This is a genomic window from Ornithinimicrobium sp. F0845 (assembly GCF_023015765.1).
Lineage (GTDB): Bacteria > Actinomycetota > Actinomycetes > Actinomycetales > Dermatophilaceae > Ornithinicoccus.
This window is the reverse complement of record NZ_JALKAL010000004.1, coordinates 170,093-226,816: the sequence shown is the minus strand read 5'-3', so window position 1 is coordinate 226,816 and position 56,724 is coordinate 170,093. Positions and strand designations below refer to the sequence as shown.

48 protein-coding genes and 1 pseudogene (1 of these 49 running past the window's edge) are annotated in these 56,724 nt (G+C 72.0%); 17 read left to right on the top strand and 32 right to left on the bottom strand.

The annotated features are described in order from the left end of the window. Positions 1 to 546: 546 nt before the first annotated feature. Positions 547 to 795 (bottom strand): ribosomal protein L7/L12, encoded by a 249-nt coding sequence (locus tag MWU75_RS08455; RefSeq protein WP_247089635.1) that lies wholly within the window; start codon positions 793 to 795, stop codon positions 547 to 549. 1 nt (position 796) lies between these two features. Further along, complete coding sequence (locus MWU75_RS08450; RefSeq protein ID WP_247089633.1) at positions 797 to 1,642, bottom strand: HAD family hydrolase; 846 nt, start codon at positions 1,640 to 1,642, stop codon at positions 797 to 799. Between the two features lie 86 nt (positions 1,643 to 1,728). Here MWU75_RS08450 and MWU75_RS08445 point away from each other — a divergent pair, with 86 nt between their 5' ends. From MWU75_RS08445 to MWU75_RS08425, 5 genes are all read left to right on the top strand, one after another. After that, positions 1,729 to 2,571 (top strand): RNA methyltransferase, encoded by an 843-nt coding sequence (locus tag MWU75_RS08445; RefSeq protein WP_247089631.1) that lies wholly within the window; start codon positions 1,729 to 1,731, stop codon positions 2,569 to 2,571. 16 nt (positions 2,572 to 2,587) lie between these two features. Then, positions 2,588 to 3,061, top strand: coding sequence for a putative molybdenum carrier protein (locus MWU75_RS08440; RefSeq protein ID WP_247089630.1), 474 nt, complete (start codon positions 2,588 to 2,590; stop codon positions 3,059 to 3,061). A gap of 26 nt (positions 3,062 to 3,087) precedes the next feature. After that, entirely contained in the window at positions 3,088 to 3,726 is a 639-nt protein-coding gene (locus tag MWU75_RS08435; RefSeq protein WP_247089628.1) for a VOC family protein, read from the top strand. A 132-nt stretch (positions 3,727 to 3,858) separates the two neighbouring features. After that, entirely contained in the window at positions 3,859 to 4,464 is a 606-nt protein-coding gene (locus tag MWU75_RS08430; protein ID WP_247089626.1) for a phospholipase, read from the top strand. Positions 4,465 to 4,522: 58 nt separating this feature from the next. Beyond that, positions 4,523 to 5,146, top strand: coding sequence for a maleylpyruvate isomerase family mycothiol-dependent enzyme (locus MWU75_RS08425; protein WP_247089624.1), 624 nt, complete (start codon positions 4,523 to 4,525; stop codon positions 5,144 to 5,146). On the opposite strand, the gene MWU75_RS08420 is transcribed toward MWU75_RS08425, so the two are convergent. From MWU75_RS08420 to deoD, 6 genes are all read right to left on the bottom strand, one after another. Further along, a complete protein-coding gene (locus MWU75_RS08420; RefSeq protein ID WP_348647750.1) occupies positions 5,134 to 7,422 on the bottom strand; it encodes a heavy metal translocating P-type ATPase in 2,289 nt (762 codons plus the stop codon). The two genes, MWU75_RS08425 and MWU75_RS08420, sit on opposite strands and share 13 nt — an antisense overlap. 49 nt (positions 7,423 to 7,471) lie before the next feature. Continuing rightward, a complete protein-coding gene (locus tag MWU75_RS08415; protein WP_247089622.1) occupies positions 7,472 to 7,699 on the bottom strand; it encodes a heavy-metal-associated domain-containing protein in 228 nt (75 codons plus the stop codon). A gap of 22 nt (positions 7,700 to 7,721) precedes the next feature. Further along, on the bottom strand, positions 7,722 to 8,003 hold the full coding sequence (locus MWU75_RS08410) for a metal-sensitive transcriptional regulator (protein WP_348647752.1): 282 nt from the start codon (positions 8,001 to 8,003) through the stop codon (positions 7,722 to 7,724). A 52-nt stretch (positions 8,004 to 8,055) separates the two neighbouring features. Next, the gene (locus tag MWU75_RS08405) at positions 8,056 to 8,664 is read right to left on the bottom strand and encodes a ribonuclease domain-containing protein (protein WP_247089618.1); all 609 of its coding nucleotides are present in this window, start codon (positions 8,662 to 8,664) and stop codon (positions 8,056 to 8,058) included. After that, positions 8,661 to 9,305 (bottom strand): barstar family protein, encoded by a 645-nt coding sequence (locus tag MWU75_RS08400; protein WP_247089616.1) that lies wholly within the window; start codon positions 9,303 to 9,305, stop codon positions 8,661 to 8,663. The genes MWU75_RS08405 and MWU75_RS08400 overlap by 4 nt, the downstream gene beginning before the upstream one ends. A gap of 106 nt (positions 9,306 to 9,411) precedes the next feature. Further along, the gene (deoD, locus tag MWU75_RS08395) at positions 9,412 to 10,131 is read right to left on the bottom strand and encodes a purine-nucleoside phosphorylase (RefSeq protein WP_247089614.1); all 720 of its coding nucleotides are present in this window, start codon (positions 10,129 to 10,131) and stop codon (positions 9,412 to 9,414) included. 138 nt (positions 10,132 to 10,269) lie between these two features. On the opposite strand from deoD, the gene MWU75_RS08390 reads away from it, so the two are divergent. After that, the gene (locus MWU75_RS08390) at positions 10,270 to 12,717 is read left to right on the top strand and encodes an excinuclease ABC subunit UvrA (protein ID WP_247089612.1); all 2,448 of its coding nucleotides are present in this window, start codon (positions 10,270 to 10,272) and stop codon (positions 12,715 to 12,717) included. A 181-nt stretch (positions 12,718 to 12,898) separates the two neighbouring features. On the opposite strand, the gene MWU75_RS08385 is transcribed toward MWU75_RS08390, so the two are convergent. Then, positions 12,899 to 13,609: a TetR/AcrR family transcriptional regulator gene (locus MWU75_RS08385; protein ID WP_247089610.1), complete on the bottom strand. Its 711-nt coding sequence runs from the start codon at positions 13,607 to 13,609 to the stop codon at positions 12,899 to 12,901. Positions 13,610 to 13,693: 84 nt separating this feature from the next. Here MWU75_RS08385 and MWU75_RS08380 point away from each other — a divergent pair, with 84 nt between their 5' ends. The 3 genes from MWU75_RS08380 (at position 13,694) to MWU75_RS08370 (ending at position 16,684) form a co-directional block, all read left to right on the top strand. Further along, entirely contained in the window at positions 13,694 to 14,722 is a 1,029-nt protein-coding gene (locus MWU75_RS08380; protein ID WP_247089608.1) for an ABC transporter ATP-binding protein, read from the top strand. Further along, positions 14,715 to 15,548, top strand: coding sequence for an ABC transporter permease (locus MWU75_RS08375; RefSeq protein WP_247089606.1), 834 nt, complete (start codon positions 14,715 to 14,717; stop codon positions 15,546 to 15,548). Before MWU75_RS08380 ends, MWU75_RS08375 begins: the two co-directional genes overlap by 8 nt. A gap of 65 nt (positions 15,549 to 15,613) precedes the next feature. Continuing rightward, positions 15,614 to 16,684 (top strand): alpha/beta fold hydrolase, encoded by a 1,071-nt coding sequence (locus MWU75_RS08370; RefSeq protein ID WP_247089604.1) that lies wholly within the window; start codon positions 15,614 to 15,616, stop codon positions 16,682 to 16,684. A 15-nt stretch (positions 16,685 to 16,699) separates the two neighbouring features. Here the strand turns inward: MWU75_RS08370 and MWU75_RS08365 are convergent, their stop codons facing one another. The 6 genes and pseudogenes from MWU75_RS08365 to MWU75_RS08340 form a co-directional block, all read right to left on the bottom strand. After that, positions 16,700 to 17,791 (bottom strand): tartrate dehydrogenase, encoded by a 1,092-nt coding sequence (locus MWU75_RS08365; RefSeq protein ID WP_247089602.1) that lies wholly within the window; start codon positions 17,789 to 17,791, stop codon positions 16,700 to 16,702. A 43-nt stretch (positions 17,792 to 17,834) separates the two neighbouring features. Then, a pseudogene (locus tag MWU75_RS08360) lies at positions 17,835 to 18,505 on the bottom strand (prolyl oligopeptidase family serine peptidase). A 1,542-nt stretch (positions 18,506 to 20,047) separates the two neighbouring features. After that, on the bottom strand, positions 20,048 to 20,437 hold the full coding sequence (locus tag MWU75_RS08355; protein WP_247089600.1) for an MmcQ/YjbR family DNA-binding protein: 390 nt from the start codon (positions 20,435 to 20,437) through the stop codon (positions 20,048 to 20,050). Positions 20,438 to 20,536: 99 nt separating this feature from the next. Further along, on the bottom strand, positions 20,537 to 21,952 hold the full coding sequence (gene purB, locus MWU75_RS08350) for an adenylosuccinate lyase (protein ID WP_247089598.1): 1,416 nt from the start codon (positions 21,950 to 21,952) through the stop codon (positions 20,537 to 20,539). Between the two features lie 42 nt (positions 21,953 to 21,994). Beyond that, complete coding sequence (locus MWU75_RS08345; protein WP_247089596.1) at positions 21,995 to 22,720, bottom strand: AAA family ATPase; 726 nt, start codon at positions 22,718 to 22,720, stop codon at positions 21,995 to 21,997. Positions 22,721 to 22,812: 92 nt separating this feature from the next. Next, positions 22,813 to 23,262, bottom strand: coding sequence for a hypothetical protein (locus MWU75_RS08340; RefSeq protein WP_247089595.1), 450 nt, complete (start codon positions 23,260 to 23,262; stop codon positions 22,813 to 22,815). A gap of 119 nt (positions 23,263 to 23,381) precedes the next feature. Here MWU75_RS08340 and MWU75_RS08335 point away from each other — a divergent pair, with 119 nt between their 5' ends. Then, a complete protein-coding gene (locus MWU75_RS08335; protein ID WP_247089593.1) occupies positions 23,382 to 23,849 on the top strand; it encodes a GyrI-like domain-containing protein in 468 nt (155 codons plus the stop codon). Positions 23,850 to 23,880: 31 nt separating this feature from the next. Here MWU75_RS08335 and MWU75_RS08330 read toward each other — a convergent pair whose 3' ends face one another. The 9 genes from MWU75_RS08330 to MWU75_RS08290 all read right to left on the bottom strand — a co-directional run bounded on the left by MWU75_RS08330 (position 23,881) and on the right by MWU75_RS08290 (position 35,485). Continuing rightward, positions 23,881 to 24,600, bottom strand: a complete 720-nt coding sequence (locus MWU75_RS08330) for a GNAT family N-acetyltransferase (RefSeq protein ID WP_247089591.1) — start codon at positions 24,598 to 24,600, stop codon at positions 23,881 to 23,883. A gap of 9 nt (positions 24,601 to 24,609) precedes the next feature. After that, positions 24,610 to 25,503, bottom strand: a complete 894-nt coding sequence (locus tag MWU75_RS08325; protein WP_247089589.1) for a M56 family metallopeptidase — start codon at positions 25,501 to 25,503, stop codon at positions 24,610 to 24,612. A gap of 15 nt (positions 25,504 to 25,518) precedes the next feature. Beyond that, positions 25,519 to 25,905: a BlaI/MecI/CopY family transcriptional regulator gene (locus MWU75_RS08320; protein ID WP_247089587.1), complete on the bottom strand. Its 387-nt coding sequence runs from the start codon at positions 25,903 to 25,905 to the stop codon at positions 25,519 to 25,521. Positions 25,906 to 26,139: 234 nt separating this feature from the next. Beyond that, positions 26,140 to 27,168: a UDP-glucose 4-epimerase GalE gene (gene galE, locus MWU75_RS08315; RefSeq protein WP_247089585.1), complete on the bottom strand. Its 1,029-nt coding sequence runs from the start codon at positions 27,166 to 27,168 to the stop codon at positions 26,140 to 26,142. 24 nt (positions 27,169 to 27,192) lie between these two features. Next, positions 27,193 to 27,897 (bottom strand): ABC transporter ATP-binding protein, encoded by a 705-nt coding sequence (locus MWU75_RS08310; protein WP_247089583.1) that lies wholly within the window; start codon positions 27,895 to 27,897, stop codon positions 27,193 to 27,195. Then, complete coding sequence (locus tag MWU75_RS08305) at positions 27,894 to 28,970, bottom strand: ABC transporter ATP-binding protein (RefSeq protein ID WP_247089581.1); 1,077 nt, start codon at positions 28,968 to 28,970, stop codon at positions 27,894 to 27,896. Before MWU75_RS08305 ends, MWU75_RS08310 begins: the two co-directional genes overlap by 4 nt. 16 nt (positions 28,971 to 28,986) lie before the next feature. Further along, positions 28,987 to 31,812, bottom strand: coding sequence for an FtsX-like permease family protein (locus MWU75_RS08300; RefSeq protein ID WP_247089579.1), 2,826 nt, complete (start codon positions 31,810 to 31,812; stop codon positions 28,987 to 28,989). Further along, entirely contained in the window at positions 31,809 to 31,961 is a 153-nt protein-coding gene (locus tag MWU75_RS08295; protein WP_247089578.1) for a hypothetical protein, read from the bottom strand. Before MWU75_RS08295 ends, MWU75_RS08300 begins: the two co-directional genes overlap by 4 nt. After that, positions 31,958 to 35,485 (bottom strand): FtsX-like permease family protein, encoded by a 3,528-nt coding sequence (locus MWU75_RS08290; protein WP_247089576.1) that lies wholly within the window; start codon positions 35,483 to 35,485, stop codon positions 31,958 to 31,960. The genes MWU75_RS08295 and MWU75_RS08290 overlap by 4 nt, the downstream gene beginning before the upstream one ends. Positions 35,486 to 35,739: 254 nt before the next feature. Here MWU75_RS08290 and MWU75_RS08285 point away from each other — a divergent pair, with 254 nt between their 5' ends. Then, positions 35,740 to 37,812 (top strand): acyltransferase family protein, encoded by a 2,073-nt coding sequence (locus MWU75_RS08285; protein WP_247089574.1) that lies wholly within the window; start codon positions 35,740 to 35,742, stop codon positions 37,810 to 37,812. A 38-nt stretch (positions 37,813 to 37,850) separates the two neighbouring features. Further along, positions 37,851 to 39,665, top strand: coding sequence for a glycosyltransferase family 4 protein (locus MWU75_RS20260; protein WP_247089572.1), 1,815 nt, complete (start codon positions 37,851 to 37,853; stop codon positions 39,663 to 39,665). A 49-nt stretch (positions 39,666 to 39,714) separates the two neighbouring features. Here the strand turns inward: MWU75_RS20260 and MWU75_RS08275 are convergent, their stop codons facing one another. Further along, positions 39,715 to 44,379, bottom strand: coding sequence for a glycosyltransferase (locus MWU75_RS08275; RefSeq protein WP_247089570.1), 4,665 nt, complete (start codon positions 44,377 to 44,379; stop codon positions 39,715 to 39,717). After that, positions 44,379 to 44,747 (bottom strand): hypothetical protein, encoded by a 369-nt coding sequence (locus MWU75_RS08270; protein ID WP_247089568.1) that lies wholly within the window; start codon positions 44,745 to 44,747, stop codon positions 44,379 to 44,381. The genes MWU75_RS08275 and MWU75_RS08270 overlap by 1 nt, the downstream gene beginning before the upstream one ends. Positions 44,748 to 44,915: 168 nt before the next feature. Here MWU75_RS08270 and wecB point away from each other — a divergent pair, with 168 nt between their 5' ends. Both wecB and MWU75_RS08260 read left to right on the top strand, forming a co-directional pair. Beyond that, the gene (gene wecB, locus MWU75_RS08265) at positions 44,916 to 46,058 is read left to right on the top strand and encodes a UDP-N-acetylglucosamine 2-epimerase (non-hydrolyzing) (RefSeq protein ID WP_247089566.1); all 1,143 of its coding nucleotides are present in this window, start codon (positions 44,916 to 44,918) and stop codon (positions 46,056 to 46,058) included. A 127-nt stretch (positions 46,059 to 46,185) separates the two neighbouring features. Next, entirely contained in the window at positions 46,186 to 47,430 is a 1,245-nt protein-coding gene (locus MWU75_RS08260) for a hypothetical protein (protein WP_247089564.1), read from the top strand. Here the strand turns inward: MWU75_RS08260 and MWU75_RS20255 are convergent. From MWU75_RS20255 to MWU75_RS08230, 6 genes are all read right to left on the bottom strand, one after another. Continuing rightward, the gene (locus MWU75_RS20255) at positions 47,385 to 49,547 is read right to left on the bottom strand and encodes a glycosyltransferase family 4 protein (RefSeq protein WP_247089562.1); all 2,163 of its coding nucleotides are present in this window, start codon (positions 49,545 to 49,547) and stop codon (positions 47,385 to 47,387) included. The two genes, MWU75_RS08260 and MWU75_RS20255, sit on opposite strands and share 46 nt — an antisense overlap. A 28-nt stretch (positions 49,548 to 49,575) precedes the next feature. After that, positions 49,576 to 49,974 carry a hydroxyphenylacetyl-CoA thioesterase PaaI gene (gene paaI / locus MWU75_RS08250; protein WP_247089560.1) on the bottom strand — a complete coding sequence of 133 codons (399 nt, stop codon included), beginning with the start codon at positions 49,972 to 49,974 and terminating at the stop codon, positions 49,576 to 49,578. A 44-nt stretch (positions 49,975 to 50,018) separates the two neighbouring features. Continuing rightward, the gene (locus tag MWU75_RS08245) at positions 50,019 to 51,212 is read right to left on the bottom strand and encodes a 3-hydroxyacyl-CoA dehydrogenase NAD-binding domain-containing protein (RefSeq protein WP_247089558.1); all 1,194 of its coding nucleotides are present in this window, start codon (positions 51,210 to 51,212) and stop codon (positions 50,019 to 50,021) included. Between the two features lie 16 nt (positions 51,213 to 51,228). Beyond that, positions 51,229 to 52,167, bottom strand: coding sequence for a deoxyribonuclease IV (locus MWU75_RS08240; protein ID WP_247089557.1), 939 nt, complete (start codon positions 52,165 to 52,167; stop codon positions 51,229 to 51,231). Positions 52,168 to 52,266: 99 nt separating this feature from the next. Then, on the bottom strand, positions 52,267 to 52,914 hold the full coding sequence (locus tag MWU75_RS08235) for an SRPBCC family protein (RefSeq protein WP_247089556.1): 648 nt from the start codon (positions 52,912 to 52,914) through the stop codon (positions 52,267 to 52,269). 22 nt (positions 52,915 to 52,936) lie between these two features. Further along, positions 52,937 to 53,344, bottom strand: coding sequence for a metalloregulator ArsR/SmtB family transcription factor (locus MWU75_RS08230; protein ID WP_247089555.1), 408 nt, complete (start codon positions 53,342 to 53,344; stop codon positions 52,937 to 52,939). 201 nt (positions 53,345 to 53,545) lie between these two features. On the opposite strand from MWU75_RS08230, the gene paaN reads away from it, so the two are divergent. The 3 genes from paaN to fdhA all read left to right on the top strand — a co-directional run. After that, positions 53,546 to 55,261: a phenylacetic acid degradation protein PaaN gene (paaN, locus tag MWU75_RS08225; protein ID WP_247089554.1), complete on the top strand. Its 1,716-nt coding sequence runs from the start codon at positions 53,546 to 53,548 to the stop codon at positions 55,259 to 55,261. 43 nt (positions 55,262 to 55,304) lie between these two features. Then, entirely contained in the window at positions 55,305 to 55,787 is a 483-nt protein-coding gene (locus MWU75_RS08220) for a DUF3817 domain-containing protein (protein ID WP_247089553.1), read from the top strand. Between the two features lie 170 nt (positions 55,788 to 55,957). Continuing rightward, positions 55,958 to 56,724 carry the 5' portion of a formaldehyde dehydrogenase, glutathione-independent gene (gene fdhA, locus MWU75_RS08215; RefSeq protein ID WP_247089552.1) on the top strand. 448 nt of this gene lie beyond the right edge of the window, so only the first 767 of its 1,215 coding nucleotides appear in the window; its start codon is at positions 55,958 to 55,960; the stop codon falls past the right edge of the window.

The following is a 56,724-nucleotide window of genomic DNA, read 5'->3' as shown; positions in this document are numbered from 1 at the left end:
CGACCCGGAGATCAACGGGGGCCTGGCCCCGCCTCGGCACGCCGACGCGCGGCTGCTCGCGGACCCGGCTCGCGACGCCGCAGCCCGACCGGGCACGGCAATAGGTGGCCAGGAGGCCTACACGGCCTCCAAGCTCTGCGCGGTCATGACGGCCCGGACCCTGGCCGGTGACCCGCTCGTGGTGCAGCGTGGAGTCACCGTCCTCGCCTTCTGCCCGGGTCAGGTCTTCGGCACGGGGTTGGCGACCGACCTCTCGCTCCCGCGCCGGATCGCCTGGAAGGCCCTGGGAACCCCCGTGTCCGCTCCGCTGCGACGGGTGGTTCCCACGCTCAACACGGCCGCGGCCGCTGGGTCCAGCCTGGCCAGACTCGCCCTCGGGCAGGTTTCGGTTCCCGAGGGCCGGACGTATGTCGCTGCGGCGCGGCAGGCTGACCTGGCCCGACCCCTCTGCGCTCGCGCAGGACGAGGAGGCCGCGCGGCTGCTGTGGCAGGACAGCGCCGAGCTCGTGGGTCTCCCCGCCTGAGCGCATCGGGCCGAGTCCGCCCTCACATCCGGTCGACGAGCGCCTTCGCGTCGGCCAGGCCGAGGCCGGGCTGGATCTCGCGCAGCAGCTTGATGGCCTCGATCGGCTTGTCCTGCTGCTTCAGGCGGATCACCTCGTCCATCCGGGCGTCCTGCGGCGCCGGAGGTGCACCGAGCAGCTCTGCGAGCTGCTCGACCCGCTGCTCCAGCTGGGTGACGCGCATCGTGAGGGCGGCGATCTCGGCGGAGTCGTCGTTGCCGAACAGTCCCATGTCAGTTCTCCCTGGTGGTGATGGACAGGTCGGCGGCGACCTGCTCGAGCAGCACGGCGAGCCCGTCCTCCTCCACGGGCGCGGTCGTCTCGTCCGCAGCCTCGACGACCTCGGGCGGTGCCTGGCCCATCGCGACGCCACGCGCCGCCCAGCCCAGCATCTCCAGGTCGTTGCGCTGGTCGCCGACGGCGATCGTGCACGAGGGCTCGATGTGCAGCTGGCGACGCACCTGCTCCAGTGCGCTGCCCTTGGAGACGCCCTCGGGGGCCAGGTCGAGCCAGGCGGTGAAGCCGACCGCGTAGTTGACGCCGTGCAGACCGATCCGGTCGACCAGCTCGGAGAAGCTCTCGGCCGAGCCGTTGGGGTCGCGGAAGGTGACACGCGTGGCCGGTGCGGAGACGAGCTCCTCGTGGTCGACGACGCGCAGGTCGCCCTGCAGCTCCCCGTCGGGGAACGGGGCGCTGAGCTTGAACCCGACCCCGACCTCCTCGACGGCGACCAGGGCGTCCGGCCGCGCCTCGCGGAGCAGTTCCACAGCCGGCCGAGGGTCGAAGGTGACGGCCTCCAGGATCCGGTACCCCCCGTCATACTCCGGGTGCAGGCCGATCGTGATGGCGCCGTTGGAGCAGACCGCCAGCCCACCTTCCCGGATGAGATCGAGCTGCTCGATGATCGGTGTCGTCGCGACGACCGAGCGGCCGGTGGCGATCACGATGTGTGCCCCCGCGTCGCGCAGGGCACCGATCGCGCTGGCCACCCGGGGGCTGAGGAGCCCGTCGTGGTGCAGGATCGTGCCGTCGACGTCGAGGGCGATCAGCAGTTGCTCCGCACGGACCCCTTGACTCACAGCGCCCACGCTACCCGGGAAGCGGCTGCGCACAGCCATCCGCGTCGGAGCGCGGGTGCGGCCCAGGGTCTGCGATGCTTGCCGTGATGGAAGAACTGCTGATCACCTCCCCGGCGAACCCGCGGCTGAAGGCCCTTGCCGGACTGCGCCGTCGGCGCGTGCGCGAGACCGAGGGACGGACCCTGATCGAGGGTTTCGAGGAGCTCGAGCTGGCACTCGGTGCCGGGGTCGTGCCGCGCGTCGTGTTCTTCTGTCCCGACCTGATGACCGACCCGCAGACCCAGGTCCTGATGGTGCGTGGGGTGGCCGCGCGCGGGACCGAGCTGGTGCGGCTGGGACGCACCGCCTTCGAGAAGGTCGCCTACCGCGAGGGCCCCGACGGGTTCCTCGCTGTCGTGGACACGGTCACCCGGACGTGCGCCGACCTCACGGTGCCGACCGGGGCGCTGGTGCTCTGCTGCGAGGCGGTGGAGAAGCCCGGCAACCTCGGAGCGATGCTGCGTACGGCCGACGCGGCGGGGGTGGATGCGGTCATCGCGGCCGACCCTGTGACCGACTGGGGCAACCCCAACCTGGTGCGGGCCAGCAAGGGCACCGTCTTCTCGGTCCCCGTCGTCAGCGACCCGACCGGGACGGCCCTCACCTGGCTCGCCGAGCAGGGCATTCCGCTGGTGGCGGCAACCCCGGACACCGACGTGGAGTACACCGAGGTCGACTACACCGGAGCGGTGGCCATCGCCGTGGGGGCAGAGAAGACCGGTCTCAGCGAGCAGGTGCTGGCGGCGGCCACCCACCGGGTCCGGATCCCCATGGTGGGCCGGGCCAACTCCCTCAACGTCTCGACCTCCGCCGCGATCATCACCTACGAGGCCGTCCGGCAGCGTCGCGCCTCCGCGCGGGGCAGCTCCGCCGGCCCCGTCGGGGCGTGACGGCGGTGCCTGCGCCGTGACGCCGGTGTCCGTCGCGCGGATCGTGTCCGGCGGGCAGACCGGCGCGGACCGCGCCGGCCTCGACGCGGCCATCGAGGCGGGGTGGGAGTATGCCGGGTGGTGCCCGGCAGGCGGCTGGGCGGAGGACTTCCTGGAGCCACCAGGGCTGCTCGTCCCCTACCCGGGGCTTCGGGAGGCGCCCTCGGCCGATCCCGCGGTGCGCACCCGTCTGAACGTGCGGGACAGCCACGCGACCCTGGTCATCCGGGCGACGCAGCTCGTGTCACCTGGGACCGACCTCACGGTGCAGGTCGCGCGTCGGCTGGACCGCCCCTGTCTGGTGACCGAGGGCTCCGCCGACGAGGTCCGCCGGTGGCTCGCCGGCCTGGGCCACGAGCTGACCCTCAACGTCGCCGGACCCCGGGAGAGCGAACAGCCGGGGGTGTACTCGGTGGTCAGGGCACTCCTCGCCGACCTGGGTAAAACCTGACTCCGTCGATGTGTCACGATGACCGAATGCGGATCGATCACGTGAGTTACGCGGCGAGTCCGGAGGGCCTCCAGGCCACGGCGGAGCACTTGAGCAGCAGGCTGGGGATCACCCCCCGTGACGGCGGTGTCCACCCACGCTTCGGCACGAGGAACGTGATCCTGCCCCTGGCTGGCGACCGGTACGTCGAGGTCGTCGAGGTGCTGGACCACCCGGCCTCCGACAAGGCCCCCTTCGGTCAGGCGGTCCGGGCCCGGTCGGCCACCGGGGGCGGCTGGATGGCGTGGGTCGTGGCGGTGGACGACCTCTCCGACGTCGAGGCGCGACTGGGGCGGCGCTCGGTCGAGGGCCAACGGCATACTCCCGAGGGCGTGGAGCTGCAGTGGCGCCAGATCGGCATCCGGGGTCTGATCGCCGACCCGCAGCTGCCGTTCTTCATCCAGTGGTCCACGATGGACCACCACCCCTCCCGGCTCGAGGAGTCAGCGGTCCGGCTGACCGGGCTGCACATCTCCGGCGAGGCGGCACGGGTCCGCGAGTGGCTCGGGCTGACCGAGCCCGGCTCCTGGGGTGACGGTGTGGACTTCGACTTCCAGAGCGCTGGCGGGCCGGCGGCGTTGGCCTCGGTGACCTTCGAGGGTCCCGACGGGCCGGTCACCATCTGACCTCATACCAGCGGGTGACGTCGTGCTCACCCGCCGGTGGTGCCCCGGTCCGGCGCCGCTCCCGGATGGGCGGATGAGATTCGCACCTCGTGGTGATCTGCTGCAGCGCAGGTGATTCCTAGCGTCGAGGACATGACCTCCCGACGCGTCAACGCACTCCTCCTGTCACTCATCGCGCTCGCCGCAGCGGGCGGACTCACCCTGGCCGGCACCGGCGCGGAGGCCGGGGAGGAGCAGACGCCGGCGGCGGTCGCGGTCCGTGCGCTGACGGCGGGCACTGCCGGGGAGGCGCTGGAAGCGGTCCCGGAGGACTTCGACACGGTCGTCGGCTATCGGCCGGTCCTGCAGGATGGCCAGGTGGTTCGTGCTGACGGAGGCTGCTCCTCGCCCGTGACCCTGCCCCAGCGCTTCGAGCCGGCCTGTCGGCAGCACGACTACGGCTATGACCTGTTGCGCTACGCCGAGCGGACCGGTCAGCCGCTCGGGCGGTGGGCGCGCGGGGAGATCGACGACCGGTTCGCAGACCAGGTCCGGGCGCTGTGCGCCGTCGAGGTCAGTCCGGAGGCCGCCGACCGGTGCCGCGTGTCGGCCGAAATCGCCGTCGCCGGGGTGGAGTTCAACTCGGTCCGGCAAGGTGATGGGGTGCCCGAGGAGTCGTTGCTCACCAACACGGCCGTGGCGGCCTCGGCCGTCGGGCTGCTCGGCATGGGTGCCGCCCTGCCACGGCGCCGCCGATGAGTTCCGGCGCCGGGCGTGGTCAGTGGTGTGTTCTGTCGCGACGGATCCGAGGAGGACCATGGACGACATCTGGCCGATCGTGCACACCGAGCGGGCCGCGCTGATCGCTGACCTGGAGGGGTTGGATGACGCGCAGTGGGAACAGCCGTCCCTCTGCGAGGGGTGGACCGTCCACGACGTCGCGGCTCACCTCGTCGACACCGCACTCGCCACCCGGCTCGGGTTCCTGCTCGGGCTGGCCCGCGCCCGCTTCGACTTCGACCGGCAGAACGCGCGCGGTGTGGAGCGGCACCGCGGAGCCAGCCCACGGCATACTCTCGAACGACTCCGGGACGTGGCGCACCGGACGTCCACGCCGCCGGGGTCCCCCGCGAGCAGGATCGTCGAGGAGGTCGTGCACGGCGAGGACATCCGCCGGCCGCTGGGTCTGGTGCGGGACTACCCGCGCGAGGCCGTGGAGCGTGCGCTGCGCTATCAGGTCGGGACCTCGGCCGCGATGGGCGGCGCCAGGGACCGGGTCGACGGACTGCTCCTGGAGGCCACGGACGCGGACCTCACGATTGGCGCCGGAGACGTCGTGCGGGGCAGGCAGCTCGACCTGCTCCTCGTGGTGAGCGGTCGCCGGAGCGCGCTGCCCGTGCTGTCCGGCCCGGGCGTGGCAGCGCTCAGTCAGCGGCCGTAGGCCTTCAGCCGCAGGCTGTTGAGCACCACCAGCACGCTGGAGAGGGCCATCGCGCCGCCCGCGATCATGGGGTTGAGCAGGCCGAACGCCGCCAGCGGGATCGCCGCGGTGTTGTAACCGAACGCCCAGACGAGGTTCTGCTTGATGACCCGCAACGTCTGGCGGGAGAGCCCGATGGCGTCGGCGACGGTGTCCACGTCGGCGCGCATCAGCACGATGTCGGCAGACTCCATGGCCACGTCGGTGCCGGACCCCATCGCCATCCCGAGGTCGGCCTGGGCCAGCGCCGCGGCGTCGTTGACACCGTCGCCGACCATCGCCACGACCCTGCCCTGCGCCTGGAGCTCGGTGATCCGGGCGTGCTTGTCCTGCGGCAGGACGTTGGCCTGGACGTGCTCGATCTCGACCTCGCGGGCCACGACCGCTGCGGTGTGCTCGTTGTCGCCGGTGAGCAAGTATGGCGTGAGGCCCAGGTCGCGCAGCCGCCTCACCGCCGCGGTGCTCGAGGGCCGCACGGCGTCGGCCACCGTGAGCGCGGCTCGGGCGGTGCCCTCCCAGCCGACCAGGACGGTCGTGCCGGTGGCCGCGTCGAGGGCCGCCTGCAGCTGGGCGGGGACCTCGTCGAACAGGTCGGCCTTGCCGACCCGGACCGTCACGCCGTTGACGGACCCCTCGGCTCCCTGTCCGGGCAGGTTGACGAAGCTGCGCACCCGGGGCAGGTCGATGCCGCGGTCCTCGGCGGCGGTGACGATCGCGCGGGCGATGGGGTGCTCGCTGCCCTGCTCCACGGCGGCCGCCGCCTTGAGCGCGGCGTCCTCCCGGATGGTGCTGACGATCTCGCCGAGCACCGGCTCGCCCGTGGTGACGGTGCCGGTCTTGTCCAGCACGACCGTGTCGACGGTGCGGGTGCTCTCCAGGATCTGCGGGCCCTTGATGAGGATGCCGAGCTGGGCACCCCGCCCGGTGCCGGTCAGCAGCGCGGTCGGGGTCGCCAGGCCGAGGGCGCAGGGGCAGGCGATGATCAGCACGGCCACCGCCGGCTCGAGCGCCTCGGTGACGCTGTGACCGGTGACCAGCCACAGCACGAAGGTCAGGGCGGCGATGACCAGCACCGCCGGCACGAAGATCGCCGAGACCCGGTCAGCGAGACGCTGCACCGGCGCCTTGCCCATCTGGGCGTCCTCGACGAGCTTGGTGATCCGCGCCAGGGTGGTCTCGGCGCCGACCCGGGTGGCACGGACGATGAGCCGGCCGTGCCCGTTGATCGTGCCGCCGACGACCTCGTGGCCCTCGGACACCTCCACGGGCATCGACTCACCGGTCACCATCGAGGTGTCCACGGCACTGTCGCCCTCGAGCACGGTGCCGTCGGTGGCAATCTTCTCTCCGGGGCGGACCACGAAGTTGGTGCCGACGGCCAGCTGCTCGACGGGGATGCGGTGCTCCCGCCAGGTGCCGGCCGCGTCGGTGCGCAGGACCGCGACGTCCTTGGCGCCCAGCTGCAGCAGCGAGTGCAGCGCCGAGCGCCCCTGGTCCTTGGCGCGCGACTCGATGTAGCGGCCGATCAGCAGGAAGGCGGTGACCGCACCCACGACCTCGAAGTAGAGGTGGTCGGTGAACCCGGTGAGGACGGCCACCAGGGACCAGCCGAAGGCGGCGGTGATGCCGATGGAGACGAGCGTGTCCATCGTGGAGGCCAGGTGGCGCGCGTTGATCGCCGCGGCCCGGTGGAACGGCCACGCCGCCCAGGTGTAGATCGGGATGGTCAGCGCCAGCTCCAGCCAGGGTGCGGTCCCGCCGAGAGCCTCCTTGACGGGCATCACCATCGCGATGACCACCACGAGCAGGCCCAGCACCGAGGCGACGATGGCGCGGCGGCGCAGCGACTGCGCGGGGGCCACGTCCTCCAGGTGGTCGTGCTCGCCGTGCCCGTGCTCGCCGTGCCCGTCCTCGTGTGCCGTGTGGTCCTCGTCCTGGCTGTCGTGGGTGCCGTGCTGGTCCTCGTGTCGACCGGGTGCGCTCTGCGGCACCGAGGGCCGGCGGGCAGTGACGGGAGCCGCACCGTATCCTGCGGCCTCGACGGTCTTGACCAGATCGGAGACTGTCAGCGGCGCGGCATACTCCACCCTGGCCTTCTCGGTGGCGAGGTTGACCGCGGCCTCAACCCCCTCGAGCTTGTTGAGCTTGCGCTCGATGCGCGCCGAGCACGAGGCACAGGTCATCCCGGTGATGGCCAGGTCGACGCTCGCGGTGGGTTGCTGTGTGGGGGTGGACACGGTGGGGGACTCCTTGGTCGTGGCAGCGCGGCTCACGCCGCGGCGGGCCTCAGCGGACGACGGCGTAGCCGGCCTCGGCGACTGCGGCCTCGGCGGCGGACACGTCCAGCGGGCCGTGGCTGCTCACGAAGACCTCGGACTCTCCGCCCTTGGTCAGCTCGACCCTGACGTCGGTGACACCGCTGACCTCGCTGAGCTCCTCGGTGACGCTGGCGACACAGTGCTCGCAGGTCATGCCGCTGACGACGAGCTTGTAGGTCTGGGACTGAGCGTTCATGGGGGTGCTCCTTGGGTGGGGTTCAGCTGCGGACGAGACGGGCGATGGCGGCCGAGGCCTCGGTGACCTTGGCCTGCGCCGCGTCGTCGGACTCACGCGCCGCGTCGACGACACAGTGCGAGATGTGGTCCTCCAGCAGGCCGAGACTGACCGCCTGAAGGGCCTTGGTGGCTGCGGAGACCTGGGTCAGGATGTCGATGCAGTAGGTGTCGTTGTCGACCATCTTGGCGATGCCCCGGATCTGTCCCTCGATGCGGGCGAGCCGCTTGAGGTAGTCGTCCTTGGAGCCTGCGTATCCGTTCACAGCCATGCCAACAGCATACCCCCCCTAGGTATTCCTGTCGATCTTCGCAGTCCTAAGGGTCACGCAGGTCAGGGTCGAACTCGCAGAAGCTCTCGTAGTGGTCGCCGGTGAAGTACCAGTGCTCGGGGTCGGTCTCCTCGAACCCGCCGGTCACGATGCGGCGCGCTCCGCGATGGTCCAGCCCCGGAGTCTCGACGGTGAACTCGCGGTAGTAGTCATGGTCCTCGTCCGGCAGGATCCCCTCGCGGTTCTGGAACCGGACGCCGTCGTTGCGCGGGTAATCGTAGGGCCCACCGGCCTCGATGTCCTCGATCACCTCCAGGGTCGTGGCGGGCAGGTCGAGGACGTCACACGCCGGTATGCCGGGTGCGCCCAGCTCCCTGTCCGACGTCGAAGGCTGTGGCTCGGTGGGCTCGGTGGGCTCGGGCTCTGTGGGCTCGGGCTGCTCGGGTTCGTTGGGCTCGGGTTCGGAGGGTTCGGACTCGCTGGACTCCGGCCCGGTGTCAGTGGGCAGCAGATCGCCCGGGGCACCGTCGCTGGAGGGGGCGGACGTGCTCGGGCGGGAGACCGGTGACGGACCGCTGAGCTCGTCGGCCATGCCGCACCCCGACAGCACCAGCACCGCGGCCGCGGCGAGCGCGGTCAGGCGTGAGCGGCTCATGACGACCACCCGTCCCCGGACGCTTCGTCCTCGGTCAGCTGGTCCCCGGAGACCTCGTCCCCGGTCAGCTCGTCCTCGGAGATCTCGCCTCCGGTCAGCTCGTCCGCGGAGACCTCGTCCCCGGCGAGGACGGGGACCCCGTGACGGTGCACGAACGCCACCGTCTCGAACGCCCGGTCGCCCTCACCGCCGTCCTGCCAGAGCTCGGAGCTCGCCGCACTGAGGATCTCGGTCAGCTCGTGCCATCCCGGGAGATCGGACTCGACCAGGGTCTCGGCACCGTGCAGCAGGAGCGCCACGGCCCGGTCGTCGGGCCACCAGTAGGCCAGGTCGCGGAGGGAGTCCACCAGAGCATCGAGATTGCGACCTGCAGCCTCGGGCAGCCGCAACGCCTGCGCGACTGCGTCCTGGGCGGTGCGCAGCGAGGTGGGGCGGCCGTCGGCGTCGAGCATGTCGTCCGGACGCTGTGGACTCTCCTCCGGCAGACCCCCCAGGTCGGCCTCCGCGACGGCGAAACCCGCGGCCTCCAGGGTGCGACGGATCCGTTCGGCGTCGACCGGGGCGGCCAGCAGCACGCCGCGGCCCTGCAGCGCCGGCAGCACGCTGCGGACGCGCGTCGGCCTCATTCCTCCGGTGCTCATGAGCCCAGACTATGACGGTCGGCCCCGACCTCCGGCCATGCAACATCACGATCACGGCCGGCGTCGGAAAGGGGCGGCCGGCGTCGGGTAGGAGCGGCGGGGCCGGTCAGCTCCGCAGCGGGGTGGCGAGCATGGCGTCGAGCGCGATGGTCACCATGTCGCCGAAGGTCTGCTCCCGCTCCTGGGAGGTCGTCATCGCGCCGGTGACGAGATGGTCCGAGACCGTGCAGACCGCCAGCGCCGCACGGTCGTGCCTGGCGGCGAGGGTGTAGAGCTCGGCCGCCTCCATCTCCACGGCCAGCACGCCGAACTCCACCAGTCGGTCAGTGAGGTCCGTGCGGTCGTGATAGAAGCTGTCCGAGCTGAAGATCGACCCGACCAGGTGCGTGCTACCAGCGGCCTCGGCCGCCTCCACCGCACGGCGCAGGAGCGTGAAGTCGGCCGTCGCGGGGTAGTGGAAGCCCTCGAAACGGTGGCTGTTCATAGCGGAGTCGGTGGCGGCGGCCTGGGCGATCACGACATCGCGCATCGCGAGACGCTCGGTGAGTGCCCCGCAGCTGCCGACGCGGACCAGCTGCTGCACGGCATACTCCCGGATCAGCTCGTTGACATAGATGGAGAGCGACGGCTGCCCCATTCCGGTGCCCTGCACCGACACGCGCTCGCCGCGGTAGGTGCCGGTGAACCCGAGCATCCCGCGGACCTCGTTGTAGCACTCGGCGCCGTCGAGGAAGTTCTCGGCGATCCACCTGGCCCGCAGCGGGTCTCCTGGCAGGAGGATGCGTGGGGCGACCTGCCCGGCCTCGGCGGCGATGTGCGTGCTCATGGCGACAGGGTAGAGGTGGGCGTCCCCCTTGACCTCACAGGTGCGAAGAGCAGTGCCCGGCAGGGATGTGCAAAACCTCCCCAAAATTGCGTGGGGGGCGTACAAAACCTCCCCAAGAATTGGTGTGAGGATGGGGCGGTGTCCATCCACGTCCACGGTGCCCGGTTGCACAACCTGCGCGACGTCGACGTCGAGATCCCGAGGGGCCGGCTGGTGGCCATCACCGGCGTCTCCGGGTCGGGCAAGTCGTCGCTGGCGTTCGGGACGATCCACGGGGAGGCGCAGCGGCGCTACTTCGACTCGGTCGCGCCGTTCGCCCGCCGCCTGATCCACACCGCCATCGACCCGCAGGTGCGGGACATCACGGGACTGCCGCCGGCGGTGGCCATCGAGCAGCGGCCGGCTGCGCCGTCCTCGCGCTCGTCGGTCGGGACGATCACCACGACGGGCAACACGCTGCGGATGCTGTGGTCCCGCTGTGGCGACTACCCCGACGACGTCGCGCCGATGGACTCCGACCACTTCTCGCCGAACACCGCGGTGGGGGCCTGTCCCGAGTGCTCCGGCCTCGGCGTCGTGCACCGGCCGACCGAGGCCTCGATGGTGCCCGACCCCGGCCTGTCCATCGCGCAGGGCGCCATCGCGGCCTGGCCCGGTGCCTGGCTGGGCAAGAACTACCGCGACATCGTCGCCACGCTCGGTCACGACATCGACACCCCATGGCACGACCTGCCCCAGCAGTCGCGCGACTGGATCCTGTTCACCGACGAGCAGCCGGTGGTCACCGTCGTGCCCACCCGCGACGCCGACCGGATCAACCGGCCCTACCAGGGCACCTACTCCAGCGCCGCCCGGTACGTGATGCGCACGCTGAGCGAGACCAGGAGCGCCACGCAGCGCGCCCGGGCACTACGCTTCGTGGAGACCTCGCCCTGCCCCGTCTGTCACGGGCGACGACTCACGCCCGACGCGCTCCGCGTCACCTGGCAGGGGCTGGCGATCGACGAGGCGCAGCACCTGCCGGTCAGCCGCCTGCTCCCGGTGCTGCGCGGTCGCCTCGAGGGGCTGCCGGATCAGGGCGGGAGCGCCGGCGAGGCGGCCGAGCGGTTGCTGCTCACCGACCTCGTCTCCCGCCTGGCCGTGCTGGTCACCCTCGGGTTGGGGCACCTGGACCTGGCCCGTCCCACCCCCTCGGTCTCCACCGGTGAGCTGCAGCGGCTCCGGCTCGCGACGGCGCTGCGGTCAGGGCTGTATGGCGTGGTGTACGTCCTCGACGAGCCCTCGGCCGGGCTGCATCCCCAGGATGTCGAGCCGCTGCTTGAGGTCCTGCGGGGGTTGGTCGAGGCGGGCAACTCGGTGCTGCTGGTGGAGCACGACATGGCCGTGGTCAACGCCTGCGACTGGATCGTCGACGTCGGGCCCGGTGCCGGGTCGCACGGCGGAGAGGTGCTCTACTCCGGCCCGCTCGACGGCCTCGCCGCGGTGGCTGACTCGGTCACCGCGCGCTATCTGCACGACCCCTTCCACGCGGGTGAGATCCGTGGGCAGGACCGTGACGGGCTTGCTCGTGAGGCGACCGGGCAGCTCACGGTCACGGGCATCGAGCGGCACAACCTTCATGACGTGTCGGTCGAGCTGCCGCTGGGTGCCTTCACGGTGGTGACCGGAGTCTCCGGGTCGGGGAAGACCAGCCTGCTCCACGGCATACTCGACGCCGTTGGGGCCAGCCTGGCGAAGGTGGAGGAACAGGCCGAGGAGACCGACGAGGAGTATGCCGGGACGCAGGGTCGCGGGGCGGGTGCGGCTGAGCGGAGCGAGAGTGCGGCGGCCAGTGTGAGCGGCGCTGGCAGACCGGCGCGGCTCGTGCGGATCACCCAGCAGCCGATCGGGCGGACGCCGCGGTCGAACCTGGCGACCTACACCGGGCTGTTCGACCATGTGCGCAGGCTGTTCGCGCGGACCCCCGCCGCTGCGGAGCGGGGGTTCACGGCCGGCCGCTTCAGCTTCAACACCGCGGCGGGGCGGTGCGAGACGTGCCAGGGCGAGGGCGCGGTGTCGGTCGAGCTGCTGTTCCTGCCCGGGACCTACTCGACGTGTCCGACGTGCGGCGGCGCGCGCTACAACCCTGAGACGCTCGAAGTCACCTGGCAGGGTCGGACCGTCGCGGACGTGCTGGCCCTGACGGTCACCGAGGCCCTGCCGGTGTTCGCCGAGGAGGCGCCGGTGCGACGCGCCCTCGTCGCGCTCGAGGCGCTGGGCCTTGGCTACCTCACGCTGGGGCAGCCCGCGACCGAGCTGTCCGGCGGTGAGGCGCAGCGCATCAAGCTGGCCACCGAGCTGCAGAAGGAGCGGCGCAGCCCGACGCTCTATCTGATGGACGAGCCGACCTCCGGGCTGCACCCGGCCGACGTGCACCGGCTGCTGGCCACGTTGCACGCCCTCGTGGACGCCGGGCACACGGTCGTGGTCGTCGAGCACGACCCCGCCGCGCTGGCCACCGCCGACTGGATCGTCGAGTTGGGCCCCGGTGCCGGCGATGCCGGCGGGCGCGTGGTGTCGACGGGCCCAGCCGGTTCCACACGGTGATCGCGGCCTCGCCCCGCGGTCCGGCGCGGGCCACGGCATCAATCACAACTGATGCATCGACGATCACCGAGGGTCGCCGAGGTCATCGGCTCGCGACTCGTGTGCGGACTCGATGGCCGTCAAGACTGCGTGGTCCGTGCCAAACGCCTCCTGACGAGCCGAAGGTCTGACGGGGTCACACCTACTCGACCAGCGTCTCTTCCCAGCCGTCCGCACGGGCAGAGGCAGCGAGGCGCTGGCGGACCCTCGCGTCGTGCAGGGCGGGCGCGCCGGGTGCGCCCTCCCGAGGCTTCTCGGAGGGGCCGGGCACGAGCAGCCGCTGCATGCCGGTGCGCAGGGCCCGCTGGTCGATCAGCGCGCTGCCCCCGAGCGTCAGCAGCGCGGTCCCCTGGTCCAGGGCCGCCAGGAGGGCGCCCCGCTCCGCGGATGACAGCGGGTCGGCCTCGTCGTGATCGGCGCGCGCGGCGGTGGCGGCGTAGTGGTCGGTGACGGCGGCCATCCGCTTGGTCATCTCCGGCCGTAGCTCAGGGTCCCGGGCCGCTGCGGCGATGAACTCCAGGGTCGCGAGGCCCATCCCCTGGATGGTCTCGTCGAACTGTTCGGGGAGGGCCTCGCAGTCCGGCCCATCGTCCGCTTCGGGCTCGGGCAGGTCCCAGCCGCCCTCGTGGGTCCCGGCGTCCTGCATGTTGGCGTCCATCACGGCCAGGAACAGGTCTGCCTTGCCGGAGAAGTTCGAGTACACCGCGCCCTTGGAGTAGCCGGCTCTGCGGGCGATCGCCTCCAGCGTCGCGGCGTGGTAACCGGTCTCGGAGAAGACCACTCGCGCCGCGGTCACGAGGGTGTCGCGGGTCTCCTGCTGCAGGTCCTGACGGGAGCGGGGCACCTGTGTCATGCGGCCATGCTAATCCGTTGACATACCGTCGGTACCTAGATACCGTCAGTATCTAAATACCAACGGTATCTGCGAGGAGGATCGATGACTGACGCAATCCTGGAGGTGGTGGGCCTCACCCGACGGTTTGGCACGGTGGTGGCCAACGACGACGTCACGCTGCGCGTGCGGCCCGGTGATGTCGTCGGGCTGCTGGGGCACAACGGCGCAGGAAAGACCACCCTGGTCAACCAGCTCGTCGGACTGCTAAGACCAGACGCCGGCACGATCCGGGTGGGGGACGCCGACGCGGTCGAGGACCCGGCGGCCGCGCGACGCCACGTCGCGCTCCAACCCCAGGCGCAGGCACCGATCGACGGACTCACGCCGCGGCGGGCGATCGAGTTGTCCGGGCGGATCCGCGGCCTGTCCGCGCGTGACGCCCGCGCGGCGGCGACGGCCCTGGCCGAGGAGTTCGACCTCGGGCCGTGGCTGGACCGGCGGGCACTCCCGGAGGGCGGTGTCCTGTCCGGCGGCATCCGGCGGCTCACCTCCTTCGCCATGGCGGTGGCGGCGCCGATGCCGCTGCTGGTGCTCGACGAGCCCACCAACGACATCGACGCCTCCCGCCGTCGCCTCCTCTGGGACGCGGTCCGACGACGCGGCGACGAGGGCTCCGGCGTGCTGGTCGTCACGCACAACGTGGCCGAGGCCGAGCGGGTCGTCGACGACCTCGTGGTGCTGCACCACGGCCGGGTCGTCGCCTCGGGGTCGCCCGCCCGACTGCGGGGCACGCAGGACAGTGACCTGCGGCTGGACCTCCAGCTCCAGCCGGACGGGCAGGACCCGAGCACTGCCGCGAACCCCACTGGTCCCGGCACGTCCCCATCGGTGACGATCCGCCGTCAGGTCCGTGCCGGGCGCCGCGTGCTGCTGACGGTGCCCGCGGAGGAGGCAGCCGCTGCGGTGACGTGGGCGACCAGCCTCCGCGACGAGGAGCGCATCGACGGCTTCTCGCTCGGACCGGTGACCCTCGAGGACACCTACCTCGCGCTCACCGCCGACCCGAAGCCACGGCCGGACGCCATCGAACGAGAGCCTGAGACCTCCGAGGAGGAGCCCGCCCATGCCTGAGCAGACCCCGCCCATGCCAGTGCAGACACTGCAGACCCAGCCCGGGACCTCGCCGACCCGACCCGCGACCCTGCCGGCGCCGAGCGCGGCCGGTGCGCTCACGACATACTCCACGCTGTTGCGCTGGACCCTCTCCCAGATCGGCGCGATGCTCCCGCTGATCATCGTGGTGCAGGCACTGCTGGCGGCCGGGATCATCGTCGGCTTCGGCTTCCTCATCCCGGACATCGACCCGGCCACGGCGCTGTTCCTGTCCACCGGTGCCCCCACCGTGCTGCTGCTGACCCTCGGTCTGGTCATGGTGCCGCAGGGGGTGGCGCGGGCGCGGACGGACGGGACCTTCCACTACATGCGGTCGATGCCTGTCTGGCGGCCGCTGCTCCTGGCGGCCGATCTGACGGTGTGGCTCATCGTGGCGCTGCCGAGCGTCGCCGTCGCGGTGCTCGTCGCGTTCTGGCGCTACGACATCACGCTGTCCCTGGACTGGCCGGTGCTGATCAGCGCGACGGTGCTGGTCACGGTCACGGCCGCCGCCGTGGGCTACGCGATCGCGGTGACGCTGCCGCCGCTGCTCGCCCAGCTGGTGACCCAGGTGCTGGTCTTCTTCGTGCTGCTGTTCAGCCCGATCACCTTCCCGCTCGAGCAGCTGCCGCATTGGTTCCAGGCGGTGCACGAGTGGCTGCCGGCCGCGCCGGGTGCCGACCTGGTCCGGGCCGGGCTGGCCTCGGACACCTTCGCCGCGAGCGGACGCGACCTGCTGGTGCTGGGCGCCTGGTGCGTGGGGGGGCTCGCCGTGTCCCTGCGGGCGCTGGTGCGCAGGGGATGAGCCATCTCGGATCAGCCGACCCCTAGGCTGACGGCACACCGTGTCAACTCAACGAGGAGCGCTCCATGGCCCTGCAGAACCCGTTCTACACGCCCGAGGTCCAGGGGGCCTACGCACTGCACTCCCTCGGCCGGTTCGAGCTGGAGGAGGGTGGGGTGATCCCTGACCTGCAGCTCGCGGTGGCTACCTACGGCCAGCTCAACGAGGCCAAGGACAACGCGATCCTGGTCCCGACCTGGTTCTCCGGCACCCACCAGACCTGGGAGCTGGTCTACATCGGGCCGGGGCGGGCCCTTGACCCGGAGAAGTACTTCATCGTGGTGATCAACCAGATCGGCAACGGTCTGTCGACCTCACCGCACAACACCGACGGAGAGATCGCGATGTCGCGGTTCCCGAAGGTGCGGATCGGTGACGACGTGCGGGCTCAGGAGCAGTTGCTGCGCGAGGTCTTCGGGATCGAGCAGTTGGCCCTGGTCGTCGGCGGGTCGATGGGCGCACAGCAGACGTGGGAGTGGGCGGTCCGCTTCCCCGACAAGGTGCTGCGTGCCGCCCCCATCGCCGGCACCGCGCAGAACACCCCACACGATTTCCTGTTCACCAAGACGTTGCTGGACGCCATCACCTCCGACCCCGGCTGGAACGGCGGGGAGTATGCCGATCACACGGATGTGCTCGCCGGGCTGACGCGGCACGCGGACATCTGGGCGGTGCTCGGCCTGTCGACGGAGTTCTGGAAGACCGAGTTCTGGCGCAACATCGAGCTACCGGACGTCACCTGGGACACCTTCGAGGAGTTCTCGGAGCGGTTCATCCAGGCGGTGTTCACCGCCATGGACCCCAATGCGCTGCTGGTGATGGGCTGGAAGTGGCAGCGCGGCGATGTCGCCCGCAACACGGGCGGCGACCTGGCCGACGCGCTCGGGCGGGTCACCGCCAAGGTGTTCGTGATGCCGCACGACGAGGACATGTTCTTCCCGGTGCGCGACGCCGAGGCCAAGCAACGGCTGACGCCCAACAGCGAGTTGCGCGTCCTGCACACCATCGCAGGCCACTTCGGGCTGTTCGGATTCGAGGAGTCCTACCTGGCCGAGGTGGATGACAACCTCAAGGAGTTGCTGGCGACCGACGTGTGAGGCTGGGGGACCGGGTCAGCCCTCCGCGGAGACCAACCCGGCGATCAGGTCACCGAAGGACGCCGTGGTGCCGGTGCCGCCGAGGTCCGGCGTCGCGGTGCCGTCGGCGGCACCCTGTGCAAGCCCCGCCTCGATGGCGCGCTCGGTCGCCTCTGCGGCAGCCGCCTCTCCCAGGTGCGCCAGCATCATCGCGCCGCTCCAGATCTGCCCGACCGGGTTGGCGATGCCCTGACCGGCGATGTCCGGAGCCGACCCGTGGACCGGCTCGAACAGGCTCGGGTGCTCGCGCGTCGGGTTGATGTTGGCGCTGGGGGCGATCCCGATGGTGCCGGTGCACGCCGGTCCGAGGTCGGAGAGGATGTCGCCGAAGAGGTTGCTGGCGACGACCACGTCGAAGCGCTCGGGGCTGAGCACGAACCGGGCGGTCAGGATGTCGATGTGATAGCTGTCGACCTCGATCTCCGGGTAGTCCTCGTGGACCGCCTTGACCCGCTCGTCCCAGAACGGCATGGTGATCGCGATGCCATTGCTCTTGGTCGCCGAGGTGAGCTTCTTGCGGGGGCGGGTCTGGGCCAGGTCGAAGGCATAGCGCAGCACCCGGTCGACGCCGTGCCGGGTCATCACGGTCTCCTGGATGACGACCTCCCGCTCGGTCCCGGGGAACATGTGACCGCCCACGCTGGAGTACTCACCCTCGGTGTTCTCCCGCACGATCATCATGTCGATGTCGCCGGGCTGCTTGTCGGCCAGCGGGGAGCGGACGCCGGGCATCAGCTTCACCGGCCGCAGGTTGACGAACTGGTCGAACTCGCGGCGGAACTGCAGCAGGCTGCCCCACAGGGACACGTGGTCAGGGACCACGTCCGGCCAGCCGACAGCACCGAAGTAGATGGCGTCGACTCCGGCGAGTTGCTTCTTCCAGTCCTCGGGCAGCATCGCGCCGGTGCGCTGGTAGTAGTCGGCGGAGGACCAGTCGAACTCCTCGAACTCCAGCCCGATGTCGAAGGTGTCCGCGACGCGGCGCAGCACCTTGATGCCCTCGGGCATCACCTCGGTCCCGATCCCGTCCCCCGCGATGACGGCGATGCGGTGGCTCGTGGCTGGCATGGGTCCTCCTCGTGGTCCGCTGGGTGTCAGCGTGCCAGATGCCTCAGCCCGGGCGTGCAGGACCCTCCAGGTCCAGCTCGTCGCCGAGGAGCCAGTGGCCGAACCAGGCGAGGTTCTGGTGCAGGACGGCGTGGTGCTCCCGGGGCCGGGTGACCGGGTGCGCGAAGTCGGGGTAGACGAACAGCTCGACCGGCACGCCCCGTTCCTGCAGCCCGCGGTAGAGCTCCACGGCGTTGGAGAGCGGCACCCGCTGGTCCTTGGCGCCGTGCTGGATCAGCATGGGGGTGTGCGCCCCGTCCAGGCCGGAGATGGGCGCCGAGGCCAGCAGCGCGGACCGGTCGCCGAACAGGTCCACGCCGAGGAAGTCCCGGGTGAAGTCGGGGATGTCGTTGCTGATGGCGTAGGTGTACCAGTCGGAGATCCCGGCCCCGACGCTCACGGCGGCGAACCGGTCGGAGTGCAGCCCGGCAAAGGCCGAGATGTAGCCGCCCTGCGACCAGCCATGGAGCCGACGCGCTCGGTGTCGACCCAGCCCAGCTGGTCCAGGTGGTCGACGGCGCTCTCCACGTCCCACAGGTCCCCCACGCCCAGGTTGCCGACGTTGAGCTCCTGGAAGTCGAGCCCTCGGCCGAGGGAGCCGCGGTAGTTGGGGTGCAGCACGATCACCCCCTGCGCCGCCAGCTGCACCTCCGGGTAATACCGCCGTGCGGTCATCGGCAGCAGCTCCTCGGTGTCGACCCAGGTCGGGCCGCCGTGGACGACGAAGGCGAGCGGTCGCTTCTGCGAGGGGTCGAAGCCCGGTGGGAGGCGCAGGGTCCCCTCGACCTCGGTCCCGTCCCGGCTGGTCCACCGGATGGTGCGCACCTCGCCGAGGTCCCAGTCCGCCACCTGGTCGCCGAGCCGGGTCAGTGGGCGCGCCCCCTCCTCCGTGACGGTCCAGGCCTCGGGGTATGCCGTGGCGCTGCCGCCCACGAAGCTCACCCGACCGCTGGGTGTGGTGTGGAAGGGGCCGTGGAACGAGGCGTGGCACCAGGGGTCGCCGGTGTCGATCCGGCGGGGCGCCTCGACGCCGGTGGGGTCGAGGCGCCGGATGGCCCACCGGGTGCCCTCGGCATGGACCACGTCGATCCCGTGCTGGTGCCAGATCGGCGAGTAGCAGGTCTGGTCGAGGCCGGCGGTGACGTCACGCAGCATCCGTCGGGCCACGTCGGGCGCGGCGGCGTCGGTCAGCGCGTCGCGCGGGCCCACCCATAGCTCGGCGTTGGTGCTGACCCGGGTGTCCCGGCCGGGGAAGCGGACCAGCAGGCCGGTGCCGTCGGGACTGACCGCCTCGACCGCTGCCCTCGTCGGCAGGGCCAGGCGCTGCACGGTGCCCAGGTAGGAGAGGTCCCGCTGCTCCCGTCGCTCGTCGGACTCCTCGGCGATGCCGGCGTCGTGGTCCTGCTGCTTGCGGGCGGTCTCCCGGCGGACGAACTCCGCGACGGCGTGGTCCGCATCCAGGGCGATGCGGTGCACGCTGGCCCTGAGAGAGGTGGTCAGCTCGTCGGTCGGTCTGGCGTTGACGTAGACGGCGTCGCCCGCGGGTGAGGGCACGACTGACTGGATCGCCAGTGGCTCCTCGATCAGCGCGCTCAGCTCGATCGCGGGCCGCACGAGCAGCTCCCGCTCGTCCTTGCCGGCACGGGCGAGACTGCGCTCATACCAGGTGAGCCGGGCGAGGTCGAGATAGGTGAGGGCGGTCCGGCCCGGGTCGGTCTCGACGTGTTGGAAGGTGCCGAACCGTTCCTCGCGCGCCTCGACCTCGGGGTCGTCGGACTTGCGGGACAGAAAGACGATCCTCTCGGCATACGGCTCGAAGGAGCCCACCCCGTGCTCGGCGTCGGTGACCTGCCACCCGTCCCCGACCAGCCCCTCGTAGACGTAGACCTGCGCCTTGGCCTCCTTCGACCCGTCGCTCTTGAGGACGGCCAGCACGTGGTCGTCGAGCCAGCGGATCTGCTGGCAGTCGGCATACCGGGTGAGTCTGTGCTGCTGCCCGCTCGCGACGTCGATGATCAGCACGTCTCGGCAGTACCGGTTGTCGTCCCACCGGGGGTGCTCCACCCGGACGGCGGCACGGTCACCCCGCGGACTCAGCCGCACCTCCAGCGCGGCCTCGAGCAGGATCAGGTCACGTAGTCCCGGAGTCGTCATGCGCCTGATCCTGACAAGGGGACGCAGCCCGGCGCATCCCGATTGCCGCAACGTCTCGACGCGTCAGCGCTCGCCCGTGCCCTCTAGGTACGCCCTGGCCAATCGCTTCGGCGCACGCACGAGCCAGGACTCGATCATCACCTCGCGCAACTCATCGACCGGGATGTCCTCCAGGTGCACCAGGATCATCCGCGAGTTCGCGAAGTGCGGTGTGGTCATGAAATAGCCCGAGTCGTCCGCAGCGAGGGTGTCCTTGGCCTCGAGGTCCTCGACGTAGAGCACGATCAGCCCCTCGATGCGCGCACCCGTCTCGTCGACGGCATCGGGCCGCGGCTCACGCTGCAGGACGAACCACTTGTCGCGGACCAGGAACGCGGGCCGTCCCCAGCCCAGACCCTCCGAGGTCTCCGGTAGCTCACCGGCGATTACGCGGACGTCGTCCCAGGTGCCCATCGCCATCTCCTTCGTGAGAGTGCGCGGATCGGACGGCTACGAAGTTACGTGGTGGACCAGAGGACCGCTACGAAATTGTGTGGAGGGCGTACGGGACGACTAAATTTCTTGGGGGGAGAGGTGAGCGACCAGGTCGGGTGCGAGCCCGACATACTGCGCGGGGGTGAGGGCTGCCAGACGCTCCTCGACCTCGGCCGGCAGACCCAGCCCCTTGACGAACTCCACCAGCTCGGCCTGCCCGATCCGGCGGCCACGGGTCAGCTCCTTGAGCCGCTCGTACGGGTTGTCCATGCCCGGGTGACCGGCGGCGGCCAGCGCGCGCATCGCGGACTGGATCGGCTCGGCCAGCACCTCCCAGTTGGCGTCGAGGTCGGCGGCCATCCGCTCCGGGGCGGCGTCCAGCCCGGCGAGCCCGCGGGAGACGTTGTCCAGCGCCAGCAGCGAGTGACCCAGCGCGGTGCCGATGTTGCGCTGCATCGAGGAGTCGGTCAGGTCGCGCTGCAGCCGCGAGGTCACCAGCGTCGAGGCGAGCACGTCGAGCAGCGCGTTGGACACCTCGAGGTTGGCCTCGGCGTTCTCGAAGCGGATCGGGTTGACCTTGTGCGGCATCGTCGAGGACCCGACCGTGCCCTGCCCCCGCACCTGCGCGAAGTAGCCCAGCGAGATGTAGGACCAGACATCCGTGCAGAGGTTGTGCAGCACCCGGTTGAACCGCGCGAGGTCGGCATAGACCTCGGCCTGCCAGTCGTGGCTCTCGATCTGGGTGGTCAGCGGGTTCCAGGTCAGACCCAGCCCGGTGACGAACTCCCTGCTGATCACCTGCCAGTCGGCGCCGGGCACCGCGGCCAGGTGGGCGCCGTAGGTGCCGGTCGCACCGTTGAGCTTGCCGAGATACTCCGCTCCCGCGATGTGCCGCAGCTGGCGCGAGAGGCGCCACGCCAGCACCGCCAGCTCCTTGCCCATCGTGGTGGGGGTGGCCGGCTGGCCGTGGGTGTGCGCCAGCAGCGGTATGTCGGCCAGCTCGCGAGCCATGCCGCTCACCTGCTCGACGAGCTGGGTGGCGCGGGGGAGCCAGACCTGCTGGACCGCGCCCTGGACCATGAGGGCGTAGGACAGGTTGTTGATGTCCTCGGAGGTGCAGGCGAAGTGCACCAGCTCGGCCAGGTCGGCCCGGTTGTCGAGGCGGTGGCTGAGCTGGTCCTTGAGGTAGTACTCGATCGCCTTGACGTCGTGGACCGTCTCGGCCTCGATCTCGGCCAGCTCATCGATGGCCGTCCTGTCGAACTCGTCGACCAGGCCGCGCAGGCTGGCGGCCTCGGACTCCGACAGGGTCCCGGCGCCGGGCACCACGCCGTGGGACGTCAGGTGGATGAGCCACTCGATCTCGACATGCAGACGGGTGCGGTTGAGCGCGGGCTCGGAGAGGTGGTCGACGAGCGGCGCGACGGCCCTGCGGTAGCGGCCGTCCAGGGAGCCGAGGGCGATCGGGGGAGTGAGGTCGGCGAGGGAGGCCATGGCCCCGATTCTCGCAGAGGCACAGCGGTGTCTCGGCGGGAGTCAGTCCCGCAGGTGGCGCAGGTAGCGCTCCGGGGCGTCCAGGAACCGGCGATAGTGGTCGACGACCCCCAGGTCCTCCCAGGCCCGCTCGTGCAGGCCCTCGTCGTCGAGCTCAAGGATCCGGGCGCCGGGCAGCGTCGCCAGGACCGGTGAGTGAGTCGCAATCAGCACCTGTGCGCGACCGTTGGCGACCATGTCCGACAGGGCGCCGACGAGGGCGAGCTGGGCGGTGAAGGACAGCCCGGCCTCTGGCTCGTCCATCACGAAGAACCCGTCTCCGGCGAACCTGTTTGAGTTGATCATCTCCAGGAACGACTCGCCGTGGCTGAACCGGTGGAAGTCCTGCTGGAGAGTGTCCTGGAGATACGTGAACAGCCCGTGCATGGTCTCCGCCCGCAGGAAGTATCCCCACCGGCTCGCCCCGGCGCCGCGAACAAGTGACAGGTGCTCGCACAGGTCGGACTCGGTGCGGCGGGTGCTGTGCATGGCGCCCGTCGAGCCACCCTCGGCCGACAGGCCGTAAGCGATCGCGATCGCCTCGACCAGGGTCGACTTGCCGGTGCCGTTCTCCCCGACCAGCACCGTCGCGGGCCCGAGATCCAGCCCGTCGCGCAGGATCTGGGCGACCGGCGCCAAGGTGGCAGGCCACCTCGAGGGCGACAGCTCTGAGTCCCTGGCCCGCACCACCTGCCGCACCGGCAAGGGTGTCATCCAGTCGGTCGGCATGCGCCGAGAGTATGCCGTGCCGGGGACACCGGGGCGTGGACGAAGGTCTGGCGCGCGGGCTCGGACCGACGCGCGCACCCAGGACTCGGCGCCTAACGGCGGGTGTCGGGATCCGGGTCGGACCGATCCGGGTCGGACCTGGCAGGAGTCTCTGCGTCGGGGTCGATGTCGTCGGCCTCGAGGTAGGTGTCGGTCACCCGGTCCCGGTGCTCCCGCGCCTCCTGCGTCGCGCGGCGGGCCTGATCGTCCAGCTCGGACGCCTCCTGCTCTGCTCGCGCAGCTCGCTCACGGGCGGCCTGAGCCTCCAGCTGGGCAGCCTCGGCCTCCGACTGGGCCTCGCGGGCGACTGACTCCCTGCGCTCGGCGTAGGCCTCGCCGCCGGCGGCCTCCGCCCGCAGGTCCTCGGCCTGGGCGCGGGCGCGGGTGCGCTCCTGGTTCCTGAGGAAGAACCACACCGCGGCCAGCACCGCCAGCACCAGCACGGCGATCAGCAGCCACATCAACCAGTTGTCCATCAGGGCACCTCCAGTGGTCGTGCCCATCACGCTATCCGCCCCGCCGTCTACGGGCGAGGTCAGCGGGTGGGTCGCGACCGACGATGAGTTTGGCCACCATGGGCAGTCACCACAGGTGACACCGACCTACCGACGGAAGGCCCGCCATGACCCTGCAGGACCCCACGATCATCACCCACACCGCCCAGCCCACCGCCGTCGTGCGCCGCACGGGCGGCATGGAGGAGCTGCGTGACTTCTACGACTCGGCCTACGGCGCCGTGGCCCAGGCCCTGGGCCGTCAGGGTGTAGCGCCCGCCGGGGCGGCCTTCGGTTACTACCTGAGCATGCCCACCGAGCGGTTCGACCTCGAGGCGGGCTTCCCGACGGCTGCGCCGATCTCCGGGGACGGCGACGTCGTGGCCAGCGAGCTGCCCGCCGGAGTGGTCGCGTGCGGCGTGCACGCCGGCGGTTTCGAGGGGCTCGGTGACTCCTGGGGCGCCCTGATGGCGTGGGTGGCCGAGCAGGGGCGCACACCGGAGGGCCGGATGTGGGAGGTCTACGTCACCGAGCCGACGCCGGACTCGGACCCGGAGACCATGCGGACCGAGCTCTACCTGCTGCTCACCGACTGATCTGCTGCTCACCGACTGATCGAGTATGCCGTCAGTCGGCTCGGGAGGCTTCCACCCGTGCGTAGTCCTCCACCGGGTAGAGCCGGACGCCGGGGACCCGCGAGGCGGCACGCAGCCGGTCAGCCGCTGGTGACTGACCCGCGGGCCCGGCGCCGTCCAGGACCGCGTCGATGGCCGGCCACAGGTAGTCGGCCGTCACCGCCTCGGTGCCGTCGGCCTCGAGGGTGAGCGCCTGCTCGTCGGCGTGGAGCGCCAGCAGCAGCATCCCGTGCACGGGAGGTTGGGCGCCGATCGGCGGCTGGAAGTAGGGCAGGTCCAGCACCCGTGCGCCGTGCCGGCCGTAGAACCGCAGCCGTGCCGTGGGGTCGCCGAACTCCGGCGAGCCGGTGTGCCGGTCCGGCCGCTCGACCTCGGCGAGCACGAGGGGGGTCCGGTCCCGGTCGAGCACCGCGTCCAGCATCCCCCCGAACAGCGCCGATCCCACGCCGCGGCCACGCAGGTCCGCCCGTGTCGCGAAGTAGGTGAGCAGCACCACCGGCGACGGACCGAGGGACTCGGTGACCGCCGTCGCCACCGGACCTGACGCGTCCTCGGCGACCAGCACGGACACCGCACCCGAGGACACACCGTGGGTGAGCCAGTCCGGGGGATGGAGCTCGCTGGGCGGGAACGACGGAGCCAGCAGCACGGCATACACCTGCTCCAGCTCGCGTGCGTCGGTGACGGGACGCATGCTCGGCTCACCGGGCATGGCGCCTCCTCACGCCCAGAACGCCCAGGTGAGGAAGAGCCAGGGCAGGACTCCGACGACGGCCGTCGCGAGTAGCACCGGCACGGCCGTGGGATGCAGCTGCCCGTGATCGGGCAGCGCCTGCAGCCGCACGATCAGCTCGCTGGCCGTCCCGGAGCTGCCGAGTGCAGCGGCGGGGTGGGTCGCCCCGGCCATCGCGGCCAGAGCACCACCCAGGGGTTCGGCCCCGACCTGTCGCGCCGCCCGGCGGTCGGCCAGCAGCTCGACGAGCAGCCGGACCTCGGCCAGCGCCTCGTCACGGCGCAGCCGTTGAGGCACGGTCCTGTGCAGCACCGTGAAGAACTCGAGCATGAGGTCGTGCCGGGCGTTGGTGTGGGCGCGCTCATGGGCCAGGACCGCCTGCAGCTCGTCGTCGGTGAGGGCCTCGACGGTGCCCCGGGTGAGCACCACGCGGGACCGCAGACCGGGCAGGCAGTATGCCGAGCGACCCGGCAGGTCGACCACCCGCACCCGCCCGTCGGACCGGCTGGCGACCACGTCGACGACGTTGCGCTGGGCTCGTCGGCTGGCGCGCAGGTCGCTGCCGATCAGGTGGGCCGAGCGGAGCAGCATGATGGTCATCCCGCCGGTCATCACGGCCGCCACGACGAGGGCGATGGTGACCCGGGTGGACTCGGTGAAGAAGGTGGGCACGGACCCGCCCTCCGTGCTCAGCGCGATGACGGCGGCGGGGGCGGTCATCAGTGCGGCGAGCACTCCCGCGGCGCCGGCCACCTGCCACAGGGCCAGGGCGAAGCCGGGGGTCCGGCGCAGCCACTGGGCTCGCGGGAGCAGCCGCGGCATGGCCACGGTGAGCAGGATCGCGGTCGCCGCGAGGGCGAGGACCGGCAGTGCCGAGGACACCGGTGCCGCCCGTGCCTACCCGCCGGACTTGCGCGAGTTCGCCTCCAGCAGCGCCTGCAGATCGGCGATCTCCTGCTCGCTGGCACCCCCGATGAAGTGCAGCATCGCCGCCTTGCGGTCGCTGGAGTCGAGGGTCTCCAGCGTGGTGCGCATCGACGCCGCGGTCATCTCCTCGCGTGATCCGACGGCGCTGTAGCGCCAGGCTCGTCCGTCGCGGGCTCTGGAGACGACCTTCTTCTTGGCCAGGCGGTCGAGCACGGTCATCACGGTGGTGTAGGCCAGGTCGCGTTCCACGTCGAGGCGTTCGTGCACCTCGCGCACGCTCAGGTCGCCGTCACTGTCCCACAGGACGTCCATGACGGCGCGCTCCAGATCACCAAGACTCGCTCCGAACGGCCACATGCACCCAGGATACGCCGTCCGACGGAGATCTCCTACATCGTGTAGGAGACGTCACGCCCTGCTCCCCCTCGACCGCGCGCATGGGACGAGGGCGAGCTGCTGGGCCCGGGCGATCGAGGGAGAGAGTCCACCCCACCGCTTGACAAATAGAGGAGCATCGCGGCCGCCGGCCCCACCGCTTGACAAACAGAGGAGCATCGCGTCGTGCGCTCCGGGGCGAGCGAGCGCTCCGGGTCAGGGAGTGGTGGCGGGGTAGCCCTGCGGGTTGTCCTGCTGCCAGCGCCAGGTGTCCGCGCACATGTCGTCGACGGAGCGCTCCGCCCGCCAGCCGAGCTCTGCCTCCGCACGGGAGGGGTCGGCGAAGGAGGCGGCGATGTCGCCCGCCCGCCGGCCCACCACGTCGTAGGGGATCTGCCGGCCGGACGCCCGCTCGAACGCGGCGACCAGCTCGAGCACGCTCGTGCCGCGCCCGGTCCCGAGGTTCCACGCCGACAGCGGCCGGTCGCTCTGCCCGATCTCCTCCAGTGCGGCCAGGTGCCCGCGGGCGAGGTCGACGACGTGGATGTAGTCGCGCACGCCCGTGCCGTCGGCCGTGTCGTAGTCGTCGCCGAAGACCTGCAGCCGCTCCCGGCGCCCGACGGCAACCTGGGCGATGAACGGCATGAGGTTGTTGGGGAGACCGTGCGGATCCTCGCCGATGCGCCCCGAGGCGTGCGCGCCGACGGGGTTGAAGTAGCGCAGCAGCGCGATCCGCCACGACGGGTCGGCCACGGCGACGTCGCGCAGGATCTGCTCGATCATCACCTTGGTCCACCCGTAGGGGTTGGTGGCCGAGGTCGGCAGGTCCTCGGTCATCGGCACCGGTGCGTCGGCGCCATAGACGGTGGCGGAGGAGGAGAAGACGAGCTGGCGCACGGCATACTCCTGCATCGCCTGCAGCAGGGAGACCGTGCCGGCGACGTTGTTGTCGTAGTAGTCCAGCGGCAGCTCCACGCTCTCGCCGACCGCCTTCTTGCCCGCGAAGTGGATCACGGCACCGAACCCGCCGTCGCGCAGCACCCCGCGCACGGCGTCGTGGTCGCGCAGGTCCACCTCGTGCACCGGCAGCTCCGCCCCGGTGAGCTCGCGCAGCCGGTCGACCGCCGAGGGCACCGCGTTGCTGAAGTTGTCCAGGATCTCGACGTCGTGGGTCACGGCGAGCTCGACGACGGTGTGCGAGCCGATGAAGCCCGCGCCGCCGGTGACCAGAACCTTCTGCCTCATGGCCCTGACACTACGGGAGGGCGCTCACGCCGGTGAGGCCGCCAGCGCGCCGTTGACGACGTGCCCGTCGTGCAGCTCGATCAGCCGGTCGGCGCGCTCCATGAGGATCGGGTCGTGGGTGGAGACGACCGCGGCGATGCCCCGCTGGTGGGTCAGCTCTGAGAGCAGGTCCATGATCGTGGCGGCGGTGTCCGAGTCCAGCTGGCCGGTCGGCTCGTCGGCGATGAGGATCTGCGGGTCGCCGACGAGGGCACGGGCGATGCCGACGCGCTGCTGCTGGCCACCGGACAGCTCGTAGGGCCGCTGCGTCCCGTGCTTGCCCAGCGACACCTGGTCCAGGGCCCGCGCGACCCGCTCGGCCCGCTCGGCGACGGGGGTGTTCTTCAGCCGCAGCGCGACCTCGACGTTCTCGGCGGCGGACAGCACCGGCACCAGCCCGAAGCTCTGGAAGATGTGCCCGACCATCTCCCGGCGCACGGCCAGGACGTCGTTCTCCTTGAGCTCGGACAGCACGCGCCCGTCACCGAGCAGCACCCGCCCGGAGGTCGGCCGGTCCAGCCCGCCGAGGATGTTGAGCAGCGTGGTCTTGCCCGAACCGGACGGCCCGCGCACGACGGTCAGCTCGCCCGGGTGCACCTCCACGTCGACGTCGACGAGCGCGTGCACCTCCGCCGCGCCCTTGCCGAACGTCCGCGAGACCTTCTCTGCCCTGATCAGGTAGTCACTCATGAGCCCTCCTCCGAGTTCTCCGTCGGCGGCCGGAACGCGGCGTTCGGGTCGTCCTCGTCTGCAGTATGCCGATCAGCCGGCTCCGCGGACGCCTCACCGGGACCGGTGGTCGCGGGAGCGGGGTCCGGGGCCTCCTCGTGGTGCTCGAGCTCGACGGGCTTGTTCCGCTCGGCGTCCGGCCAGACGCCGACGTGGTCGGGCTCCAGCTCGAGGCGCACGCGGTCGCGCAGGCCCAGCTCGGTGACATAGCCGCTGGGCAGCTGCATCCGGCCGGCGCGGTCGATCACGGTGTACTCCTCGGCGACCAGGTGCTCCACGCCGTGCTCGTCGACCTCGGTGTGCCGCAGGACCTCCGTGGAGGTCCGGCCGTCGCGGATCTGCACGGTGCGGCGCACGTGGTCGGCGATCGTCGGGTCGTGGGTCACGATCAGCACCGTGACGCCGAGCCGCTCCGAGGCCTCCCGCATCGCGTCGAGCACGATGGCGGACATCGCGTCGTCCAGCTCGCCGGTGGGCTCGTCGGCCAGCAGCACGGCCGGGTTGTTGGCCACGGCGGTCGCGATCGCGACCCGCTGCTGCTGACCACCGGACATCTCGGCCGGGCGCCGGTCGCGCACGTCGGCGACGTCGAGCAGCTCGAGCAGCTCACCCACGCGCTCGCGCCGCTCGCGGGCGTTGCTGATCAGCAGCGGCAGCGCGATGTTCTCGGCGGCGGTCAGGAACGGCATCAGGTTGCGGGAGGTCTGCTGCCAGACGAACCCGACGGTGTGCCGCTGATAGTGCACGCGCTGCTGGCGGCTCATCGAGCCGAGGTTCACCCCGGCCACCGTGGCCCGGCCGCCCGTCGGCTTGTCCAGCCCGGACAGGATGTTGAGCAGCGTCGACTTGCCGGAGCCCGAGGCCCCGACCAGGGCGACGACGTCGCCGGGCTCGACGCGCAGGTTGAGGCCCTGCAGCGCCTGGATCTCCACGCCCTCGGTGGAATAGATCCGGACCAGGTCCTCGCAGAGGATGTCCGGTCCACCGTGGTCGCGGCTGGCCGCGCCGGTCGGGCGGGTGTCGGTGGTCGTCATGGTGACTCCTTCATAGTTACCTCTCCTCGCCGCGGCGGAGCTGGCTCACCAGGTCGGCGCGGCCGGACAGGGCTGCCGAGACCGCGATGGCGATCGCGACGGCAGCCAGGATGCCCAGGACCACGGGCCCCAGCACGGCCCAGTCGACCGCGAGGTCGGGTTGGACGGTGCCGCCCGTGAGACCGGTCAGGTTGATCGCCCGCAGCAACAGCCAGGGGACCAGAACCCCGAGCCCCGCGCCGACCGCGAACGCCATGGCCACCAGCGGCCCCAGCTCCCAGGCCGTCAGCCCTCGGGCCTGCCGCTGCCGGAGGCCGAGGGTGCGCAGCACCGAGAACAGCGCGGTCCGCGCGGCAGCCCCCATGAGCTGGACGAAGAGCACCGCCAGCACGGTCAGCACCGTGGTCGCCAGCACCGCGGCAGCGAACAGCCAGAGCATCGTTCCGGTGACCGGCGCGTCCTGCAGGACCGCCAGCTTCTGCCGGGGGGTCTCGGCCAGGGCGTTGGGGACCGCGGAGTTCAGCGCGGAGACCAGCTCCTCGTCCTGCCCGGGGTCGGTGGCGCTGACCAGGACGACGTCCCCGGGGGGCACCGACCCGCCGTCGGCCTCCCACACCGTGCGGTCCACGACCAGGAACTCGCCGCGGGTCCGCACACCGGGCAGCACGTCGACGTGACCCACCACCTGGATCTGCCCGTGGGTCTCCAGGGTGCCGGTGCCGGAGTCGGCCGCCAGCTCGCCACCGGTCAGCACGGGGGTCGCGTCGCCGCCGCCCTCGAACAGGGCGTCGGGGAACTGCGGCAGGGGCGTGTCGGCCCAGACCTCGGGCAGCGTGCTGTCCACGATGTAGACGGTCAGCCCGCGGGCCTCGACCTCCCCGGCCAAGTCCATGTTGCTGGCCGCCGCCCGGATCGCCGCCACCTGCTCCACGCCGTCGACGCTGCGCACGGCCTCGACATCCTCCTGCGCCCAGGACGGGCCCGAGAGGCGGGCGTCCGCCCCGGCCGTCCGCCATACTGCCGTCTCGGCACCGGTGCTGATGGTGGAGGCGAGCACCGAGGACAGCACGGCCACCGACACCCCGAGGATCACGGCGAGGGCGGGGATCACGCCACCGGCGGGGTCACGCACCGCGCGCGCCGCGCCCAGGAAGTTGGTCAGACCCCGACGGCCGCGGAAGAGCGCCATGAGGGCGCGCACCGGCAGGGGATAGAGCCGCAGCGTGATGACGCACGCGGCGAGCGCCAGCAGCACCGGCGTGGCCGCCATGAGCAGGTCGACGCCGGTGTCGACCTGGACGAGGGTGTCCGCGGCCGTCCCACCGGCCGGGGCCGTGGCCGTCTCCTCGCGGGCGATGCCGGTGAGCCCTCGGTCGAACAACCGCCAGATCGCCAGCCCGGCCAGGGCCAGCGCGATGACCTCGGCCAGCACCCGGAGGCGGCTGGCGCCGCGGCTGCTGAGGTCCCGTCGCGTGGTGCGCGTCGCGGTGCTCGCGGTCCACGCGAGCAGCACCGCGGGGGCCAGACCGATCAGGGCGACCGGGACCCACTCGCTCCACCCGCTGGACACCGGGTTGACCAGGTCAGCGGCGTAGTGGCCCGCGACCGCTGCCGGCACACCGACGGCCAGGCCCTCCAGCAGCATCACGCCGCGGACCTGGGCCGACGACCCGCCGCGCGCGGTGGCCAGCGCCAGCGCCGGCTGCCGACGCGAGACGATGAGCCGTGACGCCAGCGCGAAGACCGCGAGGGCGACACCGATCGGTCCCGCCGCGACGACCGCCAGGATCGAGGCGGTGGCCCGCTGCTGCTGGGACAGCGACTCGAAGGTGTCAAGCACCTCGGTGTTGAAGGTCACCTGGATCGGCGGGGCGTCCATGTTGAACGTGGGGCTGTTGAAGGAGGTGTCCATGTCCTCCGGGTCTGGGGGCAGGCGGACGTCCTGCTGGGTCGCGGTCATCGCGAGCAGCTGGGAGGTGACCTCGTCCACCTGGTCGCCGCGCAGGGACTCCCCCTCCAGGGGGTAGAACAACCGCATCGAGTTGTTGGTGATCGGTCCGGTCGACCCGGGGTTGGCGGAGGGCAGGTATGCCGTCACGAAGGCCATGAGACCGAGGTTGCCGCTGAAGATCTCACCGACCGTGATCGAGTTGGGCATGTGCGCCCACCGGGGGTCCTCCGGATCCTTCGGTGCGAAGGTGCCGGTGATGAGGTAGTCGTTGAACTCATCGCCCGCGGCCAGGTTCAGCCGCTCGGCGGCCTCGTCGAGCAGCAGGACCTGCACGGGGCCGCTGGCCGTGCCGGGAGGGATGCTCTCGGCGGGCAGCTGCGGGCTCTCGTTGATCACCACCTGCGGCCACTGCCCGGAGACGAGGTCGACGTGTTCCTCGAGCAGGGGGTCCACCCGGTCCTGGATCGAGACGCTCGCGTAGTCGGTGCCCTCCGGCGGCTCGTAGCCGACACCCCGCCCCAGGTCGACGAAGAAGTCTCCTGGCTGCAGCAGAGAACGCAGCGGCTCCGGCTGAGCCTGGCGGATCTCCTCGAGCCCGTCCAGCACCGGCCCCCAGGTGTCCTCGGCCGAGACGTACTCCCGGTGTGGCTGAGGGACCATCGTCGCGGTCCAGGTCGCCGACAGGTCGCGCTGCTGCGCCGAGAGCGCGCCGACCTGGTAGGGCACCTGCCTGCTGTTCATGTCCAGGACGTAGCGCGGCCACAGGGTCGCGGCACACGCGACCAGCGCCACCAGCAGGCCGAGCAGCAGCGTCGGCCAGGGGTCGGCGAGGAACTGGCGCAGGGCCACGCGGCCTCGGCCCGGGACGTGGATGCGACCGTGGCGGCTCATCGGGCCTCCTCGATGAGCTCCGCGGACCGCTCCGGGCCTCGCAAGCTCGTGTCCTCGCGGATCCTGTCGCTCACCGGGGCCTCCTCGATGAGCTCCGCGGACCGCTCCGGGCCTCGCAAGCTCGTGTCCTCGCGGATCCTGTCGCTCACCGGATCTCCTCCCGGTACTCACGATCGAGGGCCTGGTTGCGGACGGTGGTGTAGAGCACGGCGAGCAGGAGCACGAGGACGAGCAGCAGGGCGCCCAGGAGCGCCGCCCAGAGCGGCACCTCGAGCGCCAGGGGTGCGGGGAGTTGCGCCTGCCCGGCGAGGGTCGTGCTGCGGGACAGCTCGGGCACCACGAGCCGGCTCACCAGCCAGCCCGCCACGAGGCCCAGCCCGACCGAGGCCAGCACGACGGCGAACAGCTCGGCGGTGCGGGCCCGTGCCTGGCCACCGGGCGTCATCCCCAGGGCGCGCAGCACGAGGACCTCGGGACGGCGCACCCGCAGCAGGTTGGCGGCCACCGCACCGATGCCGGTCACCGCCAGCAGCACCGCGCCGGCCGAGGCGACCCAGAAGACGAGCCGCACCGCGCTGGCGGCGTCGGTCACCGAGACCGCATCGGGACCGCTGACGGCCGCGACGTCGGGCAGCTCCTGCACCCGCTCGAGGGTGGCCCCAGGGTCGCTGCTGGAGGCCCACAGCTGGGTGGGCCGGCCGAGCGTGTCGCCGGACGTCGACAGGTGCTCGCTGACCGCCGTGCTGTCGATGAGGATGCTGTGCGGGGACGTCGAGCCCGGCACTGCCGTGACGATTGCGCCCACTCGGGCCTGGATGGTCCCGCCGAACACCTGCACGGACAGGGGCGAGCCGACTTGGAAGTTGCCGGTCTCGGCGAGCGTGGCGGTGAGCGCGACCGGCAGCGCTGACGGGTCTGCCACGGCCGTCTCGCTCTCGTCGGGGCCTGGGTCAGCCGTGGCTGCGTCACCAGCCTCGCCGCCGGCGCCGGTTCCCTCCTCACCGGTCCCGGGCGCAGCACCCCCCGGGGCTCCTGCGGTGCCCGGGTCGATCAGACCCGGGTCGCGCAGCGGCACGAGGGCGCGGGTGTCGTTGCGGAAGGTGTTGAGGTCCTCACGGCCGGACGTGGCGGTGAGCGTCAGCCCCTCGGGGCCGCCCTGCAGGGTCCCGGTGGTCGGGGTGGGCAGCTGGTCCGCCAGGTCCTCGTCCGGCTCCGGCCACTCGCTTGGGATCGTTGTCTGCCAGTCGGCCAGCGCAGGGTCGGCGAGCAGGTTCGTGTCGCTGTCCCCCTCACCGGTCGTCGTCAGACTCGTGACCGCCACGTCGAGGTCGTAGAAGTGGCCCGTCTGCGGGAAGCCGAGGTCGATGCCGACCAGGCTCCGTCCGGGACCCGGATCCACCGGCACCTGCACGGTGCCGGACGTGGTCTCGGGGGCCACGGTCACCTCGGGGGAGCCGGGAGGGTCGCTCAGGCTGACCCCGAAGGTGAAGCCGACGGGCGGAGCCTCCACCCGCAGCAGGCTCTGGCTGCCCTCGTCCCAGAACCACAGCACGGTGGTGACCTCCGAGTCGCGCAGGAACCCGCGGAGGCCGATCTCGACCTGGTCGCGCGCCATCTCGTCGATGAAGGCCGGGTCGGGGTCCTCGCCGGTCTGGTCGCGGTACTCCTGGGCGAACTGGTCGCCCATCCACTCGTAGTCGTGGGTGGCTTGCTCCTGCAGCGCGTCCGCGTCCTGCGGCGCTGCCGTGATGTCCAGCGACAGGTCCAGCGCGGTGGCGGTGTCGGGGACCGCCAGTGTCGTCGTGGGTCGTGCGTCTCCTCGCAGGGCCTGCGTCACCTCCGCCACGTCGAGCACCCCCTCGGGGACGCTGACGGCCCCGCCGAGCTGGTCGACGGGCAGGGTGGTGTAGGACACGACGTTGCTGCCCACGCGTCCCTCCGAGAGCCAGATGGGGGCGCTGGCGTCGACGCCCTCGACCCCGGCCAGGGTCGGCACCGTGGCCAGCGACGTCTGGGACACCGGTTCGGAGGTGGTGACGGCCCGCAGGTCCGCGCCACGGCCGAGTTCGGCGATGCTGTTGCGCAGCTGGGCGGAGGTGCCGGCGTACAGCCCGGACACCGTTGTGGCACCCACGGCGAGGACGGTGAGGACGACCGGCACGGCATACACGACGATGCGGCGGGAGACCTGTGCCGAGACCAAGTGGGTGAGCAGGCCGCGGGAGCGGCGGCTGAGCGTCTCCACGAAGCGAGCGACCGGGCCGAGGATGGTCGTGGCCAGGAGCGCGGCCGCGGCCAGCAGCAGCGCGGGGGCGGCGCCGGCGACCAGGTCGGTGCGCAGGCTGCCGTCGGCGGAGGTGACCAGCGGCGAGCCGTAGCGGCGCAGCTGCCACCATGACAGGGCCGCCGCACCCAGGGTGAGCACGATGGTGCCGAGCGCGGCCACGGTCCGGGTGCGACCGGAGCGGTCGGTGGCGGTCCGGGCGGCCAGGGTGCGGACCTGCAGGACGTTGACAACCACCAGCGCGACGATCACCGCGACCCCGGCCAGGATGCCCGTGCGCACCACGATCCCGGTCTGCAGGGCACCGGCGGGCACGAGGCGCATCACCCCGAGGGCCGCCACGATGCCGAGTGCGGCCGCGACGACGGCGACCGCGAGCGACTCGACCAGGGACCAGAGCAGCACCTGCCGCCGTGCGGCGCCGCGGGCGATGAGCAGCTCGACCTCGCCGGCCCGTGCCTCGGCCTGCAGGCGGGCGATCTGGACGATGGCGATGAGGCTGACCAGGAGCAGCAGGGTGACCGGCACCAGGTTCAGCGCCCTCGCGGTGGCCAGGTTGCGGGAGGCCGCGGCGGCAGTCGGGGCGAGGTCGCCCTCGACGGTGACGCCGCGCACCTCGACCTCGGGGGTGCGCATCTCCCGGTCGAGGGTCCCGGCGACCGCGGCCAGGCGAGGCATGTCGGCGGGCAGGATCTCGTCGGGGTCGGGCTGCACGGTGAACCGGACGAACGGGGTCGAGCCGAACGAGCCGACGGAGTCCTCCGGCACGACCAGCGGGCCGACGTTGCCGCCGTCGACGCCGGTCTCGGCCAGCGGGTCGCCGAACCAGAAGGCCTCCTGCGCGTCGACCGGGCGCCACAGCGCGGTGATCTCCACGGGGGTGCCGCTGACATCCAGCTGGTCACCGACGCCGACTTCCCAGGTGCTGGCCACGCTGGCGTGCAGGGCGCCCTCGACGACCTCCCCGCCGGAAGTGGGCCAGCTGCCCTCGGTCACCTCCACCCGTTCGCCGAAGGTGGGGTCGCCGGTGGTCAGGGCGGGTCCGGTCATCACGACCAGCCGACCGGACTGTCCCGTGACGCTGCGCGGCTCGGAGACGATCGTGCGCTGGATCAGCACCTCGGTGGGCGCGAACGCCTCGCGGATGATCGTCTCGCCGGCGGACGCCTGCGCGGCCGGGTCGTCGGCCAGGCGGGTCTGCACCCGGATGCCGGCCTCGGTCGGCTCGGCGTCGGAGAGGGCGTGCCGCGCGGCCGTGGTGGCCGCCGCCTCGGAGTAGCCGAGGGTGCCCGCGATGATCGCCGTGGTGCCTGCGGCCAGGACCAGGATGGTCAGCAGGAGACCCAGGCCCGCGCGGGCGCGCTTGACGACCAGCGCGAACACACCCATCCAGCAACCTTCTCCCTCGCACGACCTGACCCCAAGTCAACGGCGACTTTTCCACGCCGGTGGTCATGGCGCAAAGTGATTTGTCGAACCGTTGTGGATTCGTGACCCATCTCGTGAGCGGGACCGGGCAGGGCGCCAGGCGGGCCGTTGAGCTCTCTCCGACGTAGGGACGCCGGGCCGTTGGACTGTCTCCGACGTAGGGACGCATGAGAGGATCAGCGGCGTCCCAGACCCGGCCGAGGATCTCCCGCCCCGTGACTTCACCCTCCCCCACGCACGCCCGCAACCTGCGACAGGACGTCGAGGGACTGCGGGCGATCGCGGTCGGCACCGTGCTGCTCTATCACCTGCACGCACCGGGTGTCCCGGGCGGCTTCGCCGGCGTCGACGTCTTCCTGGTCATCTCGGGCTTCCTCATCACCTCGGGGCTGTTGCGCGAGGTGGAACGCAGCGGCAGCGTCGCGCTCCCGGAGTTCTACGCCCGGCGGGCGCGCCGGCTGCTGCCGGCCGCGTCGCTGGTCATCATGTTCACCCTGGCGGCGGGGTGGCTGGTGCTCCCGGTGAGTGCGCGGACCGACCTGCTCAGCGACGTCCTCGGATCGACCCTGTATGTCGTGAACTGGGTCCTCGCCGCCCGCTCAGTGGACTACCTGGCCGAGGGGTCGGGGGTCTCCCCGCTCCAGCACTACTGGTCGCTCTCGGTCGAGGAGCAGTTCTACCTGCTCTGGCCGCTGATGATCCTGCTGGCGGTCGTCGTCGCCGCGCGCCTGCGGCTGCGGCCGAGGCGGACCATGCTGGTGCTGCTGTCGCTGCTGGGCGCGCTGTCCCTGGTCTGGTCGGTCGTGTACACCTCGTCCAGCCCGGCCGCCGCCTACTTCGTCACGACCACGCGGCTGTGGGAGCTGGCCGCGGGGGCGGTGCTCGCCTTCGCCGTCCCCCGGCTGAGGCGGGCACCCGCATGGCTGTGTCAGCTGGGCGTCGCGGTCGGGCTGGGCATGATCCTGCTGTCGGTCACCCTCGTCGACCGGACCACGCCGTGGCCGGGCACCGCCGCCCTCGTGCCGGTGATCGGGTCGGTCCTGGTCATCGCGGCCGGGATCCCGGGCCGTCCCACCGTGGTGGGTCGGGTGCTGAGTCTGCCGCCGATGGTGTGGGTCGGGGGGTTGTCCTACGCGATCTACCTGTGGCACTGGCCGCTCGTCGTCCTCGCGGAGGCGCGGTGGGGCGAGCTGGCGGTGCCCGCCCTGGCGTCCCTGGGGGTGCTCACGGTCCTGCTGGCCTGGGCCACCAAGCACCTCGTCGAGGACCCGATCCGGTTCCGCCGCTCGCTGGCCATCCGGCCCTGGCGGTCCCTCGTGATGGGGGCCGCCACGATGGCCATCATCTGCGGCGTCGCCGGCGCCGCCTGGGTGACCAGGCCCGACCTGAGCGACACCACCGCCGCCCCCGGGCCGGCTGCCCTGGTCGCCGACCCCGCGGCCAGGACCTGGCAGCAGGTCGACGACCCCAGCAGCGTCTACACCCCGGCCGGACCGCTGCACCCCGAGCCCGCGCTCGCGCGAGAGGACATCCCCGGCTACTACGACGACGACTGCCAGATCGCGCAGGGCGACGCCGAGCCCGACCCCTCCTGCGTCTACGGCAACACCGGCTCCGCGACGGAGGTCGTCCTGTGGGGCGACTCCAAGTTGGGGCAGTACTTCACCGCGCTCGACGCGATCGCGCGGGACGAGGACTGGCGGCTCACGACATACTTGAAGAGCGCCTGCGGAGCCACCGTCTCGGGGCACCCGATGGCGGACTGCAACGCCTTCGGGGAGACCGTCGTGGACACCCTCCTCGCCCAGCAGGTGCCGCCGCACCTGGTGATCATGAACGCCGCGGGTGAGCTGCCCCCCGAGCTGGTGGCGGGGATCAGCACGGCGATCACCGAGCTGCAGCGGGCTGGCATCCCCGTGGTGGTGCTGATGGACAACGCCCCGACCTGGGAGGGGGCCATCTACGAGTGCGCGGCCGAGCACGCCGACGACCTGTTGACCTGCTCGTTCGCCCGGGAGGAGCCGCAGGGAGGCCCGGAGACCGCCGAGCTCGCGGAGGCGACCGACAGCCCGCTCCTGGACCTGCGGCCGTGGATCTGCCCCACGGCGGAGTGCCCGGTGGCGATCGGCGGGCAGCTCGTCTACCGGCAGGGCAGTCACGTCACCGACACCTATGCGCGGTCGCTGACCCCCTTCATCTACCGCGAGCTGAGCCGGTGGGGGTTCACCGCGGCCGACCCCGAGGACATCCTCCTGGACCGCGTGCCCCCGCGAGGGGCGTCGGAGTGAGCACCGACCCGGTCGTCGCGGGCGGGTAGTGTCGGCACGTGCCTGATGTGAAGCCCTGGCGTCGTCTGCGCCGTCGACTCGGTGCCCTGGCCCGGAAGGCGGGCCTCAGGCGTGCCCCCGCCAGACCCACGAGTGCTGCCGGAGGCAAGACCGCGGGGCCGTCGAGTGCCGCGAAGAAGCCTGCGGCGGGAGCGTCGGGGTCGGGACAGGAGAGGCCGGAACAGGAAGGGCAGACCGGCGGCGCCACCGAGGCCCCGGCACCCCCGCCCCCACCGACCGAGGACCAGCTCACGGCCGCGCGGCTCGCCGAGCTGTCCGACACCGGTGAGCACGCGGAGGCGCTCGCGCTGGCGGAGCGGGAGTTCGACCGCGTCAAGGGACAGGACAGCCCCGAGCGCGACCTGATGCGCCAGCTCCAGACCAGCGCGGCCAAGGCCGGTGCGATCAGTCTGCAGCTGGGTGTGCTGCGCCGTCGGCTCGAGCTCGAGCCGGCGAACAAGGCGCTGATGCGCCAGCTGCGCACCCAGGAAGGTCGGTGGAACGAGTCGGAGCCGGGGTGGCTCCCCACGATCGACCCCGAGGTGATCGCTGCCCTGCCCCCGCGACCGGCGCAGCGCGAGCGGAGCGGCACGATCCTCCACCTGCTCAAGATCGGCATGCCGCAGCGACAGAGCGGCTACTCGATGCGCAGCATGTACACCCTGATCGGCCAGGAGCGCGCTGGGCTCAACCCGGTCGCGGTGACCGCCCTGGACTTCCCGCGCAGCATCGGCGTCGAGGACGCCCCGGACATCGACGAGGTCGGCGGTGTGCGCTACCTCCACCTCTACCGCGACGAGATCCCGCCGTCGGAGCCGTGGGATGAGTACCTCCACGCCTATGCCAACGCCCTGCTGCCCGTCGTCGCCGCCGAGGACCCCGACCTGATCCACGTCCACTCCGGCAACCGGGGCACCGAGGCCGCACTGGTGGCCCTGGCCGTCGCCCGCGTGCTCGACCTGCCCGTGGTCTACGAGGTCCGCGGCTTCTTCGAGGCGTTGTGGACCCGGGACACGGACTGGGCCGAGCACGCCGAGATCTACCACCGCCGACGCGCCGCCGAGGTGTGGTGCCAGCGCGAGGCGGCCTCGGTCGTCACGCTCAGCGAGTCGATGAAGGACGACATCGTGGCGCGAGGGGTCGACCCCGACCACGTGCACGTCGTCCCCAACGGCATGGACCCGACGGCCTTCGTGCCCCGCCCGCGCAACCAGGAGCTGGCGCAGGACCTGGGCCTGACGGACCGCTTCGTCTTCGGCTACGTGTCCAACCTGGACCACTACCGCGAGGGCCAGGAGCTGCTCATCGACGCCGCCCTGGAGCTGCGCCGTCGAGGGGTGCCGGCGACCGCGCTGATCGTGGGCGACGGCCGCCGCCGGGAGCTGCTGGAGCAGCACGCCAAGGACACCGACGCCGGTGACGCCGTGCTGTTCACCGGGCGGATCCCGCACGACCTGGTGGGCGAGTACTACGCGCAGCTGGACGTCTTCGTCATCCCGCGCATCAACGAGCGCGCCGCGCGGCTGGTCACGCCGCTCAAGCCCTACGAGGCGATGGCCCTGGGCATCCCGCTGGTCGTCTCCGACCTGCCCGCACTGCAGGAGATCACCGGCGACGGCGACCGCGGTGAGACCTTCGTCACCGGCGACGCCACCTCGCTGGCCGACGTGCTCGAGCGGCTGGCCGGCGACCCGGAGCGGCGCGAGCACCTGGCGGAGCGAGCGCGGGAGTGGGTGCTCGGCCACCGCAACTGGTCGCACAACGACGAGCGCTACGCCCGGATCTACGGGGCGGTGCTCGGCCCGCGCGACTGAACCGGTCCGCTTGGGCGGTTGCGTCGGGGCCGGACCGCGACACCGACGACTACCCGAGCAGGCGTCGATAGACCCCGTCCACGGCGTCGGTGATCCGTCGCCAGTCCCGTTCCGCGACGACCCACTCCCGGGCCGCGGCACCGAGCCGGGCGCGCTCCTCCGGGTCGTCCAGCAGCTCCTCGAGCACCCGGGCGAGGTCGTCGGCGTCGCCCTTGGTGAACAGCCGGCCGGTGACCCCGTCCTGCACGATCTCGGTCAGCGCGGCCACGTCCGAGGCGACGACCGTCTTGCGCATCGCCATCGACTCGAACGGCTTGATCGGCGAGATCATCTCGCACACCGGCAGCGGCTTGCGCGGGAAGGGGGTGATGTCGACCAGGCTGAGATAGCCCTCGACCTCCTCGTGCGGCACCCGGCCGGTGAAGGTGATCAGGTCGCCGACACCCAGCTCCTCCACGATCAGGTGGAGCTTCTTCTCAAAGGCGCCGTCCCCGACCACGAGGACGTGGAAGTCGTCGCGCCGCCCCCGCATCCGCGCGATGGCCTCGCACAGCAGGTCGAGACCCTCGTAGTGCACCAGCCCGCCGAGGTAGCCGATGATCGTCCGCCCCGACAGGCCGAGGCGCTCGGCCAGCTCCTCGTCGCGCTCACGCGGGGTGAACCGCGAGGCGTCGACGCCGTTCGGCACGACGGTGATCCGCTCGGGGTCGACTCCCATCCGCACCATCTCCCGGCCCAGCGCCTCGGTGATCACCAGCAGGGCGTCGGCGTGCCGGGCCACTGTGCCCTCGAGCTGATCGAGGTAGCGCCGCCGGGGTGACCCGGAGAACAGCGGGAACCGAGCCTCCTCGAGGAGCTGCTTGAGCCCGCGCATCTCGTAGACGAAGGGGACCCCGAGGGTCCGGGCCGCGGTCAGCCCGGCCATCCCGACGTCATACAGGCTGGAGGCGTGGACCAGGCTGGCCCGCTCCGCCCGGGCCAGCGCCGCGATGCCCTCCGCGCCCCGGGCGACGTAGGGCGGAAGCGGCACCCGGGGGTAGTCGCGCACACCCTCGGTGAGCAGCCGGTGGTAGGGGACACCGTCGACCACGTCCACCGGCGCGGGCTCGCGCTCGTCGTCGGCCGACCACCACAGGTCGAAGGGGAAACCGAGTCGGGTCACGGCCGTCACGTCCCAGCCGCGCTCGGACAGCGAGGTGAGTATGCCGTGGGACCGGGTCGCGTAGCCACCGGACCGGAGCGGGAGGGACTGGCCCAGCACGGACACGACGGAGCGCCGGTCGAGCTCGGCGGGGTCCGGGTCCGGCGCCCGCGCCGGGGGTTCCCACGGCTGCGCCAGGAGGGTGCGCTCGTCCTCGGCCTCGGCGGTCAGCTCGCGCGTGCTCTCGGTCGGGGCGTCGCCCTCCTCGCGCGCGGCCGCGAGGGCGGCCAGACCGGTCCACCCGTGCGTGGCGGCGTGGCGGGCCAGCCAGTGCCAGGCCATCGCGGGGACCCGGTCGAGGGCCTCCGCCGGCCAGGTGGGCAGCTGCGTCTCGAGGTCGTCGAACTGGCGGGCCCGGGTCATCCGGCGCACGAGGCGCCTGGGTCCGTCGGGGACCTCGAGCAGCGCGGCGACCGCCTCATCCTCGAGCCCGCCCTCCAGCACCTGCGTCACCCGCACGTCGAGCACCAGCGCGTCGACGCCGGTGAGGTTCAGCGGCGGGGCCTGATCCGCGAGCCGGGTGCGCCACTGCTGCAGCGCGTCCAGGTGCGCGGGGCGAAGCCCCTCCAGCGCGGCCACGGCCCGGCGGAGCTGTCCGGGGCTGCGCGGCGTGCGACTCAGCAGGGCGGCCTGGGCACGGTCGAGGAGGTCCGCGTCCCCGAGCCTGCGAGCCGTCCGGGAGAGACGGATGACGTCGGTGAACCTCGCCTCGCGCCGGCCCAGGAGCGCGGTGAGCAGCTCGGCGGTGCGTGCGTGGTCACCTGCCCGGAAGGCGTCGGTCGCCGCAGCGCGCACCAGACCGGCCGGGGCGTCGGCGCTGAGCTCCCGCGTGGGGAGGAGGTCGGTCAGGGTTGCGGCCCACGTGTCCTGCCGCTGACGGGCCGAGTGGGCGGGTGGGGTCTTGGTCGCCCGCGCCGAGGGGGCCGGGGACTCGGTCTGGGGGGCCGAGTGGGCGGGTGGGGCCTCGGTCTGGCGGGCAGCATCCGGCTCTTCGAGGAGCTCGAGCAGCGCGCTCGACGTCAGCCACGGGTCCACGCACCGCACGCGGCCCTCGAGCCTGCTCTCGGCGGCCTCCGCGGGCAGCACGCAGGGCAGACCGGCCGCCAGCGCCTCGAGCGCGGCGATCTCTGCGTGCAGGTCCCACCGGCCGTGATAGACCCAGACGTCAAGGTGGGACAGGAACTCCCGCGCGGTCATGCCCGTGCCCAGGAAGGAGCACCACGACGGCGGCGGCAGGTCCCGACCGAGGACCGCGGTCGGGACGGTCAGCCCGCTGAGGGCGTGCACCTCGACCTCGAGCACCGGCGCGCCGGCCGGAGGGACCGGGAGGGGCTGCGTGACGTCCGTCGGGATCTCCTCGGGCGACAGCGGCCAGATGTGCTCCGGGTAGGCGTGGCGCAGCGTCTTCGGCCCACGTGGCCAGCGGCTCACGTAGTCCCGCAGGTGGTGGCCGATCACCAGGGGACGTTGTCCTGTCAGCTCTCGCCGGGCCGGCCGCGCGGGTCCGGTCTGCGGCCAGTCGGCTCCGCTGACCGGGGCGAGGTCCGCGTCCACCCATCGCTCGTCCGGCACGGCGGCACGCACCGCGGAGGGCTCCTCACCACGGTGCACCCGGGCCGGGCCGCCCCACTGGGGGAGCCGGTCAAACAGGTCCTGGCAGCGACGGTCGACGGCCTCGACGGTCCACCCCTCGGGGGTGGCCTCGTCGGCCACGACCAGGATCTCCGCGACCTGAAGGTGCGCGTCGTCCAGGTGCAGCAGGCTGGCGGGCTCGGTCACGACCAGGAGATCGACGTGGTCCTGCTCGTGCGGGTTGGTCAGCCCCGCCCGGCCCAGCCGGACGTCCCGGGACAGGGACTTGGTCAGCGACTCCCGCTTGGTGGCCAGCGGGAGGGGCGACTCGGCGTGCGCCACGGCGACGGAGAGCCCGGCGTCGGCGGCCGCCCGGGCCACGCCGAGGGTCCGCGGGGCGCGGGGCTGACCGTTGCGCAGGTCGCCGAGCACGACCACCTGCCACCCTGGGGCCGTCACCGCCCCCGGGGGGTCCGGCGCCCAGGCGCGGCGCGGCACCGGGAACGGCCGGCCGTCACCGGGCAGCACGGCGCGGTGACGACGGGAGCTGACCTGGTCGTGCCACTCCATATAGCTGTCGCGGTAGGCCAGCCGGTCCCATCGCAACCAGCCCGGGATCGCGTCGGCGCGCGACAGCGAGTTGGACCGGAGCTGGGTGATCGCCATCGGTGCGGGATGGCGCAGGTCGCGCACGCTGCCCTTGCGCAGGGCGCGCAGCCGGAACGGCAGCTCCATGTCGCCGGACTTGCGGACGGCGTCGAAGTGGCCGACGAGCTGCTGGACCGGGACCCGGTCGAACAGCAGGGAGCTGGCGTTGAGGCGCGCCGCGGGATAGCCGACGTAGGTCAGGGTGAGGTCCTGGTAGGCCCGCAGGGTCCACGTCCGGTTGGCCAGGACGTCCGGGTTCTCCAACAGGTGGCGCACCTGCACCTCCACCCGGCGCGGGTGGGTCCAGTCGTCGCTGTCCTGGAAGGTCATCCAGCGACCCTGCGCCAGGCTGAGGGCGAGGTTGCGCGCCTCGTAGGTGCCCCCGTTGCGGGGCGCACGGACGACCCGGACCCGCGGGTCGAGGGCCTCGGCCTCCTCCAGGAGGGACTCGAACCCGGCGGGCGAGGCGTCGTCCACGACCAGCAGCTCCAGGTTGCGCCAGGTCTGCTCGAGCACACCGCGGACTGCGAGCAGCAGGTCTCGGTCGGGGCGGAAGGCCGACATCACCACCGTCACCAGCTCGCCGTCGACCTGCCCGGCCGGCACCGCGCCGGCGACCTGCCTCGGCTCCTCGTCGACCCGCCTTGGCCCCTCGTCGACCTGCCCGGCCACGGGTGCGCTGAGCCGCTGGTAGGGATTCGCGCCGGCGTGCAGCGGGCGCAGCTGCACCGGCTCCAGTCCGTCGGCGGCGTGGATCTCGTTGAACACCGCCAGCCAGCGGTCCTCCGCGGCGGCGAGCTCCTCGGCCGTGAGCCCCTCCACCAGGCCGGCACGGTGCGGGCTGACCCGGTGCGGGTTGAGCAGGTCGGTCCGCAGGGACCACCGGTCGAGGTCGCTCAGGGCTACCTGCTCGTCGGCGAGCAGGGCCTCGAGCTCCTCGTCACGGTCGGCCCGGACGAGCAGCTGGGCGTAGAGGGTGGCCACGTCGGGTGACTGCGCGGCCAGACCTTCCCGGGCGACCACGCGGTCGAGCTGCTCCAGGCCCGCGACGTGCGCGTCGGGAGCCCCGGAGAGCGCCGTGAACCGCGCCAGCGCTGCCCGTTCCCCGGCCGCGGACAGCACGCGCGGTGCCAGGGGGCTGCGAGTGCGGATCGCGAACTGGGTGTAGTGCCCGACGCTCTCGGGACGCAGCTGCTCGGCGAGCTGGACGACCAGGTCCTGGTCAAGGTCAGCACCCGGCTGGTCCTGGGAGGTGTCGGTGCTCAGCGGGTCCGGGCGGTCAAGAACACCCATCAGGAGGGCCGGTCCTCCGCCCCGCCGGTGCGGTCGGCCATGGCGTCGAGCAGCTCGACGCGGGTGCGCTCGGTGCTCGCGACCAGGCGGGCGCCCAGGGCATCGACCCGGCGCTCCAGGTCCTGGATCTCATGGCTCATCTTGGCGATGGGTTTCTTGCTCGGCGCACTCGGGCGGGACCAGGGACCGAGCACCGTGACCGCGGTGCCGAGGTGCAGGATGACGAGACCGACGACGACGACCTGCCACCAGGACAGCAGGGCCGCCACGACGGTGAGCAGGCCGATCACCCCGAGGCCGGCCAGCACCGCCCGCGTCGGGATGCGGCGCAGCCCACGGCCTGCGGGCCTCCCCGTGGCTGTCTTCATGCGGGTCGCCTCGCTTCGTGTGCTCGTGAACTCATGCTCTGGAACTGCCCTGGACGCTCTGGAACTGCCGCGGATCGGGAGCGGGGACCCCTCAGGCCCGCCGGTTTCTGCCGACCTAGCATGCCACGTCCGTCCCGGCACCCCGCCGGAGGCACACCCTGTGACAGCATGACCACGTTCCATGGACTGCAGAAGGGATCTCACGTGTCCGGCTCGCAACCTCTGGTGGTGCACATCACCGGTGCCCGCCCCAACTTCCCCAAGGCCGCTCCGGTCATCGCGGCGCTGCGTGAGTTCCCGCTGACCCAACTGCTGGTGCACACGGGGCAGCACTACGACGAGAAGATGAGTGAGGTCTTCTTCCGCCAGCTCGGTCTCCCCGAGCCGGACGTCAACCTGGGTGTCGGTTCCGGTGCGCACGGCGCCCAGACGGCGGCCATCATGATCGGGCTGGAGGAGCTGTTCACCGACCGGCGCCCCGACCTCGTCGTCGTCTACGGGGACGTGAACTCCACGGTGGCGGCCGCGGTGGTCGCGGTCAAGATGGGCATCCCGATGGCCCACGTCGAGGCGGGCCTGCGCTCCTTCGACCGCACCATGCCCGAGGAGATCAACCGGCTCCTGACCGACCGGATCTCCGACCTGCTGCTGGTCACCAGTGTCGATGCCATCGCGCACCTGGGGCACGAGGGCGCGGCCGCCGACAGCATCCACTTCGTCGGCAACCCGATGATCGACACGCTGCTGCGGCACCTGGACTCCCTCGACACCGAGGGCGTGGCCGCGGCGGTCGGTGTCGACGCCTCACAGCCGTATGTCGTGGCGACCCTCCACCGGCCCGGCAACGTCGACGACCCGGCCGACGTCGCGGAGCTGGTGAAGTCCGTGCACGCGGTGGCCGACCAGGTGCCGGTCCTGATCCCGCTGCACCCCCGCGGCCGTGGGCGTCTGGAGGAGGCCGGCTTCATGGACCACCCGCAGCTCTCGGTGATCGACCCGCTGGGGTATGTCGAGTTCCTGGGCCTGGTCAAGGGCGCCGCCGCCGTCGTCACCGACTCCGGCGGCGTGCAGGAGGAGACCACGGTGATGGGGGTGCCGTGCCTCACCCTGCGACCGAACACGGAGCGACCGGTCACGATCACCCACGGCACCAACCAGCTCGTGCGGCGGGACACCCTGCCGGCGGCGGTCGCGGAGGTGCTCGCGGCGGGTCGGCAGGCGACGTGGCCGGTGCCGCCGCTGTGGGACGGGCACGCCGGGCCGCGTATCGCCGAGGTCCTGGCCGGGCACCTTGGTCTGACCAGGAGCTAGACGGGTCCGCGCACGCCGAGATGAGGTTCGCGCGCCGAGCGTGGCTCGGCCGCTCTGAAAAGCGCTACCCGCCCCGAGAGTGGCTCGGCCGCTCCGAGAAAGCGTCACCCACCCCTAGAGTTGCGCTATGTCAGCCAGCCCCACCGGTGGGAGCGAGGGAGCACCCGCCACCGACCTGGTCGTGGCCTACGCCTTCGCGCCGTTCGCCGACACCGCGGCGGTCGTCGCCGCGAAGCGGGTGCGGCAGGCGGGTCGCCCGGTCGACGTCATACAGAACGACATGTCCTCCCAGCGGGACTCCGACGCGGCCCTGGACCAGATCGCGGGCGACCTGGTGCGCCGCCGGGCGGTACTGCCGACCCCGACCCTGTTCTCCTCGTGGAAGGGCGTGCAGACCTTCGTCGAGGCCGGGCTGGGCCGGGCGCTGGAGTGGGACGCCGACGGTCCCGGCTACGAGCGCGTCTACAGCCGTGCCCACTGGGTGCCCAGCCACGTCCTCGCGGCGCGCCTGAAGACGCTGCGCCCGCACCTGCGCTGGACCGCTGAGTTCTCCGACCCGCTGTCGGTCTACGTGGACGCCAAGGAGCGGCAGTCCCCGGTCGGGGAGGGTGCGCTGCTGGACGAGCTGACCGCCGCGGTCAGGGCGGCGGGGTTCGCGCTCCCCGGCGACAACGTGTTCACCCTGGTGGAGACCCTGCCCTACGCACTGGCCGACGAGCTGCTGTTCACCAACGAGAACCAGCGTGACCTGATGATCAGCCGGATCGAGGACGAGGCGCTGGCCGCCCGGGTCAGGGAGCGCGCGGTGGTGTCCCCGCACCCGACGCTGCCGCCGGAGTTCTACCGGCTCACCGAGCCCGAGGCGGACCTCGACACAGGCCGGCGGCACATCGGCTACTTCGGCAACTTCTACGTCAACCGCAGCATGGCCAGCGTGGTCGCAGGGCTCAGCGCGCTGCCGCCGGACCTGCGCGATCACCTGCGGCTCGACGTCTACACCTCCAAGCCGGAGACACTGACCTCCGCCCTGGCCGGGCTCGAGGAGTCCGGTGCCGACCTGGTGCACGCGCGGCCGTTCGTCAGCTACCTCGATTTCCTGTCGCTGAGCACCCGCATGGACGCACTGCTCATCAACGACGCGGTCACCAGCCGGCTGTTCGAGGCCAACCCGTTCCTGCCCTCGAAGTGGAGCGACTACCGCGGAAGTGGTCGACCGGTCTGGGGTGTCGTCGAGGCCGGGAGCCCGCTGTCCGGGCAGCCCCTGGACTATCGCTCACCGGTCCAGCACACGAGCGCGGCCGTGCAGGTGCTCGCCCAGATCGCGGCTCAGGACCCGGTCGGTCCCTCGGCGGACCCGCCGAGCACGAGCTGACTCAGGGCCCGGGCCGGGTCGCCGGCCAGGAACCGTCGCTCCACCTCGTCCCGCGCGGTCGCCGAGGACCGGGCCCACTCCTGCTCGTCGGCGTTCGCCAGGACCCGCTCGACGGCGGCCTCCACCGTGTCCACGACCCACTCGGAGGGGAACAGGCCACGGGCGCCGTCGAGGCGGGCGAAGATGGGCCAGTTGCGGACGACCGGGACGGCGCCGGAGGCCGCTCCCTCGACCAGCCCCAGACCGAAGGACTCGCGCCGGCTGCTGCTCAGCACGAAGCCGGCCGACCGCAGGTGCGGTGCCAGGTCACGGGTCGCACCCACGAACTCCACCCCGCCACGGACATCAGGTGCGGCGAGTCGCTCCCGGAACCTCGCGGCATACTCCCGGCCGGATGTCACCGTCCCCGGCGCGAAGTCCGGGCCCACCAGCACCAGGGTCCACCCGGGGTCGTGGGCCCGCAGCCTGGCCAGCACCTCCAGCGCCCACGCGGGGTCCTTCACCGGCTGGGCCCAGCCGATCATGATCAGGCGACGCAGGTGCCCCGGTGTCTTGTCGTCCGGGATCCGAGCGGTGTCGACGGCGTTCGGCAGCACGTGCAGCGTCGTGCCGGACAGGCGGTCGCCGAGCAGGCCGCGCACTACGTCGCGCAGGTGGTCGCTGACGAACACCAGGTGGTCGACGCGGGACCAGTCGATGAGGTGGATCCAGGGGGAGAGCGCGTCCATGCTGTGGATGCGCAGCGTGACCCGCACACCGTCCGGGACGTGCATCAGCGCGACGAGGGCGCCGCGGTCCGCCCAGTCGATGAAGACCGCGTCAGCCTGGTCGAACAGGGCGGTCAGCTCCTCGTCGACGATGTCCTCGCCCATCGCCTGGCGCAGCCGTGCCTCGACCGGCTCGGGTCGCACGCCGAGCCCCTTCACGGTCGCGCCGCGCCCCGGCCACTCGTGCACGACGACCTCGGTGTCCGCCCGGGCCCGGAGCTCCTCGACGAGCTGGGCGGAGAACTGGGGGTAGGAGCCGCGGAGCACGACGACCCGCTGCTGTTCGTCGTCGTGGTCGTGGTCGTGGTCCGCGGTGCCGCCGGCGTCCGGGTCTGCGTCAGCCGCACCGCGGGGTCGCCCCGGCCCGGAGCGGGCCAGCACGCGCCCGACGTCCGAGGCCCGCCAGTCCCGCAGGTAGCCGTCGGGGTCCTCCACCAGCGGCGTAGACTCCTTGTCGGCGTGCAGCTCCACGTGGAAGAGCAGGCCGAGCGCGACCGTGGTGAGCGCGGCCGTGCGCTCCAGGTCGCCGGCCGCCAGGACCTCGTCGATCGCCGCCAGGAGGGACGTGGCGCTGGCCCGCAGGTCGGGGTCCTCGAGGCCGTTCTCGGAGGTCCGGGTGTAGGCGAGCAGGGCTCGGCGGCGGGCGAGCTCCACGTCGTCCTCGACCTCGGACTGGACGAACGGCAGCAGCAGGACGGCCTGCTGGTGATGCCCTGACCGGGTGAGCTCGGTGACGTAGTCGGTGAGGTCGGCCTGCACCGAGTCGGGCGCCGGGCCCTTCAGCAGCGCGGCCCGCCGCGCCAGCGGCTCGGCGTAGGCAGAGGTGAGCTCCCCGGCCTGCGCGGCCTGCTGGAAGTCGGTCCAGGTCCGGCCCAGTCCGGCCCAGCCGCGCAGCTCCGTGTGCGTGATCCGGTCGCTGCGGCCCTCGATGATCGTGTCGAGGTCCGCCCGAGCCTTGTCCCCGAAGGCCACGACCCCGTCAGCGCGGTCCAGCCACCGTAGGACTGCCGGGTCCAGGCGGACGGCGTCGACCAGCTCGTCGCGGTCGCCGCGCCAGTGGCCGCGGGGAGTGGACAGCAGCTGGCGGAGGGCGCCGGACGAACGGACCAGCCCGGGCCGGATCCGGCGTCGCAGGGCGAGGAAGTCGAGCGACTCGTCGGGCTCCCCGGTCCGCCAGACGAGCGCGACGACGTGCCCCACCAGGGTCAGTCCGCGCAGGTAGTCCGCGACCCGGGTGAAGTCGGCGGCGTCGTCGGCGAGCGCGACGATCCGTTGCGGGCGCGTGGTGGACAGCACCGGCCCGTCGACGGGCGGAGGTGTGGGGAGTTGTGCCTTCACGGGGGCGGCCACGACGAAAGTCTAGCCAGAAGCGCACTGCTCAGGGGGCGGCCCGGGGACCAACGGACCGGGACCGTCCGCGGAACTCGGCGACCACGGCTCCGTCCGCCTCCCGGGTCACGGTCACGTCGCAGATTCCGTTGCGGCCGTATGTCGTTCGCTCCCGGGCCGAGGCGACGAGCACGTCGCCGAGGCGGGCCGCCGTGACGAAGGTGATGTCGCAGGTCGCCGCCACCGTCGGGGTGCCCCCGGCGTTGCAGGCCAGCGCGAACGCCGAGTCGGCCAGGGTGAAGATCAGCCCGCCGTGGCAGATGTCGTGACCGTTCACCATCTCCGCCGTGACGGGCATCCGGGCGGTCGCGGCGCCGCGGTCACCGTCATGGGTGACCTCGAGGCACTCGATCCCCAACCCGGCAGAAGCACGGTCCTCGGCCCACATGGTCCGGACGTGCGTCAGGGCGGAGCCGCGGTCTGGTCCGCCGTTCAGAGCTGGTCCTCGAGGGCGGGGCTGACGCGGTAGCGCCCGCCCGGGAACGCCGTGTCCAGGGCTCGCAGCTGCTCCACGACGGTGGCCGCGCCGATCTCGGCGAGCCACTGGTGCGGTCCCTTCGGGTAGTTGGTGCCGAGCATCATCGCCGTGTCGACGTCCTCGGCGCTCGCCTCGCCCCGCCGGACCAGGTCGACGCCCTCGTTGACCAGCCTGGCGATGGTCCGGGCGACCGGGTCGGTCTCGACCGGCCCGCCGACCAGCTCGCGGACCCGGCCCTCGTCCGGGGTGGCGTCCACGGCTTGGCCCCCGTCGGCATACTCGAACCAGCCGTGCCCGGTCTTGCGACCCAGCCGGCCCGCCTCGACCAGCCGGCGCTGGGCGTCCACGGGCTCGTAGCGCGGGTCGCGGTCGGTCTGTAGCCACACGCTCGTGCCGACGGCCAGGTTGACGTCCTGACCGATCAGGTCGGTCAGCTCAAACGGCCCCATCCGGAACCCGCCGTGCTCGCGCAGCGCCAGGTCCAGGGTGGCCGGGTCGGCGACCCCGTCCTGCACCATGCGCTGCGCCTCCCCGTAGAACGGCCGGGCCACCCGGTTGACGATGAAGCCGGGCGTGGACGTGCACATCACCGGTGTCTTGCCCCAGCGGCTCATCAGCTCCATGGCCTCGGTGAGCACGTCGCCCGAGCTCTGGGTCGTGCGGACCACCTCGACGAGCTTCATGAGCGGGGGCGGGTTGAAGAAGTGGAGTCCGATCACCCGTTCCGGGGCACGCAGGTTGGCGGCGATGGCGTTGACGTCGAGGCTGGAGGTGTTGGTGGCCAGCACCGTCGACTCGTCCTGGTGGTCGGCCAGGGTGTCGAAGATGTCGTGTTTGACCCCGAGGTTCTCCACGACCGCCTCGATCACCAGGCCCACGGGCGGGAGCTCCCTGAGGTCGCCGTCGGCCGCGGGTCCGATGACGATCCGCTGCAGTATGCCGTCACGCTCCTCCGCGGTCAGCTTCCCCTTCTCGACAAGCCGGGTGAGCGTGGTGGCCAGCTTCTCGCGGGCCGCGGCCGCCGCGCCCTCGGCAGCGTCGACGAGGTGCACCTCGTGGCCCGCCGCGGCGGCGACCTGCGCGATGCCCGAACCCATGGCCCCGGCCCCGACGACGGCAACGGTGGTCTGTGCGTCTGTGAGCGGCATGCGGTTCATCGTGCCATCAACCCGTCCGGGCCTGCGCCCGCAGCTCCTTGAGCAGGGGGATATCCGGATTGCCCTCGTCCCGCGACCCGGGGGTCTCCAGGATGAACGGCACGCCGTCCGTCTCCGGGTGGACGAACAGCTCACGGAAGGCGCCGGTCCCGATGTGTCCCTCGCCGATCTGCTGGTGCCGGTCCTTGAAGGCGCCGCGCACGTCCATCGAGTCGTTGGCGTGAATCAGCCGGAGCCGGCCCCGCCCGCCCATCTCGACGATCCGGTCGACCGCGGCGGTCGCCCCGCCCTCCTCGTCCAGTGGCTCACCCGCCGCGAAGACGTGGCAGGTGTCCAGGCAGATCCCCGCCCTGGGGTGGAAGTCCAGCGCCTCCAGATAGCCGTGCAGGTCCTCGATCCCGGCACACAGCGAGCGCCCCTGTCCGGCCGTCGGCTCCAGCAGCAGCCACGGCGCGTCATCGTGCTCGAGCGTCTCCAGGATCGGCAGCAGCGCCTCGCGCACCCGCCGCATCGACGCGTCGAACAGCCCCCGGTCACCGCTCGGGTCGACGAAGGACCCGGTGTGCACGACGACTCCCTCGCAGCCGGTCTGCACGGCCCGGACCAGGTTGTGCGCGACCGTCTGCACGGACCTCTCGTAGGTCGCGGTCGTCGGACTGCCGAGGTTGACGAGGTAGGGCGCGTGGATGAAGGCCCGCACGCCGTCCCGCGCCAGCGCCTCACGGAATGCTGCGTCCTCGGCCGGCTTGCCGGTACTGAGCGCCCAGCCGCGGGGATTGCCGGCGAAGATCTGCAGGGCCTCGCACCCCATCGCGCGTGCCGTCGCCAGCGCCCCCGCGACCAGCCCCTTGCCGACCGGCACGTGGGTCCCGATGGGGTTGCGTCGCGCGTCGGGCGACGGTGAGGTGGCTGGCGGTGGGGCGGCAGTATGCGGAGTGGCGGGCATAGCGGGACAGGCTACGTCGCGTGCACGTCACGCTGGGTGCCCGGCCGCAACGATCACGCGATGCCGCCCGTCGGGACGTCGCGTGCCCGGCGGGGACGATCACGCGAGGCGCTCGGCATACTGCCGCTCGAGCTCCTGGACCTCCTCCGGCCCAGGCGTGGTCGGGGCGTCACCGTCCAGCAACTGCTCGAGCAGGCCGAGGCAGACCTGGTAGCCCGCCCCGGTGCCCTCGTGACCGTGCGGGCCCCTGGTGCCCAGCCAGGTGGTGAAGACCAGGCGCGTGCCGTCATCGAGGGGTGTCAGCTCGAACCGGAGCAGGTCCGCGTCGGCCCGGGCGTTGCCCCACTCCAGGACGAAGAGCCGCGGTGGATCCCACTCGAGGATGCGTCCGGGCAGGACGGGGTCGTCCAGGTCAATGCCCTGCTGCTCCAGCTCCTCGGCGGCGGACTCGGCCGTCTCCGGCCAGAACGGCAGCTGCACCTCGGCACCGGCCCGTCGCTCGCCGACGATGTCCGCGGGGAACCAGTGGTGCAGGTGCTCGCTCTCGGTGAGGGCGGCCCACACCTTCTCGGGTGGGTGGGACAGGTGCCGCTCGTAGCGCAGCCCTACCGTGTCGCCCTCTCGCAGCACCGTGCCCAGCCGGCTCTCGGTGGTCGCGCCCTGCGTCGTCGTGCCCTCTGACTCGGTCTGCGTCGTCGTGCCCTCCTTCTCGGCCTCCGTCGTCGTGCCCTCTGTCGCCTCGGTCATCGCTCTGCTCCTTCAGCCTCGGTCATCGCTCTGCTCGTTCGCATGGGGTATGCCGTGTGTCACCGGCCGTCTGGCCGCTCGGTGCACGCTCGTCCTGCCGCGCGTCCTCCCGGGCGTCCCGGCTCTCAAGCCCGTCCAGGTGGTGCTCGAGCGCGTCCAGCCGGTCCGCCCACAGCTCGCGGAACGGCGCCAGCCACGCCTCGACCTCGGCCAGCGCGGCCGGGTCGACGGAGTAGTGACGGCGTGGTCCGTCGACCCGCACCCGGACCAGGGCCGCCCGGTCCAGCACCTTCAGGTGCTTGGAGACGCTGGGCTGGGACACCCCGAGCAGGTCCACGAGCTCGCCGACCGGCCGCTCTCCGGAGCGCAACAGGTCGAGGATGCGCCGCCGCGTTCCGTCGGCGATCACCTCGAAGACGTCCTGGGACATACCCTCATATTCCTCTAGGTGCATATGAATGTCAAGGAATATTCCGGCTGCGCTTGAACGCCCACCACACCTGCCGGCCGCAATACCACGCGCTCGAAGAAGCCCGGCTGGGGCCGCCGGAAGCAACACCACGCGCTCGGTGGGCACGGAGGACACCGCCGCGGCCACGGATGGGCGAGCGGCGGCGGTTACGCTGGTCGGGTGACTGAGACAGCCCCCGGTGCCGCCCTCCTGGAGACCCACGCGGAGGTGCTCGAGGCCGCGACGCAGGCCCTGGCCACCCGCGACTACTACAGCCGTTACCCCGAGTCGCCGAGCCCACGGGTCTACGGCGAGACCGCGGCCCAGGACGGACTGGCAGCCTTCGAGAAGGCTCGCAACACGACATACTCCCCGCTGGGGGACCAGCCGACCACCGGGGAGGAGGTCGGCAGCGAGGTCTCGCCCTACGGGCCGGCGCTGGGCGTGCGGTATCCCGAGCTGGACGTCGAGGCCGGCGTGGAGGCCGCCGAGGCGGCGATCCCGGCGTGGCGCGACGCCGGTGCCCGCACCCGCGCGGCCGTGTGCGTCGAGATCATCGAGCAGATCAACAAGCGCAGCCACGAGATGGCCAACGCCGTCATGCACACCTCCGGCCAGCCGTTCGTGATGTCCTTCCAGGCCGGCGGGCCGCACGCCCAGGACCGGGCGCTGGAGGCCGTCGCCGCCGCGCTCGTCGAGCAGGAGCGGGTCCCCGCGTCGGTGACCTGGGAGAAGCCGACCAAGGGCGACCCGATCCGGATGCAGAAGGACTACCGCGTCGTGCCGCGCGGCCTGGCCCTGGTCATCGGATGCAACACCTTCCCGACCTGGAACGCCTACCCCGGCCTGTTCGCGTCGCTGGCGACCGGAAACCCGGTCATCGTCAAGCCCCACCCGCAGGCGGTGCTGCCCCTGGCGATCACCGTGTCCATCGCCCGTGACGTGCTGGCCGAGGCCGGCTTCGACAGGGCGCTCGTGCAGCTCGCCGCGGAGGGCGCACCGGTCGAGGGGCGGGACGGGCTGGCCAAGACCCTCGCGCTGCACCCGGCGGTGCGGATCATCGACTACACCGGCGGGCCCGGCTTCGGCGGCTGGCTGGAGCGCGAGGCGGGGGCTGCCGGCAAGCTGGTCTACACCGAGAAGGCCGGCCTCAACACGGTCGTCGTCGACTCGACCGACAACCTCAAGGGTGTCCTGGGCAACCTGGCCTTCTCGTTCTCCCTCTACTCCGGCCAGATGTGCACCGCCCCGCAGAACGTGTACGTCCCCGCTGACGGCATCAGCACCGACGAGGGTGAGCTGACCTACGAGCAGTTCGCGGAGAGGCTGGCCGCGGCGATCACTGCGTTCAACGCCGACGACGCCCGGGCCGTGGAGATCCTTGGCGCGACGGTCAACCCGGACGTGCGCGAGCGCGCCACCGACGTGCCTGCCCTTGCTGAGCGGCTCGGGGGCGAGGTGCTGCTGGACTCACGCCCGGTCACCCACCCGACCTACCCCGACGCCGTGGTGCGCGTCCCCGCCCTGATCGGGGTCGACGCCGCCAACGCCCCGGCATACTCCCAGGAGTGCTTCGGGCCGGTCGCCTTCCTGATCCGCACCCCCGGCACGGAGGTCTCGCTCGACCTGCTGTGCAAGACGGTCCGCGAGCACGGGGCGATGACCGCCTCGGTCTACTCGACCGACGAGCAGGTGCTGGAGGACGCGCGCGAGACGGCCGCGGACGCCGGCGTGGCGCTCTCGGAGAACCTGACCGGTCAGATCTTCGTCAACCAGACCGCCGCGTTCAGCGACTTCCACGGCACCGGTGCCAACCCGGCGGCCAACGCCGCCTACACCGACGCCGCCTTCGTGGCCAACCGGTTCCGGATCATCACCAGCCGGCGCCATGTCTGAGGCCGGGGCGTCTGAGGGCGGTGCGCCTGGGAGAGGGGCGCCCGTGGTCGGGGCGCCTGGGGGAGGGGCCCCTGGGGGAGAGGCGCCTGAGGGCGGGACGGCGAGGGCCGCCAGACAGCTCGCCGAGCGCAAGCGGGCCCGGCCCACCGATGACTGGCGGGCACGCAACCGCGACTCGGCCCTCACCTACTGGGCGCGCGACGCCGGCGTGACCCGGACCATCTTCCGGGTCGCGGCCATCACCGAGGCGTTCACCTGGCTCGGCCTGCTGGTCGGCATGTACTTCAAGCACGTCGCCGAGACCACCGAGGTGGGCGTGCAGGTCTTCGGGCCGCTGCACGGTGCGATGTTCATCGTCTACTGCGTCGTCGTGCTGACGACCCGGAGCGTCTTCGGCTGGAGCCCGAAGGTCACGCTGCTCGGCCTGGCTGCGGCGGTCCCGCCGTTCGCGACCGTCGTCTTCGAGCGATGGGCACTGCGCACCGGGCTGCTCGATGATCCCGGGTCGAGGCCCGTCCGCCAGTAGGTCTCCGGCTGCGGCGTCTCCAGGAGCCCGGCAAGAGGGCGCTTCCGGGGGGTGCCCGACCCGGATGCAGGACGCGGGGCCCTCGCTTAGCGTGAGGAGACCCCCAATATTCGGCTGCGGCACGTGTCCCGGCAAGTGGGCCAGGGTCGTGGCCGGGTTAGCGAGCAACCATGGCCAGCAATCGCGGTATCGCCTACCTCGAGCCGGGCAAGACCGAGGTCCAGGACATCCCCTACCCCGAGTTCGAGCTCAAGGACGGACCGGGAGTCCACCCCGACAACATAGGCCGCCAGGTGCGTCACGGCGCCATCCTCAAGGTCGTCACCACCAACATCTGCGGCTCTGACCAGCACATGGTCCGTGGCCGCACGACCGCACCCCCGGACCTCATCCTGGGTCACGAGATCACCGGTGAGGTGATCGAGACCGGCCCCGACGTCGAGTTCATCAAGCAGGGCGACCTCTGTTCGGTCCCCTTCAACATCGCGTGCGGTCGGTGCCGCAACTGCAAGGAGCGCGCCACAGGCATCTGCCTCAACGTCAACCCGGACCGCCCGGGCAGCGCCTACGGCTACGTCGACATGGGCGGCTGGGTCGGCGGCCAGGCGGAGTACGTCCTGGTACCCTACGCCGACTGGAACCTGCTGAGGTTCCCCGACCGCGACCAGGCGATGGCCAAGATCATGGACCTGACCATGCTCTCGGACATCTTCCCCACAGGCTTCCACGGGGCGGTGTCGGCCGGCACCCAGGTGGGGTCGACCGTGTATGTCGCCGGGGCGGGGCCGGTGGGCCTGGCCGCCGCGGTCTCGGCCCAGCTGCTCGGTGCCGCGGCCGTTGTCGTCGGCGACCTCAACGAGGAGCGGTTGGCCCAGGCCCGCAGCTTCGGCTGCGAGACCGTCGACGTGTCCAAGGCACCGGTGCCGGACCAGCTGGA

What these genes read in the sequence shown, in the direction of transcription:
- MWU75_RS08290 (WP_247089576.1), bottom strand. Translation starts at nt 35,485, where the DNA reads ATGGGTGTGTTCGCGCTGGTCGTCAAGCGCGCCCGCGCGGGCCTGGGT.
- MWU75_RS08425 (WP_247089624.1), top strand. Translation starts at nt 4,523, where the DNA reads ATGGACGACATCTGGCCGATCGTGCACACCGAGCGGGCCGCGCTGATC.
- MWU75_RS08365 (WP_247089602.1), bottom strand. Translation starts at nt 17,791, where the DNA reads ATGCCAGCCACGAGCCACCGCATCGCCGTCATCGCGGGGGACGGGATC.
- MWU75_RS08415 (WP_247089622.1), bottom strand. Translation starts at nt 7,699, where the DNA reads ATGAACGCTCAGTCCCAGACCTACAAGCTCGTCGTCAGCGGCATGACC.
- MWU75_RS08305 (WP_247089581.1), bottom strand. Translation starts at nt 28,970, where the DNA reads ATGACGACCACCGACACCCGCCCGACCGGCGCGGCCAGCCGCGACCAC.
- MWU75_RS08355 (WP_247089600.1), bottom strand. Translation starts at nt 20,437, where the DNA reads ATGGGCACCTGGGACGACGTCCGCGTAATCGCCGGTGAGCTACCGGAG.
- MWU75_RS08310 (WP_247089583.1), bottom strand. Translation starts at nt 27,897, where the DNA reads ATGAGTGACTACCTGATCAGGGCAGAGAAGGTCTCGCGGACGTTCGGC.
- MWU75_RS08435 (WP_247089628.1), top strand. Translation starts at nt 3,088, where the DNA reads ATGCGGATCGATCACGTGAGTTACGCGGCGAGTCCGGAGGGCCTCCAG.
- MWU75_RS08275 (WP_247089570.1), bottom strand. Translation starts at nt 44,379, where the DNA reads ATGGGTGTTCTTGACCGCCCGGACCCGCTGAGCACCGACACCTCCCAG.
- MWU75_RS08240 (WP_247089557.1), bottom strand. Translation starts at nt 52,167, where the DNA reads ATGCCCGCCACTCCGCATACTGCCGCCCCACCGCCAGCCACCTCACCG.
- galE (WP_247089585.1), bottom strand. Translation starts at nt 27,168, where the DNA reads ATGAGGCAGAAGGTTCTGGTCACCGGCGGCGCGGGCTTCATCGGCTCG.
- MWU75_RS08330 (WP_247089591.1), bottom strand. Translation starts at nt 24,600, where the DNA reads ATGCCCGGTGAGCCGAGCATGCGTCCCGTCACCGACGCACGCGAGCTG.
- MWU75_RS08270 (WP_247089568.1), bottom strand. Translation starts at nt 44,747, where the DNA reads ATGAAGACAGCCACGGGGAGGCCCGCAGGCCGTGGGCTGCGCCGCATC.
- MWU75_RS08260 (WP_247089564.1), top strand. Translation starts at nt 46,186, where the DNA reads ATGTCAGCCAGCCCCACCGGTGGGAGCGAGGGAGCACCCGCCACCGAC.
- MWU75_RS08405 (WP_247089618.1), bottom strand. Translation starts at nt 8,664, where the DNA reads ATGAGCCGCTCACGCCTGACCGCGCTCGCCGCGGCCGCGGTGCTGGTG.
- MWU75_RS08400 (WP_247089616.1), bottom strand. Translation starts at nt 9,305, where the DNA reads ATGAGCACCGGAGGAATGAGGCCGACGCGCGTCCGCAGCGTGCTGCCG.
- MWU75_RS08335 (WP_247089593.1), top strand. Translation starts at nt 23,382, where the DNA reads ATGACCCTGCAGGACCCCACGATCATCACCCACACCGCCCAGCCCACC.
- MWU75_RS08340 (WP_247089595.1), bottom strand. Translation starts at nt 23,262, where the DNA reads ATGGGCACGACCACTGGAGGTGCCCTGATGGACAACTGGTTGATGTGG.
- MWU75_RS08380 (WP_247089608.1), top strand. Translation starts at nt 13,694, where the DNA reads ATGACTGACGCAATCCTGGAGGTGGTGGGCCTCACCCGACGGTTTGGC.
- wecB (WP_247089566.1), top strand. Translation starts at nt 44,916, where the DNA reads ATGACCACGTTCCATGGACTGCAGAAGGGATCTCACGTGTCCGGCTCG.
- deoD (WP_247089614.1), bottom strand. Translation starts at nt 10,131, where the DNA reads ATGAGCACGCACATCGCCGCCGAGGCCGGGCAGGTCGCCCCACGCATC.
- MWU75_RS08375 (WP_247089606.1), top strand. Translation starts at nt 14,715, where the DNA reads ATGCCTGAGCAGACCCCGCCCATGCCAGTGCAGACACTGCAGACCCAG.
- MWU75_RS08235 (WP_247089556.1), bottom strand. Translation starts at nt 52,914, where the DNA reads ATGACCGAGGCGACAGAGGGCACGACGACGGAGGCCGAGAAGGAGGGC.
- MWU75_RS08345 (WP_247089596.1), bottom strand. Translation starts at nt 22,720, where the DNA reads ATGCCGACCGACTGGATGACACCCTTGCCGGTGCGGCAGGTGGTGCGG.
- MWU75_RS08230 (WP_247089555.1), bottom strand. Translation starts at nt 53,344, where the DNA reads ATGTCCCAGGACGTCTTCGAGGTGATCGCCGACGGAACGCGGCGGCGC.
- paaI (WP_247089560.1), bottom strand. Translation starts at nt 49,974, where the DNA reads ATGTGGGCCGAGGACCGTGCTTCTGCCGGGTTGGGGATCGAGTGCCTC.
- MWU75_RS08300 (WP_247089579.1), bottom strand. Translation starts at nt 31,812, where the DNA reads ATGAGCCGCCACGGTCGCATCCACGTCCCGGGCCGAGGCCGCGTGGCC.
- MWU75_RS08430 (WP_247089626.1), top strand. Translation starts at nt 3,859, where the DNA reads ATGACCTCCCGACGCGTCAACGCACTCCTCCTGTCACTCATCGCGCTC.
- MWU75_RS08385 (WP_247089610.1), bottom strand. Translation starts at nt 13,609, where the DNA reads ATGACACAGGTGCCCCGCTCCCGTCAGGACCTGCAGCAGGAGACCCGC.
- MWU75_RS08445 (WP_247089631.1), top strand. Translation starts at nt 1,729, where the DNA reads ATGGAAGAACTGCTGATCACCTCCCCGGCGAACCCGCGGCTGAAGGCC.
- MWU75_RS08455 (WP_247089635.1), bottom strand. Translation starts at nt 795, where the DNA reads ATGGGACTGTTCGGCAACGACGACTCCGCCGAGATCGCCGCCCTCACG.
- purB (WP_247089598.1), bottom strand. Translation starts at nt 21,952, where the DNA reads ATGGCCTCCCTCGCCGACCTCACTCCCCCGATCGCCCTCGGCTCCCTG.
- MWU75_RS08370 (WP_247089604.1), top strand. Translation starts at nt 15,614, where the DNA reads ATGGCCCTGCAGAACCCGTTCTACACGCCCGAGGTCCAGGGGGCCTAC.
- MWU75_RS08320 (WP_247089587.1), bottom strand. Translation starts at nt 25,905, where the DNA reads ATGTGGCCGTTCGGAGCGAGTCTTGGTGATCTGGAGCGCGCCGTCATG.
- MWU75_RS08245 (WP_247089558.1), bottom strand. Translation starts at nt 51,212, where the DNA reads ATGCCGCTCACAGACGCACAGACCACCGTTGCCGTCGTCGGGGCCGGG.